A 57671-nucleotide genomic window follows, 5' to 3' on the forward strand; every position below is an offset into this window, starting at 1 on the left:
CTCATGGCCGTGCCCGGGTGGCCGTTACCGACCTTCTGCACGGCATCTGCTGCCAGAACGCGGACGGTATCGACGGCCCGCTGGTCCATTTCGGTCCACACGAGGCCGCGGGGGAGGAGCGGGGGCAAGAAGTCGATGCAGGGCGAGGTGCGTGGTGGCGTCATGGGTGAATGGTCTCCAACACGGCCGCAGCGCCCGGGCGTTGGGGCGCGGTGACCGTGTTCACCGGTGGTCGGGCAGGGTGAGTCGGCGGTGGATGTCGAGTGCCGCAGTGGAGTGGTTGAGGGTGATGTAGTGCAGGCCGGGTGCGCCCTCGTCGAGGAGGTGCTGAGCCAGCTCGGTGGCGTGGTCGACCCCGATGCGGTGGCACTCGGCGGGGTCGTGCTGCGCGGCTCGCAGGCGGTGGGCGAGAGCCTGCGGGAAGGTCGCGTCACTCAGTTCTGCGAAGCGGGTGATCTGGTCGTACCGGGTGGCAGGCATGATCTCCGGGATGACCGGGGTGTCGCAGCCGGCGGCGGCCAGGCGGTCGCGCAACCGGAAGTAGTCCTCCGCGTGGAAGAACATCTGCGTGATGGCGTAGTCCGCGCCCGCCCGGCACTTGGCGACGAAGTGACGGATGTCGCTGTCCCAGTCGGGGGAGCGGGGGTGCCGCTCGGGGAAGGCGGCGACCCCGATGCTGAAGTCACCCAGCTCGCGCACCAGCCGGACCAGGTCCGCCGCGTGGTCGAGACCGTCCGGATGCCGGACCCAGGGCCCGCGGGGATCGCCGGGCGGATCGCCGCGCAGTGCCAGCACGTCGCGGATGCCGGCGTCGGCGTAGCGGCCGATGATCCGGCGGAGCTCCGCTGTCGAGTGGCCGACGGCGGTGAGATGCGCGACCGGGCGCAGGGTGGTGTGCTCCGCGATGCGTTGGGTCAGGTCGGTGGTCCGCTCCCGTGAGGAGCCGCCCGCTCCGTAGGTCACGGAGACGAAGGCCGGATCGACGGCCTCGATGCGGCGCAGGGCCTGCCACAGCACCTGTTCGCCCCGGTCCGTCCTGGGCGGGAAGAACTCGAAGGAGTAGGAGCGGTGTCCGGCCGCGATCAGTTCGGCCGGGTCCGGGCGGGCGGCGGGCAGCGAAAGGACGGTCATCGGCGAGTCGGTTCCTTCCCGGGCAGGGCCGGCGCCGGGTCGGCATCAGCCGCGTAGGCGGCGTCGCACAGCTCCCGTACGCGCTCGGGGGTGGCGGTGTACGTCTGTGTCCCCACGGCAGCCAGGGCGAGCGAGGCCATCACCGACCCGGTCCGGGCACAGTGCACGGCGTCGCGCCCCGCGGCGAGGGAGGACAGGTAGCCGGCGCGGAAGGCGTCGCCGACACCGGTCGGGTCGGCGATGACGTCCGTCGGGACGGCCGGCACGTCCACCGCCGGTTCTGCCCGGCGCTCGATGCGGCTGCCCTTCTCACCGAGTGTGGTGACCCACGTACCGACCCGGTGCAGCACTTCGTCGTGGGTCCATCCGGTCTTCCGCAGCAGCAGTTCGTGCTCGTACTCGTTGGTGAACAACAGGGTGGCGCCGTCGACGAGTTCCCGGATCTCGGCGCCTTCGAGTCGGGCCAGCTGCTGGGCCGGGTCGGCGGCGTAGGGGATGTCCAGGGTGCGGCAGGCCCGGGTGTGGCGGAGCATCGCGGGCGGGGCGTCGGCCCCGATCAGCACCAGGTCGGCACCGCCACGCGGTGCGAGGACGCCGGCGAGATCGATGTCGGGTGCCTCGGCCATCGCGCCGGCGTAGAAGGAGGCGAGCTGGTTGCCGTCGGGGTCCGTGGTGCACAGGAAGCGGGCCGTGTGCCGGGTGGCGGACATGTGGATCCCGGCGGTGTCCACGCCGAGGTCGGCGAGGCGGCGGGCTCCGTCGTGGAAGTCCGCGCCGACCGCCGCGACGAGGAGGGGGCGGTGGCCGAGGCGGGCCAGGCCGTAGGTGATGTTGGCGGCGACGCCGCCGTCCCGGATCTCTAGCGTGTCGACGAGGAAGGACAGCGAGATGCGGTCCAGCTTGTCGGCCAGCAACTGGTCGCTGATGCGGCCGGGGAAGGTCATGAGGTGGTCGGTGGCGACCGACCCGGTGACGGCGATCCGCACGTCAGACCCCCGCGGCGGTGCGCAGCGCGGCGGCGCGGTCGGTGCGCTCCCAGGTGAAGTCCGCGTGCTCGCGGCCGAAGTGGCCGTACGCCGAGGTCCGGGCGTAGATGGGGCGCAGCAGGTCCAGGTCGCGGATGATCGCGGCCGGGCGCAGGTCGAAGACCTCGGCGATGGCCTTCTCGATGCGCTCCTGCGGCACGGTCGCGGTGCCGAAGGTCTCCACGAAGAGGCCCACCGGCGCGGCCCTGCCGATCGCGTACGCGACCTGCACCTCACAGCGGGTGGCCAGTCCGGCCGCGACGACGTTCTTGGCGACCCAGCGCATGGCGTACGCGGCGGAGCGGTCCACCTTGGACGGGTCCTTGCCGGAGAAGGCGCCGCCGCCGTGCCGGGCCATGCCGCCGTACGTATCGATGATGATCTTCCTGCCGGTCAGGCCCGCGTCACCCATCGGACCACCGATCTCGAACCGGCCCGTCGGGTTCACCAGAAGCCGGTAGCCCTCGGTGTCCAGCTTGATGCCCGCGCCGGCCAGCGCACCGAGCTCGTGCTCGACGACGTGCTCGCGGATGCCGGGGGCGAGGAGCGTTTCCAGGTCGACGTCCGGCGCGTGCTGGGAAGAGACGACGACCGTGTCCAGGCGGACCGCGCGGTCGCCGTCGTACTCGATGGTGACCTGGGTCTTCCCGTCCGGACGCAGGTAGGGGAGCGTGCCGTCCTTGCGGACCTCGGTGAGGCGGCGGGACAGCCGGTGCGCGAGGTGGATCGGCAGCGGCATCAGCTCGGGCGTCTCGTCGGTGGCGTAGCCGAACATCAGCCCCTGATCGCCGGCGCCCTGCCGGTCCAGCTCGTCCGTCTCACCCGCCACCCGCTGCTCGTACGCGGTGTCGACGCCCTGCGCGATGTCCGGCGACTGGGCGCCGAGGGACACCGATATGCCGCACGAGGCGCCGTCGAAGCCTTTCGCCGACGAGTCGTAGCCGATCTCCACGATCTTCGCCCGGACGAGGCTCGCGATGTCCGCGTACGCCGTCGTGGTGACCTCGCCGGCCACGTGGACGAGGCCGGTGGTGATCAGCGTCTCCACGGCGACCCGGGCGGCGGGGTCCGCCCGCAGCAGTGCGTCCAGCACGGTGTCGCTGATCTGGTCAGCGATCTTGTCGGGATGGCCCTCGGTAACGGACTCAGAGGTGAACAGACGACGGGACATGGCACTCCTTGGGCCGGTGGAACCAGTGGAACCAGTGGAACCAGTGGAAGCGGTGGGCGGCCACGCGCGAGGTGGCCGCGGCAGCAGGGGGCGACGTACGGGAGGTATCCCGCTGGTACGCGGCTCGCCCCGGGGCGTGGGGGCACGGGCATCGCGGCGGACGCTGCCCGGTGTCCGATCGCGACTGCCCCGACGCTAGTCACGCTCGATCACTGACACCAGAAACGAGCGAGGACTCTGTCATAAGCGTGGTGATGAGTCGGTCGCCGTCCGCGCTGTGTGGGCCACGGAGACGAGCGTCATGTGACGGTTCCAGCCGTCGAAGGTGCGGCCTGTGAAATCCCGCGCTCCGAGCGGGTCGGTGACGCGCGCGAAGGACGCGTCCACCGCGCGCGCCGACGCCGCCAGGCCCGCCAACTCCGCGGGATCGGCGTCCACCAGATCGGTGAGCCAGACCTCGTCCGGCCAAGGCTCTGCGCCCGTACTCCGGTGGAAGAGGAGCAGGTCGCCCGCGCCGGACACCTCGTCAGCGCGGCGGTCGGGCAGGCGCACGCGTACCGGAGCGGCCCGGCCGGCGCCCGGGACGGTGGGCACGTCGCCGGGCTCGACCCGGACGAGGAACGGCAGCCGGGCGGCGCGCAGTTGTCGAATGACCGAGAACGCGTCGATGTCCTCCACGGCCACCACCACCGGCGCGCCGGGCAGCGGGTCCCGCGCACCGGCCAGCAGGTCGAAGCAGGCCGCCGTCGCGCACTCCGTCGGGGACTCCGGGTGGTCCCCCTCGGGGATCGACGTCCGGGCCCGCCGTGTCGGGTCCGCCGTCCAGGTACGGGGCAGCAGCAGTCGCCAGTTGACGGGGTGGCACCGCCTGTCGCACACGGCCCACAGGCCGACGGCGTACTGCACGTTGAGCAGGTGGCCGACGTCGGGGACGTGCCGGCGGTGGACGCCGACGGTGCTGCTGCCCTCCTTCGGCGCGAGCAGGGGGCGCAGCACCCACGCGTCGGGTGGCGTCGCGGCGGTCACTTGGGTGGTGAGGGCACGCCGGACCGGCATCCAGTCCCAGGTGGAGCAGCTGACGAAATGGTGCAGGCGCTGTTCCAAGGTGGGTCCGCCGCCGAGGCAGGCCGCCATGTTCCGGAAGGACCGGCGCCCCTCGGTGACGAGCAGCCCCTCGACGTACTTCACGAACCGCTCTCGCTGGTCGCTGCGGGGCAGCGAGGCGAACAGCGGGGCGCACAAGGCCGACAGCGCGTCGTCCGCCGGCCGGCACGCGTCTGCTCCGTGCCGTGCGGCACCGTTCATGGATTCCCCCTGGTCCATCGGATCGATGAGTTGTCCCGGCTCGTGGCGCGCCCCCTGATGCCCCACGAGCCCGTGGCCGTGGCACTCCTCCGGTCGGAGGGAGCGCCACGGCCACGGGCGGTGGCCTGTGCGGTACCCGGGCCTCGGCTCGGCCGTCGCGTTGCGGGGGATTCTGCGCGGCCGGCCCCCGGGTGCCGGTCAGGCGGCCGCGGGCTCCGCCTTCTTGGCCCGGAAGGCTCCGGATGCCGTGAAGACGAGCGCGGCGATCACGAGGGCCGCCACGGTGAATCCGGAGACTCCGTGGAAACCGTCGAACTCGGTGAGCAGGATGCCGCCCACGAAGCCGCCGATCGTGGTGCCGACGTACAGCGCGGTCGTCGCGAGCGAGGAGACCGTGCCGCGTGCGGCGGTGGTCTGCGACAGCAGCATGGCCATGAAGATCGGGTAGTTCAGGCCGAGCACGGCGGAGCCGAGGGCCAGGCCGACGATCGCCGTGGCCAGGTTCGGGGCGAACGGCACGGCACCGTAGATCACGATGAGGGCCACGAAGGCGTAGGCGAGCGTGCGCTCCTCACCCAGCCGCTTGATGAGGTGGTTGCCGAAGATCGAGGTGATCGCCATGCCGACACCCAGCGCCATCATCGCGGCGCCGATCGCGGTGACGCCGAGCCCGAAGTCCTTGGCCAGCCAGGACCCGATGAACGAGATGGTCTCGAACACACCGGTCTGGTAGGCGAGGTAGCCCACCAGGTACCAGGTGAACGTCCGGGAGCGGAACAGCCCCGCGTACACCGAGAAGAATCCACCGCCGGCCGAGGGCGCCGCAGGCACCGAGGGGAAGACCCGGAACAGTACGAGCCAGACGACGGCGGAGAGCCCGGCGACCGCGAAGAACGGCACGTGCCAGGAGCTGGACGCCAGCCAGCCGCCGATCGGGACGCCGACCACCTGCGAGATGGACATGCCGGCGCCCGCCAGGCCCATGGTCTTCACGATGGCGTCGCCCGGCACCAGGACCGGGATGGACGCCCACAGCTGCGGGGTGACCAGGGCCGCCGACATACCGGCCAGCACCCGGAACACGATCATGCCCCAGAAGCCCGGCGCGACTCCGCAGAGCGCGGTCGCGATCGTGAATCCGGCGAAGCCGAGGAGGAGGACGCTGCGCCGGTTCCTGCCGTCCGAGAGGGGACCGGCCACCAGCGCGAAGAGGGCGAAGCCGAGGGCGTACGCGCTGACCATCCACCCCGACATGCCGGTGGAGATGTCGAAACTGCGGGACAGCGTGGGCAGCATCGGCGCGACGAGGAAGGTGTCCGTTCCGATCACGAACATCGTCGTGAACGCGAGCCAGGCGATCGCCGTGGCCGACACCTTCTTCACCGCGGACGTCGCGGAATCATCCGTACTGTTCTTTGTCTGCGTAGAACTCATTTTTTCAACACCGCCGTGAGGGCTGGGATGGGGGGAATTACTTCGACGTCGGCAACGGCGTCGAAAATCGGGAAGGTGTCTACTGGGCGGGCCCGGCGGGCTTTCTTCCCCAGGCGGAGTAGACGAATGTCGAGAGGTCGGGGGCCGGGCCGCTTTCCACCAGGCGCTGCGCCGCCGCTATCTGTTCGGCGGTCACCAGGCCGGCCTCGACCAACCGCGGACCGCTCTGGATCAGCCGGATGCCCAGGAGCTGGTCCTGGACCTCGTCGACGCCGAGGCCGCCCGGTGTGACCGAGACGTCCACCGCCTCGCAGCCGGCCGCTGCCAGCTCCGCGGGGAGCCGTCGCGCCCAGGACAGGTCGATGCCCTGCTGCGCGAGCGCCGTCAGGTAGGCGCCGTGCACCTCCTGCCACGCCGGGTACGGAGAGTCGGCCGCGGGCAGGAAGTGGACGTCCTCCAGCACCAGCCAGCCGCCGGGCGCGAGCCACTGCATCGCCCGCTCGATCATTTCCGTGCGCTGCGGCAGGTGCATGAACACGGCGCGGGCGTGGATCAGGTCGAAGGAGCCGGCCGGAAAGTCGTCGGTGGTGATGTCCGACCCCCGCACCTCCAGCTGCGGCGCGCGGTCGGCGTCGATGAAGCGGGGGTCGATGTCCACCGCGAGCACCGAGCCGTCGGGCACCCGGTCGGCGAGCCAGTACGCGATGGATCCGGCGCCGGCGCCCACTTCCAGGCACCGCCAGTCCGCCCGCATCGGCAGTCGGCCGAGCGCCTGCACCGTTCCGGGGTCGTAGGTCTTCTCCAGTAGCTGGAGCCGCTCCAGTTCGGTGGGCAGGTCCTTGCTCAGCAGTCCTGTCGTGTAGGCATCGGCAGGCACAGCGTGTGCGCTCATCGCACGGGTTCCTTTCCGGGGGGTGCCAGCCATCGCTGGTGGGTGTCAGGTGGGCTCGCCGAAGTAGCCGGACGAGTGCAGGACGCGCAGCCACGTGCCGTCCGGTTGCCGCCGGGCCACCTGGTAGCGGCCCCGGCTGTTGTCCTGCGGGACGCTCGATGTCAGGGCGAGGTCGCCGAGGCGCAGCGTGGGCAGCGACTCCTCCATGGGGAAGTAGGAGAAGTTCGCCAGCATCCCCTCGAACGCCTTCTGTATCGCGTCGCGGCCGACGTGCTCCCGGCCGATCGGGAATGCCATGATCGCGTCGGGTTCGTACAGGGCCGCCATGCCTTCGGCGTCGGCCTCGTTGGCCCGCTCGACCCACAGCCGCGCCAGATCCTCCGGCTCCTTGGCTCTCTCACGCTCAGCGGTCATCGGAATGCGTCCTTTCTGGTGTGCGCCGGCTCGTGCGGCCGGTACGGGTCAGTCGGAAAGCAGGGCGCGCGGGTCGTAGACCGCTCGAATCCTGTTGATCTTTCCGTCCTCGACGTGGATCCAGTTCGCGACGGGAGTGGGTGGGGCGATGGTGGTATGCAGGGTGAACCACGTCACCACGTCGGCTCCGGAGACGAAGACCTGCTCGACGGCGAGGTCCGTCGTCACCGGCGACATGCGTTCCAGCGATTCCCGGCACGCCTCCGGACTGTCGAGCCGGGCCAACGGCCCCACGTATTCGAATTCTTCGGCCAGTAGCGCCCGGAGAGTGTCGAATTCTTTTCCACGCCAGGCCGCGATATAGGCGGCCGCGATCTTTTGCGGTTCTCCCGCGTCGGTTTCCTCGGTGCTCTCTTGCCTTTCGCTCACTTTGAGAATTGTGCGCGAGGGGCCGAGGCGCGGCGACGGCCGGGACGGCACTATGTCAAGTCGCTGCCGGCCGCCGTCGCAGCGGCGTGCGGCCGTTCGTTGACGTTCGACAGTGCGAAGCGCCGTACCGCTGGCAGCGGTACGGCGCATGGCTGTGGCAGGGCCCGGGGAGGAGCTCAGGGCTGGAGGCGGCGCACCGACCATCCTTCGCCGTCCCGGTCGTACCGCAGGCGCTGGTGCACACGGTTCTCGCCGTTGGCCCAGAACTCCACACCGTCGAAGCGCAGCAGGTAGGCCACGTAGCTCTCCGGGCGCGGCTGCGGCCCGGCGTCGGCGAGTCGGTCGACCGCCGCCTGGAACGCCGCCATGTCGAGCAGCTCCTCGCTCTGCCGCGACGTCACCGATGCCGGGTGCGTGAAGAGCGGCCGCTCCCGCCACTTGGCCTCGGCGACGTCGGGGCCCAGCAGCTCCACCCTGCCGCTGACACTGATCTGCTGGCTGGTCTCCCGCCAGTACAGGACGCCCGACGCCCACGGGTTCTCGGTGAGCTCGCGGCCCTTCTGACTGTTCAGGTGCGTGGCGAAGACGATCCCGTCGTCCGTGATCTCGTTCACCGCGACGATCCGGGTCGACGGGCGTCCCCGCTTGTCCGCGGTGGCGAGCGCCAGTGCCTTGGGCTCCCGCACCTTGAGGCGTGCTGCCGTGGCCCACCAGTCGCGCACCAACTCCGCGGGGCCCGGCGGTGGCGCGTCGTACTCGGGAAAGGAGATGTCGATGGTGCCGGTGAGCGTTTCCGACCTGCCTGAACTCATTGCTGTCTCCGTTGTCGTGGCTGTCGTGGGTTGCGTGCCGCGCCGGTCAGACCAGCGCCGTGCCGCGGGCGAACAGGGCACCGGCGCCGCCGACCTCCACGGAGGTGAAGCGGTCGCCCGAGCCCTCGGCGCGCGCCAGCATCAGCGAGGGTCGGCCGATCTCCACGCCCTGGAGGATGTCCACGGGCTGCCCGTACGGGATGCGGCCGTGCCGGCTGAGGTGCAGGGCGAGCGGTCCGGCGGCCGAGCCGGTGGCCGCGTCCTCGACCACGCCGTACGCGGGCGAGAACATCCGGCTGCGCCACTGGCTGCCCGCCCCCGCGAAGCAGTTGGTCGCCATGTCGGGGAACGCGGCGAGAGCCCGGTGGTCGGGGTGGAGCCGCGACAGCGCATCGATGCTGTCGAGGCCGACGAAGACGTGCCGGGGGCCGTTGCGGTAGATCTCGACCGGCAGGGTCGACTCGCGTACGCCGAGGGCCGCCAGAAGCTCGTCGGCCCGGGCGAACGGCTCCCACGTGGGGATCGGCTGCTGCATCCGCGCGGCCACCACTTCGCCGTCCTTGCGGTCGAGTTCGAAAGGGATGGTGCCCATCCGGGTCTCCAGGAGCAGCTTGTCCCGGTCGGTCCCGGCGCCCAGCGCGATGGCCGTGCCGAGCATCGGGTGCCCGGCGAAGGGCAGCTCGTTCACCGGGGTGAAGATGCGGATCCGAGCGTCTCCGTCCCGCTCCGGCGCGAGCACGAAGGTGGTCTCGGAGAGGTTCATCTCCCGGGCGATGCGCTGCATCCGCTCGGCGGGGATGTCGTCCGCATCGAAGAAGACGGCCACCGGGTTGCCGCGCAGCGGTTCCCCGCCGAAGGCGTCCACGACGACGTACTTGTGCATGTGCTCTCTCCAACTGGGCGGGTACGGAAGTGGGCGGGGCTCACGCGGTGACGTGTTGTTGCGGCAGGTCGGGCGCGTCCGGCAGCGACAGGACGTCCTGGACCGCGCGCGCCACGATCCGCGGCCCTTCCTGGGTGAACACCGACTCGGGGTGGAACTGCAAGGAGGTGAAGTGCGGCCCGCGCAGCGCGTGCACCTCGCCGGTCGCCGGGTCCCGGCTCACCTCCACCACGCCGACCCCGTCCACCTCGGCACGGTCGGCGTGGCTCACCGCCGCGAAGGTGTTGTAGAAGCCGACCCGTTCCGGGCTGCCGAACAGGTCGATCTCCTTCTGCACGCCCTGGTTGGGTACGTCCTTGCGGCGCAGCGGGAAGCCGAGCCGGAGGCTGAGTGCCTGATGGCTGAGGCAGACGGCGAGGAAGGGCCGCCGGTCGCGCAACAGGGTGTCGACCGCGGTCCGCAGGTGCGCCATCTTCGGGTGGTCCGCCGCGTTCGGGTCGCCCGGCCCCGGCCCCATGACCACCAGGTCGTAACCGTCGAAGGAGTACGCCTCGTCGAACCGCCGCACGGTCACCGCGAGGCCCAGCGAACGCAACTGTCCGGCGATCATGGCGGTGAAGGTGTCCTCGGCGTCGACGACGAGGACCTCGCGGCCGGCGAGACCGGGTACCGGTCGCCGACGCTGCCCGACGTCGCTCAGCCAGAAGTCCGCGATCGTCTCGTTCCTGCTGCCCAGCGCGGCACGAACGGTGGGGTGTTCCGCGAAACGGGTGACGGCGGGCACCTCCAGGGCGGCGATCAGACCGGCGGCCTTGGCCCGGGTCTCGGCCGCCTCGGCCGCCGGATCGGAGTGGCGTACCAGCGTGGCGCCGACTCCGATACGCAGCCGGCCCGCGGCCGAGATGTCCGCGGTGCGGATCAAAATGGCCGAGTCCAGCGAGCGCGCGCCGTGCTCGTCGCGGCTGATCAGGGCGGCGACCCCGCTGTAGTAGCCGCGCCCTTGCGGTTCGTAGCGCTCGATGACCCGGCAGGCGCTCTCCAGTGGGCTCCCGGTGACCGTCGGCGCGAAGAGCGTCTCCCGCAGGACGTCGCGCACGTCCCGGTCGGTGTGGCCCTCGATGAAGTACTCGGTGTGCGCGACGCTGCCCATTTCCTTCAGGTAGGGGCCGACGACCCGGCCGCCCTCGGGGCAGATCTGGGCCATCATCTTCAGTTCCTCGTCGACCACCATGTACAGCTCGTCGGTCTCCTTGCGGTCGGCGAGGAAACTCATGATCCCGGGCAGTTCGGGGCCGGACGGCGGATAGCGGTAGGTGCCGCTGATCGGGTTCATCACGGCGAGGCCGTCGTGGAGACTGATGTGCCGTTCGGGTGAGGCGCCGACGAAGGTGCGGTCGCCGGTGTGCACGACGAACGTCCAGTACGCCCCGCTCTCCCGGTCCAGCAGCCGCCGGAAGAGGGCCAGGGCCCGGCGCGGTCCGAAGTCGGCGATGTCGGCCACGAACGAGCGCTTGAGGACGAAGTTGGCGCCCTCGCCCTCGCCGATGGCCTCGGTGAGAACCCTGCGCACGGTGGCCGCGTACTCCTGGTCGTCCACGTCGAAGTGGGCGCCGTGCAGTTCGGTCGGCAGGTCGGGGATGCGCGCGACCGCGTCCTCGACGCGGACGGTCTCCTGCCCCGTGACGGTCAGTGCGATCAGTGGCGCTCCATCGTCGGGGGCGGCGAAACCGCGCTCGGCGACCTGCCGGTAGGGGATGACCGTCAGCACCTCGTGCCGGGGGCCGCCGCTCCCGGGCGCCACCGGGCCGTCCGGCAGCGGGATCCCTGCCAGGGACGAAGGCTGCGACACCTCGCCGACCAGGACGTCCAACAGCCCGGGGCCGGTCGTCTCCGGGCGGTGCAGCACGGCGAACGGGCCCGGTGCCGCGCTCAGGATCCGGTCGAGGAGCCCTTCCACCGGCTCGTCGGGGCTCGGCGACGAGAAGGCTGCCGCGCTCACGCCAGGACCTCCTTGGCGGTGAGGACCATGGCGCAGCGCTCGGCGGCGTATCGGAGCGCCAAGTGGTGGTACTCCGCCGAGAAGTCGGCGACGGCGTCGGCGACGAGGAAGGGCTGGATGTCGTGGGTGAACGCCTCGACGGCCGACATCAGCACACCGACGTGTGCGTAGACGCCGCACACGATCAGCTGGTCGCGGCCGGCGGCCCGCATCCGCTCCAGCAGGTCGGAGCGGAAGAAGGCGCTGTAGCGCCACTTGGTGAGCCGCCAGTCGGCCGGCTCGGGGGCCAGCGCGTCGACGACCTCGCGGTCGGCGGGGTCCGGGCGCATCCCCGGGCCCCAGAAGTCCTTCAGGAGACCGCGCTCCCGGTCGTCCATGCCACCGGGCTGGGCGGTGTAGGCCACGGGGACGCCGTGTGCGGTGCACCGCTCCCGTACCAGCTCCGCGTTGGCCACGAGGGGGTCGCGCACGGTGTCGGGGAACGGCTTGAGGAAGTACCGCTGCATGTCGTGGACGAGCAGGACCGCGCGGTCCGGGTCGATGGACCAGTCGGCGGTGTTGGCGGGCAGCTCGCCCGCGGTGGGCAGTGCGTAGGGCGTGATGGGCGGTATGCCGGGCATAAGCCCTGACCTCCAGCTTCTGATGTCGGGACGGGTTCAGCCGCGCCAGGCCGAGACCACGTCGACGGCCTGCCGCGGGTTCAGCCGCGGGTCGCAGCGGCTGGTGTACGTCTCCCCGACGCGTGCGAGGGCTGCCTGGTCGGCGGCGCACTCGGTGACGTCGTCCGGCGTGGTCTCCAGGTGCAGGCCGCCGGCTACCCCGCCGCCGGCACGTACGGCGAGCTGGAAGTCACACACCTCGCGCACGACCGTCGCCACCATGCGGGTCTTGTGGCCGCAGGGGGCGGAGACGGTGTTGCCGTGCATCGGGTCGGTCAGCCAGATCACCGGGTGGCCGGCGGCGCGGACCGCCTCGACGAGCGGCGGCAGCCGGTCGGCGACCAGGTCGGCGCCCATCCGGGCGATCAGCGTGAGCCGACCGGGGTCCCGGTCGGGGTCGAGCCGCTCGCACAGGGCCAGCAACTCCTCGGGCGTCATGCCGGGGCCGACCTTGCAGGCCACCGGATTGAACACCTGGGCGAGCAGGGCGACGTGAGCGCCCTCCACTTGCCGGGTCCGCTCTCCGATCCACGGCAGGTGCGTGGAGCCGAGGTAGCTGCCGCCGTGCCCGTCCCGGCGCAGCATCGGTACTTCGTAGTCGAGCAGCAGGGCTTCGTGGCTGGTCCACACCGGTGCCTCGACGCCCTGACCCTCGGCCCGGCCCTTCCACCCCAGGTGTTCCACGATGTCGTTGGCGGCCATGTATCCGGCCAGGATGCGCAACGGGTCGGGGCGCCGGCTCTCGGCGTCCGGTTCGGGGCCGTTCACCATGTCGCCGCGGTACGAAGGCAGCTCCACCCCGTCGATCCGCTCCGTGGGCCGGGAACGGGGCTTGGCGAACTGACCCGCGATCCGCCCCACCCTGAGGACCGGCTTGTGTGTGGTCATGCGCAGCGTGCCCGCCAGCAGGTCGAGGAGCGCGGCCTTGCGGGCCACGTAGCCCGGCGTGTGCTCGTTCACGTCCTCGGCGCAGTCCCCGGCCTGCACCATCATCGCCTCGCCGGCAGCGACCCGGGCGAGCAGGGCACGCAGCGTCCGGATGTCGTCGGGTCTGGCGAGCGGCGGCCGGGCCTCCAGGGTCTCCCTGACCCGCTGCACCTGGAGCGGGTCGGCCCACTCCGGCTGCTGCAGCGCAGCGTGGGATTCGATGGGATGCAGAACGTTTTCCATGCTGTGCTCCAAGGGGGGAAGAACCGGGTTCTCCGAAGCGGGAACCGTCAGGTGGGTATTCCTTCACGCTTGATCTCGGGCACCGGAATGCTGAGCGCGCGCAGCTGCTCGAACGGGTTCATGAACTCGCGGTTCTGCTTGATCTTCCCGTTCTCCAGTGAGAACGAGTGCAGGAAGTGATTCTCGTAATAACCCTCGGGGTAACCGGGGAACCGGATCTTCCCGTGCCCGTCGCACTCGACCCAGAAGTGGTTGGGGTCGTCCGTCTCGAAGATGCGGATGTTGTACCACTCCCAGTCGGGGAAGCACTTCAGCGACCAGACGGCGTGCTCGGCGAGGCGGTCCCGTCCCTTGATGACGATGGGGGAGCCGGTGTCGGTGGTCCACAGGCCACCGCTGCCGTCTTCGGTGAAGAGCTCGTGCCGCCGGAGGCGGTCCTCGCCCTTGGTGTGCATGTACTGCTCCACGACGGCCCGGTGCACGCGGCGGAGTTCGGTCGCGTCGGTGAATCCCTGGGAAGCTGTGGTTCCGGACATGGAAAACCCCTCTCGGGTTCTGGCTGATGACTTCCGGATGAATGGCGTGGGCGCTTCGAGGCGTTGGCGGTGCGAACGGTGGGGAAGCGCATCACGGGACGGCCGGACGGTGCTCGTCCACGGCAGCGGTCACGGCGATTTCCTGCCGGACTCGATGCAGCTTAATGACCGGTCGGCGGGTGCGGAAGGAAAATCGACACCGAATGCACAGTCGGCCTCGGGACGAAATACAGACGCGCCGGGGCAGCCCGTCGGAACGGGCGGCCCCGGCGCTGGTCCGGGAATTCAGAAAAGGCGAAGAAGGCGGGGACAGGTCAGGCGGCGCCGGTGCGCGGCGACGCCGCGTCGGCCAGGGCCTGCCATTCCGCGGCCCGCTGGGCGGCGACGGTGGCCACCAGCGGGGCGCAGTGACCGGGCAGGGCGGCCGTGATCCGTCGCCACTCGTGCGGGGAGAGCTCCGTGACGAGCATGGCCCGCAGCAGCCGGCGGCCGGGCTCGCTGCCCTTCAACGACGGGTCCTTGGCCAGCTTGCGCACGGCCGTGGCCACCGGGTTCGGCCACTCCGCCGGGTGTTCCCGGCCGGGCGGCGCGGCGGGCCGGCGGGACGGTTCGCCGGCCGGTGGGACGGCCGCCCGCGCCGCTCCGGTGGCGGTATGGCGGCCCCCGGGCACGGGGTCCTCGCCGCGCCGCAGCCGGTCCCGTACGTCGCGGACCGTGGCCGTGGACAACCCTGTCGCATGGGCCAGTTGCCGTAGCGAGACGGTGGGGTCGGTTGCGATCAGGCCGGCTGCGTGGAGCCGGCCGTCGACGCTGCTGAGCGGCCGTGCGGTGCCGTCCCTGCCGATCCTGGTGTGCGACTGAGGAATTTCCGCACTCGCACTCGTACGCAGCTTGCCCACGGTCTTGCCGCTGAGACCGGTGCGCTCTGCAATGGCGCGGTCCGACCAGTGGGGGTGGCTGCGCAGGATGCGCTCGGCGGCGGCGCGGCGCTCGGCCCGGGACAGCGGCAGGCCGTGCCGGACGTTCAGCTGCACCGAGAGCACGTACGCGTCGGCCTCGCTGCCGTCGAAGAAGCGCACCGCGATGGTGTGGTGGCCGCGCAACCGGGTGGCGTGGAGTCGGTGCATGCCGTCGATGACCCGCATCGTCGGCCGGTGCACCACGATGGCTTCGAACTCCCGGCCGGAGCCGGCGAGCGCCCGGACGTGCCCCTCGTCGCAGGCGCCGCCACGTGGTGAGTCAGACGGCTCCAGCCGGTCGATCGGCACGCTCTCCACGCTCTGGGAACCGGGCCGGACGGCACCGTCCGGGCTGCCGATGGTTGTCACGAATACGCCCCCCTCCGGGCCGTCAGATGTTCCTGCACGAGCCCTGTGCGCGCCATCCTGCGGGACACACAGGGACCCGCCAACGTCGCCGGCGCGACTACGTCAGATGGCCCGGAGTCCGTCAAGTCCACTCCCGGCCAACAGCCCCGGGGTGCTGTCGTCGGCTCCGGCCAGCGCTGCCACCGCGTGAGCGGCGGAGGCCAGGGTCATGTGCCGGTGCCAGCCACGGAAGGAACGGCCCTCGAAGTCCTTGAGCCCCACGTCCTCGCCCGCGGCCGCGAGGTCCTGGCAGGCCCGGCCGCCGAGCCTGGTCAGTTGCAGCAGCGCGCCCGCGGGGACCGCGGCCATGTTGGTGACCCACAGGGCCGTGGGCGGGCCCTGCGGATCCCGCCATTCCCCGACGAGCACGAGGTCACCGGTGCCTTCGTGCGCGGTGCCGCGTCGTTGGCGCGGCAGTTCGCCGACGCATGCCACCCGGACCGCGACGGCCAGCGTCCCGCCCGGCCCGTCGGCCGGGCCGTCCGCGCTCACGGGGCGGCGCAGCCCCCGTACGCCCGCGAGGATGCGCCGGGCCTCCAGCGCGCCTCCGGCGTAGCCGGGCAGGGCCGGGTCCCCCATCATGAGCCGGGCCGTGCCGCGAATCCTCGCGATCACGGGGACACCGGCGGCGGTGAACCGGCCGAGGGTGGACCCGATCCGGTTGAGGTGGGTGTTGAGCACCACCGGGCGGGCCGGCACCTGCCAGGTGTGCATCATCCCCAGGACGGCCGTCGCCGCACACTGCTCCAGGGTCTCCCGGCCCGCCGCCACGGGGATCTCGGCCTGCCGCCGCCGCTCTTCGTCGGCGATCCAGAATTCCGGCAGGAACAGGCGCCAGTTGACCGGTGTGTGGCACGACTCGGTGGCGTACCACACGCCGAAGGCGCGCTGGCCGCGGAAGACGCCGGTGCAGGGGTCGACGCCGTAGTCCACACCCACCGACTGGTCACCGGCCTTGGGGATGGACATGGGGTGCACCACCCAGGCGCGCGGCTCGGCCAGCCGCGCGAGGTGACCGGCCAGCGCTTCGCGCACCGGCCGCCAGTCCCAGGTGGAGCTGCTGATGAAGTGGTGCAGGCTCTGCTCGGTGGCCGAACCGCCCACCTGGGCGGCGATGTTCCGGATGGACTTGCGGCCCGGTGTCTGCAGCAGCCCGCGCAGGTACTGCTCCCCCTTGCGGCGCTGGTCCCGGCGCGCGAACGACGCGAACAGCACGTCGCTCAGTCTGCGGGTCACCGCTTCCCGCGTCTCCTGCTTGCCGCCGACACCGACCGGCGGCGCGGACCAGTACCCCTCGCGTACCGCTGCTTCGTCCCTGACGGACACGTTCACGAGTCTCCCCCTCTGGCACAGTGCTCCCTCGCTCGCCGTCAAGAATCGCCCCGGACGGGCCGTGCGGACGAGGTGTGGAGGCTCCCTCGGTGCCCCTCCGTGTGGTGGTCCCCCCACCACACGGCCGCCGGGGGAACGCCTTTTGTCCTGGCCGTGGGCGGTTGTGAGGGTGGCGGGAGCACCATCTCGGTGTGGTGGCGGACCCGGTCACGGAGGGGCGGGTCAGCCGGGGACGGAGTCGGTCCTGCGGCGGCCCGGAAAATCGGCTCCGGTGAGCATCAGCAGTGGCGCCGCTTTGACCGCGGTCTCCTCGAACTCCTCCGCCGCGTCCGACAGCGCGACGATGGCGCCGCCCACGCCGTAACGGACGCGTCCGGGCGTGACCACGGCGGTGCGGATCGCGACGCTCAGATCGACCGCCCCGGACAGCGAGAAGTAGCCGATGGCGCCCGAGTAGACGCCGCGCGGTCCGCCCTCCAGCCGATCGATGATCTGCATGGTGCGCACCTTCGGCGCCCCCGTCATGGACCCGGCGGGGAACGCGTCCCGCACGCAGTCGACGGCGGTTCCGCCCGGCCGCAGTCTGGCCCTTACGGTGCTGACCAGTTGGTGGACGGTGGCGTAGGACTCGACGTCGAACAGCCCGCTGACCTCGACGGAACCGAGCTCGGCACGCCGGCCGAGGTCGTTGCGGACCAGGTCGACGATCATCAGGTTCTCCGCCCGGTCCTTCTCGTTCGTGCGCAGTTCCTCGACGATGGCGGCGTCCTCGGCCGCCGTCGCCCCGCGCGGCCGGGTGCCCTTGATCGGCTTGGACTCGGCGACGCCCGCCGCGCTCACCCGCAGGAACCGCTCGGGCGACGTACTGAGCACGGACAGCCCGCCGAAGCGCAGCAGGGCGGCGTACGGGGCGGGGCTGAAGCGGCGCAGCGCGCGATAGCCGTCCCATGGGTCGACGGGGCAGTCCGCCTCGGCGAGGTTGGTCAGACAGACCTCGTACGTCTCCCCGGCGGCGATCTCGTCCTGGCAGGCGTCGATGAGCCCGAGGTAGGCGTCGCGCTCGTGGCGCAGCCGGATGCCGGCGGCCGGGGCCGGTCGGGCCGGTTCCCCGGCAGCGACGCCCGCCAGCGAGTCCAGCGTCCGCGCGGTCGAGGCCAGCCAGGCACGCGCGTCCCGTTCGTCGTCCGCCACGAGCGCCATCAGATGGGTGACGCCGGTGAGGTGGTCGAGGACCACCGCGCGATCGGCGAACACCATGGCGGCATCGGCGTCCTCCGCCTGGTGCACCAGGGCGCCACCGCACTCCGACTTCAGTTCGTACCCGAGGTAGCCGACCCAGCCCAGGGCGAAGTCGAAGAGCACGTCGGGCAGTTCCGTGCGTATGCTGCGTAGGTCGCGGTCGAGCCAGTCGAGGAACTCGCCCGTGACGATCTGCAGGCCGTCGGCCGAGCTCACCGTGACGGTGCTGCTCCACACGTCGGCCTTGGCCACCCGCGCGAGCGGCCCCGAGGCGTCGCCCATGACGGAAAAGCGCCCGGCGTTCGCGTCGGGCCTGCTGCTGTCCAGCCAGAAGGCGTTCGCACTCCGGCCGAAGAGCCGCTGGTACACCACCTCGTCGCACCAGCGCGTCGGCACCTGCTCCGTCACCACCCGTAGCCGGCGGGGCTCGGGCCCGTCCGGAGCAGGAGGCGTGCCGGGGGCCGTGAGGTGGGCGGGCTCGACGGCCGCCCGGACCCGCGGCGCCGGGTGCCGACCGGCCCCCTGCGCCGCCTGCCACTCCGCCGTCAGGTCACGGAAATTGGCCAACAGTTCATGGCCGTACCGGGTCAGGATCGACTCGGGGTGGAACTGCACCCCCCACTGCGGCCGGTCCCGGTGGCGGTGCCCCATCAGGATGCCGTCCTCGGTCCACGCCACCGCTTCCATCGCGGCCGGCAGCTCCGTAACGGCCAGCGAGTGGTACCGCACCACCTCGAAGGGCGAGGGCAGACCCCGGAACAGGCCGGTGCCGGTGTGCCGCACCATCGACGTGCGGCCGTGCCGGGGCTCCTGCGCCCGGGTGACCGCTCCGCCGTGCAGCAGCGCCAGCCCTTGATGACCCAGGCAGATACCGAGGACCGGGATGTCGCCGCGCTCGACGATCTCCCGGCAGATGCCGAAATCCTCGCGCCTGCCGGGGTGGCCGGGGCCCGGCGAGAGAACCACGTTGTCGAATGCGGCGAGAAGCGCCGGATCCCACCGCGGGTCGTCGTTCCGTAGCACCACGGGCTCGACTCCGTTGACCCGGGCCAGATAGTGGTGGAGGTTGTAGGTGAACGAGTCGTAATTGTCAATCAGTAGAGTGCGCACGGTCTTTTCTCGACTAGGGAAGCGGACGGCACGGGCTGGGGCACTCAGGCGAGTGCGGCTTTACCGGATTCGGTACGGTCGGCTTTTCCGCGCAGCCCCGTCGCCGTTTCCGTGATCTCCAGGAGAAAGTGTTCGACGCTTTCCGTGCCCTCGCGCACCGTGCGGTTGCGCAGCACCTGGAGCCGCCGGCCGCAGTCCTCGGCCAGCGCCTCCAGCGACGCGAAGTCGCCGCGCTCGCTGAAGTGCAGCAGGACGCGCCCTTCGGCCGTGACGTACGACGGTGCCTCGGCGAGATAGCGCCGATGCGCCCGGTATCCGGGGTCGACGTAGGCGCGCTCGTGCATCGTCGCGTAGCGGTAATCCGGCGGCGCCAGAACGAAATTGGAGTGCCAGTAGACGGTGTCGTGACGGTCGCCCGGGACAAGACCGTCGAACAGGTCGCTGTGCACGGCTCGCACACGGTCGGTGACACGGTGTCGCGCCGCGTTGACCGCGGTGTTCCGTACCGCCTGTTCGCTGATGTCGAGGGCCGTTACCCGATCGCAGCCGGCCAGCGCGGCGGACACGGCGACGATTCCGGTGCCGCAGCCGACTTCCAGGAACGAACCGTGCCACGGCTGCGCGTCGGGACCGGTGAGGTCGAGCAGTTCCATGGCGACGCCGGTCGAGGCCGAGAAAGGCGGCGCGAATACACCGTCCAGCAGATCCCAATCGACACCCGCCATCGCGAACGTGCGGGGCCGATCCTTGTGCAGGAGCGACGCTCTGCTCCGTTCCAGGGAATGCAGGTAGTTCTTGATACCGGTCATGAATGTCCCCCCGTATTGCCAATGACAGCCGCGCACGACGTCGCCCCTCCGGCGGTACGCGGTCCGCGGCACCCGCGGTGATCGTTGCCGATTCGGTCGGCCGGCAAAAGGTGGCCTCACAACACCGCGCCGCTGCCGAATGATGTCGCAGCCACATAGGGCTCGTGCTATAGCAGACCGGCCACTTGACCCGACCTTGACTCGCCCCACACGGCCACATACATTCAAGCGGCTCGACGCGTTCGAGGTCTCGGGGGGAGAAGCAAAGGTGCAGGGCGAGGAGTCCATCGACGTACCGACACTTGCCGTTCTGGAACTGCTCGCACAGGATTCACCGCCTGACCGGTTCCATGAACTGCTGCAGCGAGGCCAGCGGCAACGACTGTCGCCGGACCGGCTCGCCGACCTCCAGCGCGCGACGCACCTGGCCCTCGACGTCCAAGCCTCGGTCAGCCAGCGGCGCCGACGTGAGACGTTCATGACCGGGCTCGTGGACACCGTGCACGACATGGCGGGGCCCTCCAGCCCCGACACCCTGCTGAAGGTCGTCACGAGCCGCGCCCGCAGGCTGCTCGGCTTCGACATGGCGTACGTCAGCCTGCGCGACGCCGACGACAATGCCTACATCCACAGCTCGGACGGCGACACCACGGCCCTCAACGCCGGCCTCGTGGTGCGCAAACAACGCGGCCTGAGCGAGCTGGTCCGCACCTCGGGCGCGCCGTTCTGGACCACCGACTACCTGAACGACGACCGCATCCCGCACTGGGACGACGTCGACGAGGTCGTCCGCGCGGAGTCCCTCTCCGCGATCATGGCGGTACCGATCCTCCGTGGCAGCGACCCGATCGGCGTCCTCTACGGCGCGAACCGGGTGGTGCGCCACTTCACGCCGGACGAGATCAGCGTGATGCGCTCCCTCGCGGACTTCGCCTCGGTCGCGCTGGAGAAGGCCGAACTCCTCGACCGCACTCGGCGGGAGATCGCCGAACTGGAGGCCCTCGGGGCGCAGTCCCGCACCACCGTCACGCGTCTGCAGCGCCTCGCGGACGCCCAGTCGCGGCTGTCCTCCTTGGTCCTCGACGGCAGCGACCTGCAGCAGCTCGCGAGCGCGGCCGCCCAGGCGTTGGACGGCGGATTGGTGGTCAGCGACGCGTACGGGCGGATTCTGACGTCGGCGGGGGAGACGGCCGGTGTCCCCGACCCGGTGACGGACCGGGTCGTCCTGGAGACACATGCCGTGGGCGGGCCCGTCGCCCTCGCCGCCGACCTCTGGGCCACGCCGGTCGGTGCGGGCGGCGAGAACCTCGGCATCGTCCTGCTCCGGACGCCGGTCGAGCTCGACGCCGACACCCAGCGGTTCTTCCGCTTCGTCGGGCAGGCCGTTGCCATGTTGCTGGTGATCCAGCGCAGCACGGCGGTCGCGGCCGGACCGGTCCGTGACGAGTTCTTCGACGAACTCCTCGCCGTGCCGCTGCGGGCGCCGCACCGGCTCGTCGCGCGCGCCCAGCGGCTCCAGGTGCACCTGGAGGAGGCGTACGTCGTCGTGGCGATCCGGCCCGAAGGCAGCGATCACGGCAAGGCCGTCGTGTGGGCCTCCTCGTACAGCCACCGGCATCAGGGGCTCAAGACGGTGCGGGACGGGCGCATCGTGCTGCTGTTGCCCGGCTCCGACGCCTCGGCCGCCGCGCGCGCCGTGCACAACGAGCTGTCACCTTCCCTGGCCCTGTCCGTCACCGTCGGCGCCGCCGGGCCCGCCACCGGACTCGCCTCCGTGGCCCGGGTGCACAACGAGGCGCAGCGCTGCCTGGACACCCTGGCCATCCTGGGGGAGGCCGGCACCGCGGCCTCCATGGCCGATCTCGGCTTCCTCGGGCTGCTGCTCTCCGACGACCGCGACGTCGACGGCTTCGTCGCCTCGGCGATCGGCCCGCTGCTGGACCACGACACCGAGCGCGGAGCCGACCTCGTCGGCACCGTGGAGGCGTACTTCGCCTCGGGCCACAGCCCCACCCGCGCGGCGGAGACCCTGTACATCCACGCCAACACCGTGGCCCGCCGGCTCGACCGGATCACGGAACTGCTCGGGCCCGGCTGGCAGAAGGGCCAGCGCGCGGTGGAGATGCAGCTGGCGTTGCGCCTGGTGCGGGCGCGCGACGTCCTGCGGCAGCAACGGGAGACCACTGCCCTCGGCAACCGCCCCGATACGCAGTCGGAGGGGTGACGGCGGCACCGCAGCGCCGGCTACTTGACGGAGTCCGGTCCGTCCCCTTCTGATCCTCCGCCCCTTTGCGGCAGGGTCGGAGCATGCAGCTCGTCCGAAGGAGCCCTGACCGAACGGTGACCGCGCAGCCTCACCTCACCGCCCCGCCCGTCGTGCGGTCCTCGCGACACCACCGCGCCGCGTCCCTCGGCCGACCCTGATGACCGCGTCACGACTGCAGCGGTTGAATGACGCGGGAGTCTCCTTCTGGCTCGACGGCGTCAGCCGCTTCCTCCTGCGCAGCGGCGCACTGGCCGCCCTGGTCCGGGACTGGCGAGTCTCCGGCGTCACGACGAACCCGGCACTGTTCCGCCAGGCGGTGGCCGCCGGGCACTCCTACACGGCCCAGCTGCGCACGCTGGCGGCGCGTGGTGCCACCGTGGGAGAAGCCGTGTGGAAGCTTGCCGGGCACGATCTCCGGTGGGTGTGCGACGTGCTGCTGCCGCTCCACCTCGCGCACTACGGCAGCACCGGGCTGGTATCGGTCGACATCGACCCGCGGCTCGCCGACGACGCCGCGACGACGGTGGAGCGGGCCCGCAGGTTGTGGCGGGAGATCGACCGGCCCAATCTGCTGATCAAAATCCCGGCCACCGACCCGGGACTGCAGGCGATCAGCGACTGCCTGGCCGAAGGCATCGGAGTGAACGCGACCTCGGTCTTCTCCGCGGAGCGGTACCAACAGGTCGCCGACGCACACCTGGCGGGCCTGGAGCTGGCCGCGCGCGCCGGCCGCCCGCTCGCGGACCTGCACTGCATCGCCTCGTTCCAGGTGAACCCGATCGACCGGGCGGTGGACCCGCTGCTCGACGAGATCGGTACGGAAGCGGCGCGGGACCTGCGCGGCAAAGCCGCGCTGACCGTCGCCCGGCTCGTCCTCGCGCGACACCGGAGGACGTACGAGGGTGCCGCCTGGCAGCGGTTCGCGCGGCTCGGGGCCAGGCGCCAGCAGTTGTTGTGGGCCGCGACGACGGTGCACGACCCGGTGTACCGCGACACCCACTACGCCGACGGACTGTTCGTACCGGGTACCGCCAGCGCCATGCCGGAGCAGTTGTTGTGGGCGGTCGCCGATCACGGCGGCATCCAGCGCGTCCGGGAGGAGGAGACCGAATCGGAGGCCATGCGGACGCTCGGCTCCCTCACCGGGCTGGGCATCGGGCTGGATGACATCACGCGCCGACTCGAAGGGGACGCCCGCAAGGCGTCGACCGCCACCTGGCATCAACTCCTCGACGCCGTCGCCACCTCGCTCGACGAAGCGCGGGTGTGAACTCGTCGTAGCGCAGTCGCATCGACAGCAATTGCCCGGCGTGGGGTGCCGGTGTGTTCAGTCCAGGCAGAACTCGTTGCCCTCCGGGTCGGTCATCACGATGAACCCGGCGCTGAGCGGGGGCGCGGGCTCTTCGCGGCGCACTCGTTCGGCCCCGAGTGCGACCAGCCGGTCGCACTCGGCCTCCAGCGCCGCCATCCGTTCCTCCCCCTGCAGACCGGGAGCCGCACGGACGTCGAGGTGCACCCGGTTCTTGGCGACCTTTCCCTCCGGCACCTGCTGAAAGAACACCCGCGGCCCGTGCCCCTCCGGATCCTCGATGGCCGACTTGGTGTTGCGCTGCTCCTCCGGTACGCCGATGCACGCAAGGAAGTCGTCCCACGCGGCCAAGGGGTCGGCGCCCTCGGGCAGGTCGACGCCGGGCGGGCCGGGGAGGCGGTAGCCCAGGACCTCGCTCCAGAAGGTCGACAGGCCACGCGGGTCGTGGGCGTCGAAGGTGATCTGCAGGTGGCGACTCATCGAGCGGCTCCGTTCGTCGCGGGGAGGCTGTGCAGGTGGACAGGCGGACGTTGCGCGACGCCTGCTTGTCAGGCAGCCGCGCCGCCGTCGACGACCAGGTCGCTGCCGACCACGGAGGCGGCGTCCGGCGAAGCCAGGTACAGCACCGCTGCCGCGATCTCGGCGGTGGCGGAGACCCGCCCCAGCGGGGACACGCTCTTCATCCGAGTGGCGCGATCGGCATCGGTCTCGCCGGGGCGCAGCGACATGGGTGTGGCGGACGGGCCGGGGCTCACTGCGTTGATGCGGACCCCGTCGGCGATGTGGTCCAGAGCGGCGGCCCGGGTCAACGCGGAGACTGCCGCCTTGCTGGCGACGTAGCCGGCCAGGCCCGGCGCGCGGCGGTGTGCACCGAGGTTGGAGGCGATGTTGACGATCGCGCCGCCCGTGGGCTGGTCGCGCATCTGGGCGACCTCGGCCTGGAGGCTGAACAGAACGCCGGTGACGTTGACGTCGAGCAGGGCGCGCCAGTCCTCCTCCGGAAGATCGGCCACAGGACCGCCACCCCGGAAAACGCCCGCATTGTTGACGGCGACATCGAGGGTGCCGAAGTGCTCGACGGTGCGGCGAACCAGCGCCCTGGCGTCCTCGGATCGGGAGACATCCGCGGTGACCGCGGCCGCCGTGCCACCCTCCTTCTCGATCAGGGCGACCGTCTCGTCGAGCGATGTCGCGGTACGTCCGGCCGCGACCACCGAGGCCCCCTCGGCGGCGAAGGCGAGAGCGATGGCCCGGCCGATGCCGGTTCCTGCGCCGGTGACGAGGACGGTCTTACCGGTGAAGCGTGTGGTCATGATGGTGGTCCCCCCGTGTCAGGTGCTGTGCTGAGTGGTGAGTGCCGCTCAGGTCAGCAGGCTGAGTGCCTGCTCGGCCGCGTCCTGCGCTCGGCCCGGATCGTTCGATGCCTTGCCGACGACCCGCAGGCCCTGCAGCAACACCAGCAACATCCGTGCGAGCGACCGCGGGTCGCGATCCGCGGGTAGTTCGCCCTGTGCGCGGGCCCGCGCCAGTGCCGAGTGCAGCAGGGTCTCGATGTGGTCCCAGCTCGCCTCGACCCGGCGGGCCGCTGCCGCGTCGTGCGCGCCCAGCTCGGCGGCCGTGTTGGTGACGAAGCACCCCTTGGCGCGCTGGTCGTCGGAGCTCGCCTCGGCGGCGAAGCGCCGTACCACCGTCCGAACGGCCGGCAGCGCGGGGCCCGTTGAGGAGAGTTCGCGCAGCAGGAGTGGGTCGCGGTCCTCGCTGTACCGGTCCAGCGCTTTGAGGTACAGCGCGTGCTTGTTGCCGTAGGTGGCGTAGATGCTGGCGCGTCCGATGCCGAGGTGTGCGACGAGGTCTGCCATCGAGGTCGCCTCGTAGCCGCGCCGCCAGAACAGCTCCAGGGCTGACTGCAGTACGGCGTCCGGGTCGAATTCCTTGGTCCTGGCCACGCCCGCACCCTAGACAGTACTAGAACGATCGGTCAAGTATGTTGGGTCCGCGGCAGCAGCCGGCCCATTCCGGTGGACAGCGCCGGAATGGGCCGGTGTGGGGAAGTGTTGAACTGTTCTCTTGGCTCAACGCGCGCGACGTATGACGTGGCGCGGCCGTAGAGGATCAGGGCTCGGGTCAGGAGGCCGAGGGCGGCGGTGCACAGGAGGGTGCGGGCGATGTTGGCCGTTTCCCAGGTGCCCTTGAAGTCGGAGATGGCGGAGAGGACGTGGGCCTTGTCCGCGTTGTCCACCCGGGCCAGCTGGTCGTTGAGGGGGATGTTGACCCCCACGGTCAGGATGAGGACCACGACGTAGCAGGCGGTGGCGGCGATCACCCAGCCCGCTACCGACCGGCGGCCCTGCCGGTACTCGTAGAAGGCCGCGACGCCGGCGGTCAGCAGGGCGCCGACGAAGATCAGCCCGAACAGTCCGCTGCCGTCGATGACCGCGTTGAAGTTCTGCATGGCCTGTACGTAGGTGGCGGCGTCGGAGCGTGCGAGGCCCGGCATCACGGATACGTCGAACGCGAAGAAGAGGCCCGCCATGAGGCCCATGGTGAGGGCGGAGGCCGCCAGGAGCGGGCCCGCCAGGCGTCCGCGGCGTGCGGGACCGGTCGGTGCCGGCGGGCCCCACATTCCCCTGGTGTTGTCGTTCATACCGTCTCCTTGATTGCCGGCGCTCGTCCCGCTGCCGGGCTGTGCGCGTCTCTTGGGGTGGGCCCGTTGTCCCGGTTCCGTGTCACCTGCACGCGGGCCGCAGCGGCAGGGCCATACCATCGGAGATCCAGGCCTTGCTCCATGGCTGGGACGCTCAGATGCATGCGCCAGGACGCCGGGAACCTCGTACGACCTGACCCCCGCACACCCGCCGGCAGCAGTTCCTCGATCGCTGTGGACCCAGCACCAGCAACGGGAGTTGTTCTCCGAGGAACGTGCGTTGATGGCCGGGCGCAGGCCGCGCCGCGTATGCCAGTTCACCACTGCCCGCACCCGTGCGCGCCGCTGTCTGGCCCAGCTGGGGTTCCCCGCGGTGCCCCTGCTGCCCGGTACCGGCGGTGCGCCCCGGTGGCCGGACGGTCCGCCCGGCAGGTCGGCGCGGCCGGTCAGCGTTCCAGCACCACGGTCTGCGTGGACAGGCCGGTCCGGCGTACCGGCTGTGCTGCCGCGCTCCTGCGGAACTCCTGCGGACTGACGCCCCGTACCCGCTTGAAGGCCGCGCTCAGGGCGAAGGCCCCGCTGTATCCGACCCGCCGGGCCACGCTCGCCACGGTGGCGTCCGGATCGCGCAGCAGGTCGGCGGCGAGCGTGAGCCGCCAGCCCGTCAGGTACGACATCGGGGGCTCGCCGACCAACTGGCTGAAGTGCCGGGCGAGTCCGGCGCGCGAGACGCCCACCGAGTCGGCGAGCGAGGCCACCGTCCAGGGCCGGTCCGGCTGTTCGTGCAGCAGGCGCAGGGCGGGGCCCACGACCGGGTCGCTCTGGGCCCGGAACCAGGCCGGTGCGCCGGACTCCGGGTCGGCGAGCCACGTACGCAGAACGTTGATGAGCAGCAGGTCGAGCAGCCGGTCCAGTACGATCTCCTGGCCGACCTCGTCCTTGTCGATCTCGTCGGCGAGCACGCCGATCAGCGGGTTTCGCCCTGCGGAGGCCGGCCGGACCAGCAGCACCGGCAGGGTGGCGAGGACGCGTGCGCCGATTTCGCCGGGGGCCTGGTAGGTGCCGCTGAGCATCACGGAGGAGCCGTCGCGGTCGGTCTGCCCCCACGTGCGCACTCCCAGGGACATGCGCTCGGTGACGTCCTTGCCGTCGGTGGTGTTGCAGCGCTGTTCGGGCCCGACGACGATGCGCGGTTCGGTGTCCGGGTGATCGGCCAACGTGTACGCGTCGGGGCCGCGCAGGACGGCCACGTCACCGGGGTGGAGCAGCAGGGGGCGGCTGTGGTCGGGCAGGACCCAGGCGTCACCGCGCAGCATCGTGACCACCGACAGGGGCGCCCGGTCCTCGATCCGCAGTCCCCAGGGAGGCTGGAAGACGGACTTCAGGAGGAACGCGCCACGGGCCTTGGGGCTCTCCAGCAGACCGGTCAAGGTGTCCATGTCCTTACAGTAGGCGGGGTGCGGACGACGTTGGCGGCACGCCAGGGGCGTTCGAACTCCCGGCGCGTGGCGGTGAGGTCGATGCCGGGGCGAGGTGTTCCGTGGCGGGCCAGCCGCCGGTTCAGCGGCAGGTTCACGCAGAGGGTGACCAGCACGGAGACGCCGTACAGGAAGGCGGCGCGCGGGCCCGACGGGCGGCTTCGAGCGCGCCGTGGACACCCGGCCGGCCGGAGTCGCCGTGCGCTGACCGGCGGCGGAGGGCCGGAAGAGCCCTACACGTTCCACACGCCGGTGGCCGCGGCGGCCCGCGCGTACGCGGAGAAGTCCCGCGGTTCGCGGTCCAGTACGGTCTGGACGCCGTCCACCAGGCTCGCGTTGCGGCCGTCCAGGATGAGCGTGAAGAGGTCGGCGAACTCCTGCGGTTCACCGGCTTCGGCGAGGGCCGCACGGTAGTCGTCGGTGGACACGGGGAGGTAGGTGATGGTGCGGCCGGTTGCTTCGGAGAGCTCGTCCGCCACGTTGTGGAAGCTGAGCAGCCGCGGCCCGGACAGTTCGTACGTGGCGTGGACGTGCCGGTCGTCCGTCAGCGCGGCGACCGCGACGTCCGCGATGTCGTCGGCGTCCACGAAGGGCTCCACGCAGTCGCCGGTGGGCAGTGCGAGCTCACCGCCGAGCACCGGCTCGAGGAAGAAACTCTCGCTGAAGTTCTGGTTGAACCAGTTGCAGCGCACCACGGTCCAGTCGGCACCGGACTTCTTCAGCGCGTCTTCGGAGGCGACGGCGCCCTCCTCGCCCCGACCGGAGAGCAGGACCAGGCGGCGTGTGCCGTGCGCGACGGCGACCTGCGAGAACTCGGCGATGGTCTCGCTCGCGCCGGGGAAGGCGAGGTCGGGGTAGTAGGTGACGTACGCGGCATCGGCACCTTCCAGGGCGGGGCCCCAGGTGCTGGCGTCCTCCCAGACGAAGGGCCGCTCGGCCGTGCGGGAGCCGACGCGGACCGCACGGCCCTGCGAGGTGAGCCGGCCCGCCACCCGGCGGCCGATCTTGCCGGTGCCGCCGATGACGAGGGTCAGGTTCTCGTTCTTCGTGCTGTGGGTCATGCCTTCAGTCAAGCCCGATCACCCTGGACGGAACATAGCTCCCAGGCTCAATTCCATACGCGATCGTCTCAAGTGAGGAGGGCCAGCCCGATCCCGCTCACGAGTTCCCCCCTCGACTGCCGTTCTGGATGGAGAACTATGCCGCCACCACCGCGAGCAGGGCGAAGGCCACCACGGCGAGCAGGGTGCGTACGCGGTGGAGGGTGTTCCAGCGGGACTCGAAGGCGGTACGTGACGCGCGTACGTCGTCGGATTCCGCGGCTTCGAGGGCGTTGTTGAGCGGTACGTTGCCGGCGGCGGTCACCAGATGTCCTACGGCCGAGCACGCCAACGCGGCCACCACCAGCGCCTGTTCCGCACCGGTCCGCCCGTCCTCGGCCACCGCGAGGGACGCGGCGGGCAGGCCGACGGCGCCGAGGAACAACAGCAGGAAGACCGGGCCCGGCACCTTTTTATTGATCGAGCGCATGACCTGCGTGAACTGGGCGTCTCCTACGTCACGTAAGGCAGGCATCACGCCCGAGTGGAAAGCCAGCAGGTAACCGGCATAAAGGCCGGTGCAGAGCACAGCAAGCACAAGCAGCACAGAAGGCATACCGCCCATCATGGTGGATCACGGACCCCACCGGTACCGATAACGGGTAGGCAGGGACACTCGAAACACACCTGCGCTCCGGCATGCCCTGAGGCAGCCGGAGCGCAGGATGGTGTGTGGTAGGGGGGTGATCCGTCGTGCGGTTATTAGCCGGAGACGGGGGCGCCCTCTTCCGCGGGGAGCGTGTCCATGAACGAGCTGACCGAGAAGACCGCCCGGCCGGCACCCGCCGGACCGTAACCGGGGGGCGAGGACAGCCCGTGGCGCTGCATCGCCGAGCGGTAGGCGTCCAGCAGCCGGATGTGGTACTCCAGCGGCGCGCCCTGCGGGTTGCTCCTGCCCAGCGGCGTCGTCGGCTCCGGGCACCAGGTGGTGAACCGCGGGGTGATGCCGTTGGACATGAAGAAGTCCAGGCCCTCGGTGGTGGAGGCGATGGCCTCGTCCACGGAGTCGAAGCCGTACGGTGCGGCCATCTCGACGCCGGCGACGAAGTTCGGGATCACGTTGCGCGGCCCGAACACGTCCGCCGAGTCCAGGATCCGGCGGTGCCACTCCTCGCGGCCGACGTACCGCTCCTTGCCGGGGCAGTACAGCTCGAAGAGGCGCTTGTCCCACACCTCGAAGTTGGGGTGGTAGATGCGGATGCCGTAGTCGTGGAAGCGCTTGACGTCGTCCTTGGGCAGCGCCTGCGCGACGACCTTGCCGGTCCAGCGGCCGGGGAACCGCTCCTCGATGGCCTTGGCGTACATCCCGTAGAAGTCCGCCTCGTCCATGCCCTGCACCTTGGAGGTGATCGAGCCACCGGTGAGGGTGTACGCGCTGGAGGCGCCGAGGGTGTCGTGGTCGGCGATGATCTGCAGCGCCTCCAGTACCTCCTCGACGGGCTTCACGCCGGTGTACGGGCGCCCGGCGGCCTTGTGCTGGCGCCAGTTGTGGTTGATGTCGCAGTACTGGCACTCCTCCTTGGCGCCGAAGTACTGGCAGACCCGGAAGACCGTCAGGTAGATCAGGTAGCCCCACTGGATGGTGGGCGCCACCTCCATCACCGACTTGCCGTTGGCCAGCGTGTGCCGGTAGTAGTCCGGCATCGGCGGCAGGCCGACGTCCGCGATCCGCTTGCCGTCCAGGTACAGCCCGAGGGAGCCGTCCTCGCCGGCCTGTACTCGGTAGGGCGAGTCGGGGTTCACGCGTACCGAGACGACGGTGCGGCGCAGGTCGTACGGGCCGCCGGTGAGGACGACCTCCTCCGGTGGCCGCCGCAGCGCGGCCTCGCCCAGCTCGGGCAGGGTGCGGTGGTCGAAGGAGAAGATGAAGTAGGACTTCGGCTTGACCTCGCCGGTCGCCTCGTCGGTGGTGTCGCTGAGCGCCGAGTCGTCGAAGGCCATCCCGCCCCGGAGCAGGTCCTCCTTGATCACCGCTTCCTGCGGGATGTGCGGGAAGCGCTGCATCAGGTCCTCGACCAGCGCGGTGCGGTTCGGGTGTCCCTGCAGGTCCTGCTGGGGGGACGGGCTCCGACGCGACGGCACGGGGGACGGCATCGGCAACGGGGTCGGGGTTGGCGGCATGGTGTGAACAGACTCCTCACTTCGCGGCCCGGGGGGCGCCTCCGACGGTACTCCTGCGCCCGAATCGCCCGCACACCTGCCTTCCCGTCCGGCCCCGCGACCCCCGTGCGTGCGGCCCGTCGGCCGATCTCCATCGAGGCGGACGGCGCACACCGGAGAGTTCGTGTGACCGACATCACGATGTACCGGTGAAGTGTCCTCAGGTCATCATATGACCCGATCGCGCCGCCCCTCGGGGCGGAACGGCGCCCGGACGGTAGCGAACACGAGGGTGGACATGGACGATCAGGACCGGCCGGAGCGGCCGCGCGTGGGTGTGGTGGGGCTCGGGGCCATGGGGCTCGGCATGGCCCGGAGCCTGCGCGCCGCGGGATACCACGTGGGGGTCCACGACCTGCGGCCGGAGGTGGCCGCGGACTTCGCCCGAGAGGGCGGGACGGCGTTCGCCTCCGTCGGTGAGCTGGCGGCCGGCGTGGATGTGCTGGTCGGCGTGGTGGTCAACGCGGCGCAGGTCGAGACGGTGCTGTTCGGTCCGGACGGGGCGGCCGATCGGTTGCGTCCGGGCGCGGTCTTCGTGATGTGTTCGACGGTCGATCCGGGGTGGTCCGCCGCGCTTGAGGAGCGTCTTGCCGAGAAGGGCGTGCTCTACCTGGACGCCCCCATGTCCGGTGGGGCCGCGCGTGCGGCGGCCGGTGAGCTGACCATGATGACCTCGGGGGCCGCCGCTGCGTACGCGGTGGCCGACCCGGTGCTGGAGGCCATGAGCAGCACGGTCTACCGGCTGGGGGACCGCGCCGGGCCGGGCTCGAAGGTCAAGATCGTGAACCAGCTGCTCGCGGGCGTGCACATCGCCGCAGCGGCCGAGGCGATGGCCCTGGGCATCAAGGCCGGCGTGCCCGCCGACGCGCTCTACGAGGTCATCACGCACAGCGCGGGCAACTCGTGGATGTTCGAGAACCGCATGGCACACGTGCTCGCCGGCGACTACACCCCGCTCTCCGCGGTCGACATCTTCGTCAAGGACCTGGGGCTCGTACTCGACTCCGCCCGGCCGGAGAAGTTCCCGCTGCCGCTGGCCGCCACCGCGCATCAGATGTTCCTGCAGGCCTCGGGGGCCGGCCTGGGAGCCGAGGACGACAGCGCGGTCATCAAGATCTTTCCGGGGGTTGAACTCCCCGAGCCGAAGCCGACGGAGGGCTGACATGGGAATCCGACTCGGCTGTATCGCCGATGACTTCACCGGCGCCACCGACCTCGCCAACAACCTGGTGCGCGCCGGCATGCGCGTGGTCCAACTGATCGACGTGCCACCGGCCGGCGACGGGCGGGCGGTGGACGCGGACGCCGTGGTCATCGCGCTGAAGTCGCGGACGGTGCCGGCCGCCGACGCCGTCGAGGCGTCGCTGCGGGCACTGGCCTGGCTGCGGTCGGCCGGTGCCGAGCAGATCTACTTCAAGTACTGCTCCACCTTCGACTCCACGCCGGCCGGGAACATCGGGCCGGTCACCGAGGCCCTGATGGACGCCTTGGACACCGACTTCACGGTGGCGACGCCGGCGTTCCCCGACAACGGACGCACGGTCTTCAAGGGGCATCTCTTCGTCGGCGACGTGCTGCTGAGCGAGAGCGGCATGCGGCACCACCCGCTCACTCCGATGACCGACTCGAACCTGGTCGCCGTCCTCGGCGCGCAGACCGGGCGACCGGTCGGACTCATCGACCACACGGCCGTCGCGGACAGCCCCGAGGCGGTACGCGACCGCATCGGCGCCCTGCGCGCGGCGGGCTGTGGCGTCGCCGTCGTCGATGCGGTCTCCAACGACGACCTGCTGCGCCTGGGCGCGGCGGTCGAGGGGCTGCCCCTGGTGACCGCCGGCTCCGGGCTGGCGATCGGCCTGCCGGCGAACTGGGGGTTCGAGCCGTCCCGCGCCGCCGCGCAGCTGCCACCGGCCGGCGGCCATGCGGCCGTCGTCTCCGGATCGGTGTCCGCCGCCACGAACCGCCAGGTCGATGCGTTCCTGCGGACCGGACGGCCCGCGTTCGGCGTGGACCCCTTGCGCATCGCGGCCGGCGAGGACGTGGCCGGCCAGGCGTTGGGATTCGCCGCCGCGCACCTGGCCGGCGGGCCCGTGCTCGTCCACTCCACCGAGGCGCCCGAGGCGGTCCGGTCCGTACAGCGCCGACTCGGCGCGGCCGAGGCCGGTGAGCTGGTGGAACGTACCCTTGCCCGCGTCGCGCAGGGCCTGGTGGAGCACGGTGTGCGCCGGCTCGTCGTCGCGGGTGGCGAGAGTTCCGGAGCCGTCGTCCAGGCGCTCGGCATCACCGGACTGCGGATCGGGCCGCAGATCGACCCCGGCGTGCCGTGGTGCGCGGCCACCCTCCCCGACGGGGAGACGCTCCATCTCGCCCTGAAGTCGGGCAACTTCGGCGGCCCGGACTTCTTCACCGACGCGTTCGCCCACCTGGACCGGGAGGCCGTGTGACCCGGCACCCGCACCAGCACTCCGACGCCGCCGTCGACGCGGCGCGCGACGAGATCGTCCGGGTGGGTACGAGCCTGTTCGCGCGGGGGTACGTCCACGCCAGCGCCGGCAACATCAGCGCGCGGGTGGGCGACCGCTACCTGATCACCCCTACCGACGCCGCCCTCGGTTTCCTCGCACCCGCACGCCTCGCACTGGTCGATGCGAGCGGCGAGCAGACCGCCGGCGACCGCGCCAGCAAGACCCTGACGCTGCACCGGCGCATCTACGCCGCCGATCCCACCGCCCGGTTCGTCCTGCACACCCACTCCACGCACCTGGTCGCGTTGACGCTGGCCGGCGTGTGGCGCCCGGACGACGTGCTCCCGCCCCTCACCCCGTACTACGTGATGAAGGTCGGGCACGTCCCGCTCATTCCGTACCACCGGCCCGGCGACCCGCGCGTGGCCGACCTGGTGACCGCGCGCATCGCCGACCGCGCAGCGCACGGCACCCCGATCAGAGCCGTCCTGCTCGACCGGCTCGGTCCCGTGGTGTGGGGCCCCGACCCGGCCGCGGCCCTCGCCGTCCTCGAAGAACTCGAAGAGACGGCGCGCCTCTGGCTGACCACCGGACGTCGGCCCGCCCCGCTCCCCGCCGACGCCATCGACGAACTGAGGTCCGCGTTCGGCGCCGCGTGGTGACGCTCACCGTGCCGTTCGCGGTGTCGTTCGCCGTGCCGTTCGCGGTGCTGTTCCCCGTGTTGTTCCCCTCCCCGTGACGTTCCGTCCCCCGTCCGAGAATCCCTGAGCCGCACGAAGGGTTTCCGCATGCCCACTCCCGCCGCCACGGCGCCCGAGGCCACCGGCCACGCCCGTGAGAACGCCGTCTTCCGCAAGGTCGTAAGACGCCTCGTCCCCTTCCTCATGCTGTGTTACGTCGTCTCCTACCTGGACCGGGTCAACGTCGGCTTCGCGAAGCTGCAGATGTCCGACGACCTCGGGTTCAGCGAAGCGGCGTACGGCCTCGGTGCCGGCCTGTTCTTCATCGGCTACTTCCTCTTCGAGGTTCCCTCGAACCTCATGCTGCAGCGCGTCGGCGCCCGCACCTGGATCGCCCGCATCATGATCACCTGGGGCCTGGTCTCCGCGGCGTTCATGTTCATCACCAACGAGGCGACGTTCTACGCGCTCAGGTTCCTGCTCGGCGCCGCGGAGGCGGGGTTCTATCCCGGCGTGATCCTCTACTGCACCTACTGGTTCCCCGCGCACCGCCGGGCCCGCGTGATCGCGATGTTCATGTCGGCCATCCCGGTGGCGGGCATCTTCGGCAACCCCCTCTCCGGCTGGATCATGGAGCGGTTCCACGGTGCGAACGGCTGGCAGGGCTGGCAGTGGCTGTTCCTGCTGGAGGGACTTCCCGCGGTCGCCGTCGGCGTGGCGACGCTGTGCTACCTCGACGACACGGTGCGCGGCGCCAAGTGGCTCACCGACGAGGAGAAGACCGTCATCGAGCGGGCGTTGGCGGACGACGCCGCGCACCAGAGCGTGCACGGCCGGGTCCTGGACGCGTTCCGCGAGCCCAAGGTGTGGCTCATGTGCCTCATCTACTTCTGCTTCGTGATGGGCCAGTACGCCCTGACCTTCTGGATGCCCACGTTCGTCCGGTCAACCGGCATCGAGGACAACCTCACGATCGGTGTGCTCAGCGCCGTGCCGTACCTGGCCGCGCTCGTCGCGATGAACGTGTTCGGCGCGTCGTCGGACAAGCGCCGCGAGCGCCGCTGGCACCTCGTCGTCCCGTCCCTCATGGGCGCCGTGGGGTTCTCGCTGGCCGCGGGCTGGGCGGGGTCGACCGTGCTCTCCCTGATCGCGCTGTCCTTCGCCGCGGCCGGCGTGCTGACCTGCGCGCCACTGTTCTGGTCACTGCCCACCGCGTTCCTGGGCGGCACCGCGGCGGCGGCCGGCCTCGCTGTGATCAACTCGGTGGGCAACCTGGCCGGCTTCGTGAGCCCGTACATGATCGGCGCGCTCAAGGACGCCACCGGTTCGGCAACGATCCCGATGTACGTCCTGGCGCTCAGCCTCCTGGTCGGTGCCGCCGCGGTGCTCACCACCAAGAAGCAGGTCGTCAACCGCTGACGGGACCGACGGTCCCGGCCCGAACGCAGGAGCCACCATGCCGAGGTTCGCCGCGAACCTGTCCATGATGTACACCGAACACGACTTCCTCGACCGCTTCGCCGCGGCAGCGGCGGACGGCTTCGAGGCCGTCGAGTACCTCTTCCCGTACGAGTACGACAGCACCGAGCTGCGCCGCCGGCTCGACGACCACGGCCTGCGCCAGGTGCTCTTCAACGCGCCTCCCGGAGCGTGGGAGGCGGGTGAGCGCGGGACGGCCGCCCTGCCCGGCCGCGAGGCGGAAACGCGCTCCGGGGTCGAGCGGGCCCTGGAGTACGCCGCAGCGCTGGGCTGCCCGCGCGTCCACGTGATGGCCGGGCTGGTGCGGCCGGACGCGACGCCCGCGGAGCGGGCCGCCCACCACGCGACCTACCTGACCAACCTGGCCTCGGCAGCGGAGCAGGCCGCAGCGGCCGGTGTCGACCTCCTGATCGAGCCGATCAACGGCCGCGACATGCCGGGCTACTTCCTGCGCACCCAGGCGCAGGCCCATGCTGTGGTGCGGGAGGTGGGTGCCGCCGACCTCAAGGTGCAACTCGACCTCTACCACTGCCAGATCGTCGAGGGCGACCTCACCACGACCCTGCGCCGCGACGTCCCCACAGGCCGGGTCGGTCACCTGCAGATCGCGGGCGTGCCCGACCGCCACGAACCCGACCGGGGCGAGGTCGACTTCCGCCACCTGTTCGACGTCGTCGACGAGGTGGGTTTCGACGGGTGGATCGGCTGCGAGTACCGCCCCCGCGCCGGCACGAGCGAGGGCCTCGGCTGGCTGAACGACTATCGAGGAGAGCACGCATGAGGATCGTCATCACGGGTGGGTTCGGCTTCCTGGGACGCCAGGTCGCCGCCGCACTGCTGAGGACGGGGACCTTCGGCGGTGCGCCGATCGACCGGCTGGTGCTCGCCGACCGGTGCGTACCGTCCGGCGCACCGGCGGCGGCCGACCTGTCCCCGGCCTCTTCGGGCAGCGGATCCCCCGTCGTGGACGTCGTCCAGGGCGACCTGACCGACCGCCTGCAGCAGCTGTTCGCGGAGCCGGTGGACGTACTGATCCACCTCGCCGCCGCGGTCTCCGCCGAGTGCGAGGCGGACTTCGACCTCGGCATGAGCGCGAACGTCGACACCACCCGCGCACTGCTCGAAGCCGCCCGGGCGCAGTCGGCCGCCGGCGGCCCCACGCCGCGCCTGGTGTTCGCCAGCAGCGTCGCGATCTACGGCGCCGACCCCGCGCTGCCGCTGCCCCCGGTGGTCAGCGAGGCGACCCTGCCGATGCCCCGGTCGAGCTACGGAGTGCAGAAGTTCGTCTGCGAGCAGCTGGTCGCCGAGTACACCCGGCGCGGCTTCCTCGACGGACGCGTCGCCCGCCTCATGACCGTCGCGGTGCGGCCGGGCAAGCCGAACGCGGCCGCCTCCGGCTTCCTCTCCGGCATCGTCCGCGAGCCGCTCGCCGGCTCCCCGGCGACCTGCCCGGTCGACCCCGGCCTGGCGGTGGCCCTCGCGTCACCGCGGCGTACGGTCGAAGGCATCCTGCGCGTCGCGGAGGCCGAGCGGGGCACCGGGCCCGGCCGGCTCGAGGGCCGGCTGCCCGTCAACCTGCCGGCGCTCACGGTCACGGTCGCCGAGATGCTGGACACGCTGCGGCGGGTGGCCGGCGACGCCGTCGCCGACCTGGTGACGGTCGCGCCGGACCGGGACGTCGAGGCGATCGTCGGCTCCTGGCCCGCCCGCTTCGACAACACCCGCGCCGCCGCGCTCGGACTGACACCGGACCCGAGCTTCGAAGCGGTCGTACGGGACTACCTGCGCGGCCACGCCGACGCCGTGGCCGTCGACGCCCCGCGCAGGGCGACGAGCGCGTCCGTAGACTGAACATCATGCTGTCCAAGTTGAGTGGTCCCGTGCGGCTGGCCGACCGGGTCGCCGCGGTGCTCTCCGAGGAGATCGAGTCCGGGCGGCTGGCCGAGGGCGACAAGCTGCCGACCGAGGTGGAGCTGGTCAAGCAGCTCGGCGTCAGCCGCACGGTCGTACGCGAAGCCGTCTCCAGGCTCCGCAACGCGGGCCTGGTCGAACCGCGCCAGGGCCTCGGCGTGTTCGTCATGCCCCGGCGCACCCGGCCGCTCGACCTGGAAGCCGAGGCCGACGACACCAAGGGGAAGGTGCGGCAGATCGTCGAGCTGCGCCGCGCCATCGAGGGGGAGGCCGCCTCCCTGGCGGCCACCCGTGCCACGCCCGACGACCTGGCCCGGATGCGGCAGGCCCTGGACGCGATCGATGCCGCGGTCGCGGCCGGGGGCGACGGTGCGGACGAGGACCTCGCCTTCCACCGGTCCATCGCCGAGTCGACCGGGAACGCGGTGATGGTCTCGACGCTGCGGTACCTCGGCGAGGTGCTGCGCAGCGGCATCCGCGTCACGCGCGCGAACGAGGCGCGGCGGGAGGACTACTTCGAGGCGGTCCGGCAGGAGCACCACGCCATCCTGACCGCCATCGAGGCCGGCGACGCCGAGGCGGCCTGCGCCGCCGCGCGCCGCCACCTGAAGCACGCCGCCGCGCGGCTCCCGGAAGCGGACGACGGCTTCTGGGCCGAGACCGAAGACCTCGACGTGGACCTCGGCGCCACCAGCTGACAAGCCCCCGGGTGGCACGCGACCGGCGGTCGCCGGGGGCTCAGGCACCCGCAGCCGTGGCGACTCACTCCTCCGGCGGCGGCAGACCGGGCAACACCTTCTCCAGCGTCAGCGGGAAGTCGCGTACGCGTACCCCGGTGGCGTTGAACACCGCGTTGGCGACCGCCGCGCCGGCCCCGCAGATGCCCAGCTCGCCGATGCCCTTCGCGCCCAGCGCGTTGGCCTTGTCGTCGTACCCGTCGAGGACGACCGCGTCGACGGCGGGGATGTCGGCGTGCACGGGCACCAGGTAGTGCGCGAGGTCCCGGGTGGCGAAGGCCCCGGTACGGACGTCGACGACGCCCTCCTCCTGCAGGGCCGCGCCGACGCCCCAGATCATGCCGCCGATCAGCTGTGAGCGTGCCGTCTTCGCGTTGAGTACGCGCCCCACCGAGAACACGCCCAGCATCCGCCGCAGCCGGATCTCGGCGGTGTCGGCGTCGACGCCCACCTCGGCGAAGTGCGCGCCGTAGGTGTGGATCGAGTAGGCCGAGTAGTGGGGATCGTCGGTCATGGCGAGGGTCTCGCCCGTCGTCTGCACACCGTCGGGGAAGTGGCGGGCGACGAGGTCGCTCAGCGCCTCCGACGCCTCGCCGATGCGCACCCGGCCGTCGGCGAACACCGCCTTCTCCCAGGGCAACCCGCACAGCGCGGAGCGGGTGTCCTCCCGCACCGCGGCCAGCAGCCTCTTCCGCAGGGCGTGGCAGGCCCGGTGCACCGCGGTGCTGGAGTTGGCGGCGCCCCACGAGCCGCCGGACCCCATGCTGGTCGGGAACTCCGAGCGCCCGAGCTCGACGCGCACCCGGTCGGTCGGCAACCCGAGCCCGTCGGCCGCGACCTGCGTCAGGATCGTGTAGGTGCCCGTCCCGATGTCGGTCATGTCCGACTGGACGGTGGCGGTGCCGTCCGCCGCCAGCCGGACCCGCACCGTCGTCGGCATCTGGAAGTGCCCGCGGATGGCGGCGGCCGTGCCGTAACCCACCAGCCACTGCCCGTCGCGCACGCTCGCCGGCCTGGTGGGGCGGCGCTCCCAGCCGAACCGGCGGGCACCCTCGCGCAGGCACTCGACCAGGTGCCGGTCGCTGTACGGGACGCCGCGCTCGGGGTCGACGGTGGGTTCGTTGCGGATCCGCAGCTCGACCGGGTCCATGTCGAGTGCGTCGGCCAGCTCGTCCATCGCCGATTCCACCGCCAGCAGGCCCGGTGCGTCGCCCGGCGAGCGGACGTCCTCGCCGCGCGGCAGGTCCAGCGGCGTCAGCCGGTGACTCGTCAGCCGGTGGGGCGCGGCGTAGAGGCTGCGGGTGGTGGCGGCGGTCTGCTCGGCGTACTCCATGTCGGGGTTGGTGTGCATGGTGACGTCGTGCGCGAGCGCCACCAGCCGCCCGTCCCGGTCCGCGCCCAGCCGGACCCGCTGGCTCGACGTGGGGCGCAGCCCGACGAGCTGGAAGATCTGCTGCCGGGTGAGCGCGACCTTGACCGGCCGGCGCACCATGCGGGCGGCGAGCGCCGCCAAAATCGTCTCGGCGTGGATGCCCAGCTTGGAACCGAAGCCACCGCCCACGTAGGGGGCGACCACGTGGATCCGCGCCGGGTCGAGCCGGAGCGTGGCGGCGACCGATGCCAGCGCCGCATCGACGATCTGGGCGCTGACGTGGACGGTCAGGTCCGCACCCTGCGGTACCGCCGTGCACGCGTGCGGCTCCATCGGCATGGAGAACTCGTACGGCGTGGTGTAGAGCCGGTCGACGGTGACCGCGGCGGACCGGAATCCGGCGTCGAAATCACCCACCGCGGTGTCGGTGGGAAGCCCGGCGTTGACCACCTTCGGTACGTACGTGTCGTCCCTGAGCGCGGCGAAGTCATAACGCCCGGGCCGCTCCTCGTACGCCACCTCGACGAGCCCCGCCGCCGCCCGCGCCTGCTCGAAGGCCGCGGCGACGACCAGCGCGACCGGCTCGCCGTAATGGTGGATCTCGGGACCGGTCAGCATCGGCTGGGCGCGCCAGTATTCGATGGGGACGGAGGTGTCGCGCGGTCCTTGCTCCGGGGCGTTGTGGTGGGTCATGACCAGGCGGACGCCCGGTGCGCGCTCGGCGTTCGCGGTGTCGATCCGGGTGAGGCGCCCCCTGCCGATGGTCGCGCCGACGATGTACCCGTAGAGCGGGCGGTCCTCGGCACCGTGCTCGTAGGCGTACGTGGCCCGGCCGGTGACCTTCAGCGGGCCGTCGACGCGGTGCACGGCGCGCCCGATCACCCCTTGCCCGGCATGCCCTTGTCCGGTCATCCCTTGCCCGGTCATCGCGCCTCCTCAACTCGCGGCGGCCAGGTGCGCCAGGGTGCGGCACAGCGTGCGCTCGGCCAGCTCGATCTTGAAGTCGTTGTGTCCCCGCCCGATCGCGTTGCGCAGCGCGGCCCGGGCGGCGTCGCGGTACGTGGCCATCGTGGCCGGGCGGCCGATCAGCGCGGCCTCCGCCTCGACCGACCGCCACGGCTTGGCCGCCACACCGCCGAACGCCACTCGCGCCGCACGGACGGTGTCCTGCTTCACCGAGAGCACGGACGCCACCGATACGAGGGCGAACTCGTAGGACGCCCGGTCGCGCACCTTGCGGTAGAGCTGCCGGCCCGGCGGGGGCGGCGGCAGGACGACGTCGGTGATCATCTCGCCCGGCCGCAGCACGGTTTCGCGGTGCGGTGTGTCGCCGGGCAGCCGGTAGAAGTCCGCGATGTCGACGTGGCGTACCGACTGATCGGTGTCGAGCAGTGTGATCCGCGCGCCCAGCGCGGTCATCGCGACGGCCATGTCGGAGGGGTGGGTGGCGATGCAGGAGTCGCCGGCACCGAGGATCGCGTGGATCCGGTTGAAGCCGCCGATCGCCGCGCAACCGGCCCCCGGGCGGCGCTTGTTGCAGGCAGCGGCGGTGTCGTAGAAGTAGGGACAGCGCGTGCGCTGCATCAGGTTGCCGCCGGTGGACGCCTTGTTGCGCAACTGGCCCGAGGCACCGGACAGCAATGCCTGGGACAGCACCGGATAGCGGGTGCGTACGCGGGCGTCGGCGGCGACATCGGAGTTGGCCGCCTGGGCACCGATGCGCAGTCCGCCGTCCCGCAGATCCTCGATGTTCCGCAGCGGCAGCCGGCTGATGTCCACCAGGTGGCTGGGCTGCTCGATGTCCAACTTCATCAGGTCGAGCAGATTGGTGCCGCCACTGATGAACTTCGCACCGGGCTCGGACACCGCGGCCACGGCGGCCCGTGCGTCCGTCGCGCGTTCGTAGGTGAAGGCCCTCATCCCGCGTCTCCCTCCGCCACGCTGCGGACGGCCGCGACGATGTGGGGGTACGCCGCGCACCGGCAGATGTTGCCGCTCAACCGCTCGCGGATCTCCTCGTCGGTCAGCGCGATCCGCTGCGCCACCGCGTCGGCCGCCGCGGTGGCATGGCTGGGCCAGCCCGCCGCCACTTCGGAGAGCATGCCGACGGCCGAGCAGATCTGGCCGGGGGTGCAGTAGCCGCACTGGAAACCGTCCCGCTCGACGAAGGCACGCTGCATCGGATGCAGGTCGTCAGGGGCGCCCAGGCCCTCGATGGTCACCACCTCGTCGCCCTCGTGCATGACGGCGAGCGTCAGGCAGGAGTTGATGCGCCGGCCGTCGACCAGCACGGTGCAGGCACCGCACTGCCCGTGATCACACCCCTTCTTGGTCCCGGTCAGGCCCAGACGTTCACGCAACGCGTCGAGCAACGTGGTCCGCGGATCCACCGCGAGCCGCCGCACCCGGCCGTTGACGCTCAACTCGATCTCCGAGAGCCGGCCCGCCCGCTCGTCGGGGGACCGTCCCGCGGTACGCATGACGGAATCGCTCATCACAGCACGCCTTCCTCGCCGGGTGCGGTGGCACCGTAAGAAATGGCTGTCACCCTGACCATGCGATCGCGATGGCCGGGTGCGTTCCCCCGCGGCCCGGCGGCACTGCCGGTACGCCCGCACCCCGTGCCGAGCGTCTCGCAGAAACCGGCGCACCGCGACGCTCCTTCGGGCCGGTTCCCGACGCCTGTCAGGGCCGGTACCGGTCGGACACCCGCCGCACCTGCCGTACGTGCCGTACCGGCTCCACGAGCGCCACCGCGGTGCGTGCTTATGGCGGGTTCGAGGCGCGGAAGGCGGGCCGTACCTGGTGTTGAATTCGCCATTGGGCCCAGCAGGCGGCCGGCTCCCCGGGGGCCGGCCGCCCGGCCTTCGCTCGGGACACCGCTCCCGGTGCCCGCGCCTCCCGTGTGAGGAGGAAACCTCATGCACGTCACACACTTCGCCCGCCCAGGGAAACTGCGGCGGAGCGCCGCCACCGCTGCCGTGACCACGCTCCTGCTGTGGGCGGGCGCCGGCCAGGCGGACGCCGCTCCGCGAGCACCCTCGGGCGGTGACGTCCCGTCCGCCGCCGCCGACGCGGTGAACGCCTACCTCTATGGCTACCCCCTGGTCCTCACGCAGGCCACGCGGCAGCTGAGCACCAACGTCACGCGCCCGGACGCCGCCACCAACCAGGCGCCGCCGAACCGGTTCGTGACGTCGAAGAACGTCCCCGGCCCCGCGTTCAGGACGGTCGTCTCACCCAACGTGGACACGCTGTACTCCTCGGCCTGGCTGGACCTGAAGGCCGGGCCGGTGGTCCTGCACGTGCCCGACACCCACGGCCGCTACTACCTGATGCCGATCCTCAGCGCGTGGACGGACGTCATCGCCTCGCCGGGCAAGCGGACCACGGGGACCCGGGCGGGTGACTTCGCGATCACCGGCCCCGGCTGGCACGGCACCCTGCCGGCCGGCGTCACACGCATCTCGTCGCCCACCGACTCGGCCTGGATCATCGGGCGTACCCAGCTCAACGGCCCCGCCGACCTCCCCGCGGTGCACGCGCTGACGGCCCGGTACACCCTCACGCCGCTCAGCGCGTACGGCCGTCACCACACCCCGGCCCCGGGGCGGGTCGACCCGCGCGTGCCCACCGTCCCGCCGCCGGACCGCGTCGCCCGCATGGACGCGGCGACGTTCTACTCCCGGCTCGCCGCGGCCATGGCGGACAATCCGCCCGGCCCCGCGGACGCCCCCATGGTCGACACCTTGAAACGGCTCGGCATCAGCCCCGGTGAGCCGTTCGACATCGACGCCAAGGGAAGCGCCACCGCCCACGCGCTGCGCCAGTCCGTCGCCCGGGGCCAGCGAATGATCAAGGAAGCCGTGCCTGCCCTCGGCAAGGACGTCAACGGCTGGCGAGTAGCGCTCAACCTGGGCCGCTACGGGACCGACTACCTGCGCCGGGCCGCCACGGCCTGGCAGGGCCTGGGCGCCAACCTGCCCCAGGACGCCGTCTACCCCCTCGTCCTCACCGACAGCCACGGCCGGCAGTTGACCGGCGCACACCGGTACACGATCCACTTCCCGCCCGGCCACACCCCGCCGGCCCGCGCCTTCTGGTCCCTCACCATGTACGACCAGCAGGGCTTCCTGGTGCCCAACCCCATCGACCGCTACGAGATCGGCCACACGGTCACGCCGCGGCGCAACAGCGACGGTTCGATGGACATCCACCTTCAGCACGACCGGCCGACGGCCGCTGAGGAACGGGCCAACTGGCTGCCCGCACCCGCCGGCACCTTCAACGTGATGCTCCGCATGTACTGGCCCCGCCAGGCCGTTCTCCACGGCACCTGGGCCCCGCCCCCGGTCGTCGCGGCGCACGAGGCCGCCACCCCGGACCAACTGGCCCGTACCGGCGAGGACGACCTCGCGCTCCTCGGCACGACCGCCGCCCTGTGCGCAACTGCCGGAGCCGTATTGCTCCTCCTCACCCGCCGTCGCTGGACGACTTCCGTGCGGTGACGCCACACCTCGGCTCCCGGCAGGCAACTGTCGGGAGCCGAGCCGTGGCCGAATCCCTCGGCAGGGCATTTCCGGGAAGGTCACGGCTCCTCGATATGGCGAGATCTGCATTGGTCTCCTGAGGTGCGAGTGGCGCCTGTAGAGGCGCCGTTTCGGCTGTGCGGTGCAGGAGTTGAGGGTGTGGCGGAGAGTGGCTGCGGCGCACGTCAAACGTGCCCCCGCACAGATAGTCCGAATGCCGTCGGTCGCCCGGATAAACCCGGTGCGGAGTGAGATCACTGCATCGTGGTAACTCCACCAGTCGCCTGGGCGAGCGGGGCGTACCGGCCGTTACTGTTTCCAGGGATCTCGGCGGATTCTCAGATATTCGTTCCCGATTACCAGATATGTGTCCTCCCCTTTCTCATTCGCCGGTTCACCCCACGTACGCCGCTCGCCACCCCACGAAGGAGAGCTCGCCCGATGACCGCTGCTGCTCGACGCGTCGGGGCTCCGAGCCGTTCCCGTCCGGTGGTCGCGACGGTGGTCGCAACGGTGGCCGCGGAGGCGGCTGCGGCGGAAGAACCGTTACGCCGAAGGGCATCGGTGAGCGGGCGTCCCATCCATCACCACACCCAGGAGTCACCCATGCCCGATCACGGGAACTTCCCGCTGCGGACCACTCCTTTGCGGTCGAGCCTGTTCGATGTCGCGGCCCGCTTCGGTACCGCCGCCCGTACGCCCGACGTCGAAGCCGGAGCCGCTGCCGAAGCGGGCGTGACGGACGCGGCGAGTCCCGTGGCGGTGCCCGAACCCACCGACGGCCCCGCGAGCGAGCCGGATTCCGCGCTGGAGCGGATCCTGCGCGGCCCGAGCGGGCTGGGGACGGCGGGGCTGCGTCTGGCCCCGCGCGCGGAGCCCCCGGCCGACCACGAGCCTGCTGCCGCACCCGAGCCCGCGGCCGACCCGGAGTCCGCCCCGGAGCCCGACCCGGAGTCCGGGGCGCCGGCGGAGGGCACGCCCATTCCGGGCCTCTACCACCACCCGATCCCGGAGCCCGATCCGGCGCGGGTGGCGGAGGTCAGCCGCCGCATCAAGGAGTGGGCGGTGGAAGAGGCCGAGGTGTATCCCCCGGAGTGGGAGGACCAGTTCGACGGTTTCTCCGTCGGCCGCTACATGGTCGCCTGCCACCCGGACGCGCCCACCGTCGAACACGTCATGGTCGCCACGCGGCTGATGGTCGCCGAGAACGCCGTCGACGACTGCTACTGCGAGGACCACGGTGGCTCGCCCGTCGGCCTCGGCAGCCGCCTCCTGCTGGCGCACACCGCCCTCGATCCGCTGCACACCACGGAGGAGTACGAGCCCGCGTGGCTGGAGTCGCTCGGATCGGACGCCCCGCGGCGTGCCTACCGCTCCGCCATGGAGTACTTCCTCCGGACCGCCACCCCCTCCCAGGCCGACCGGTACCGGCACGACATGGCCCGGCTGCACCTGGGATACCTCGCCGAGGCCGCCTGGGCCCAGACGGAGGAGGTGCCCGAGGTCTGGGCATACCTGGCGATGCGTCAGTTCAACAACTTCCGCCCCTGCCCGACCATCACCGACACGGTCGGCGGCTACGAACTGCCCGCCGACCTGCACGCCCAGCCGGCCGTGCAGCGGGTCATCGCACTCGCCTCCAATGCCACCACCATCGTCAACGACCTGTACTCCTACACCAAGGAACTCAAGGCGCCCGGAGTGCACTTGAACCTGCCCGTAGTGATCGCCGAACGCGAGGGCGTCTCGCACCGCGAGGCCTACCTGAAAGCGGTCGAGGTCCACAACGACCTCATGCACCGCTTCGAAGCCGAGGCCGCCGCCCTGGCCGAGGCCTGCCCCGTGCCGACCGTGCAGCGCTTCCTGAGGGGAGTGGCCGCCTGGGTCGACGGCAACCACTACTGGCACCAGACCAACACCTATCGGTACAGCCTGCCCGATTTCTGGTAAGGACGGATTCACCTGTGACCAGCACCGAGTTCTCCACCCTCAACGGTTCCGCCGCCTTCGTGCCCGCCCCGGCCTCGCCCTACCAGGGGGACATCGCCCGCTACTGGGACCAGGAGGCCAGGCCCGTGAACCTGCGTCTCGGCGACGTCGACGGGCTTTACCACCACCACTACGGCATCGGCGACGTCGACCACGCCGCCCTCGGGAACCCCGGCGACGGTGACTACGAGAAGCGGCTGATCGCCGAGCTGCACCGCCTGGAGTCGGCACAGGCCGAGGTGCTCCTGGACCACCTCGGCCCCGTCGGGCGCGACACCACACTCGTGGACGCCGGCTGCGGCCGGGGCGGTTCGATGGTCATGGCGCACCAGCGCTTCGGATGCAAGGTCGAGGGGGTCACCCTGTCGGCCAAGCAGGCCGACTTCGCCAACCGGCGCGCGCGCGAACTGGGCATCGAGGACCATGTCCACGCCCGGGTGTGCAACATGCTCGACATGCCCTTCGAGTCGGGGATGGCCGCGGCCTCGTGGAACAACGAGTCGACCATGTACGTCGACCTGCACGACCTCTTCGCCGAGCACTCCCGCGTGCTCGCGGTCGGCGGCCGTTATGTCACCATCACCGGCTGCTGGAACCCGCGTTACGGGCAGCCCTCGAAGTGGGTGTCCCAGATCAACGCGCACTTCGAGTGCAACATCCACTCCCGCAGGGAGTACCTGCGGGCCATGGCCGACAACCGCCTCGTGCCGCAGGCCGTCGTCGACCTGACCCCCGAGACGCTGCCCTACTGGGAGCTGCGGGCCACGTCTTCCCTGGTCACCGGCATTGAAGAGGCGTTCATCAACTCGTACCGGGACGGCTCCTTCCAGTACGTGCTGATCGCGGCCGACCGGGTGTGACGCCCGCCGCCCGCGGCTGACGTCCACGGCCGGAAGGGCCGGCCCCGTCGAACGACGGGGCCGGCCCTCACCGGTACCGGACCTCCTCGAACGGCCAGTCCGACGACAGCCGGCGGCTCACGGTGTCGTACACACGCACCCGATCACCTGCCCGTCGAGGTCGAGAACGGTGTAGGTGAAGCCTGACCGCTGTGCGAAGTCCTCGGGCACGAAAGCACGTACGGACATGGTGGGAGGGTACCGATCCGCACACCGGGAACGCCCGGGCCGGCCGTTGTGGCCGGCCCGGGCGTTGCCGTCGGGCTGGGGGAGCGGGCCCCGGATCAGATCAGGTCGAACCGGTCCAGGTCCATGACCTTGGCCCACGCCGCGGCGAAGTCCTTCGCGAACTTCTCCTTGGCGTCGTCGGAGGCGTAGACCTCGGCGACGGCGCGCAGCTCGGAGTTGGAGCCGAAGACCAGGTCGGCACGGGTGCCGGTCCACTTGACCGCACCGGTGGCCCGGTCGCGGCCCTCGAACGCGGTCTGGTCCTCGGAGGTCGAGCTCCAGGCGGTGCCCATGTCGAGCAGGTTGACGAAGAAGTCGTTCGTCAGCGTGCCCGGGGTCTCGGTGAGGACGCCGGTCTTGGAACCGTCGTAGTTCGCACCGAGGACGCGGAGGCCACCGACCAGGACGGTCATCTCCGGGGCGCTCAGCGTGAGCAGGTTCGCGCGGTCCACGAGCAGGAACTCGGCCGGCAGCCGGCTGTCCTTGCCCAGGTAGTTGCGGAAGCCGTCGGCCACCGGCTCCAGCGCCGCGAAGGACTCCGCGTCGGTGTGCTCGTCGGTCGCGTCGACCCGGCCCGGGGTGAAGGGCACCTCGATGTCGAGACCGGCGTCCTTGGCGGCCTTCTCCACGGCCGCGCTGCCGCCGAGCACGATCAGGTCGGCCAGCGAGACCTTGCGGTCCGAGCCGCTGTTGAACTCCTGCTGGACGCTTTCGAGGGTGCGCAGGACCAGGGCGAGCTGGTCGGGGTTGTTGACCTCCCAGCCCTTCTGCGGCTGCAGGCGGATACGGGCGCCGTTGGCGCCGCCGCGCTTGTCGCTGCCGCGGTACGTCGAGGCCGACGCCCACGCGGTGGAGACCAGCTGCGAGACGGTCAGGCCCGAGTCGAGGAGCTTGGCCTTGAGGGCCGCGATGTCGGCGGCGTTGATGACCTCGTCCACCTGCTCCGGCAGCGGGTCCTGCCACAGCAGCGTCTCCTCCGGGACCTCCGGGCCGAGGTAGAGCGACTTCGGGCCCATGTCGCGGTGGGTCAGCTTGTACCAGGCCTTGGCGAAGGCGTCCGCGAACTCCTCCGGGTTCTGCCAGTAGCGGCGGGAGATCTGCTCGTAGACCGGGTCGAAGCGGAGCGCCAGGTCGGCGGTGAGCATCGCCGGGGCGATCTTCTTGTTGGGGTCGTGGGCGTGCGGGATGGTGCCCTCGCCCGCGCCGTCCTTCGGCTTCCACTGCTTGGCGCCGGCCGGGCTCTCGGTCAGCTCCCACTCGTAGCCGAAGAGGTTCTCGAAGAAGCCCATGCTCCACCGGGTGGGCGTGCTGGTCCAGGTGACCTCCAGGCCGGAGGTGATGGCGTCCGCACCCTTGCCGGTGCCGTAGGAGTTCTTCCAGCCCAGGCCCTGCTCCTCGAAGCCGGCGGCCTCGGGGTCGTCGCCGACGCTCTCGGCCGGGCCGGCACCGTGGGTCTTGCCGAAGGTGTGACCACCGGCGATCAGGGCGACGGTCTCCTCGTCGTTCATCGCCATGCGGCGGAACGTCTCGCGGATGTCGCGGGCGGAGGCCAGCGGGTCCGGGTTGCCGTTCGGGCCCTCGGGGTTGACGTAGATCAGACCCATCTGGACGGCGCCGAGGGGCTCCTCCAGCTCACGGTCGCCCGTGTAGCGCTCGTCGCCGAGCCAGGTGGTCTCCGGGCCCCAGTAGACGTCGTCCTCGGGCTCGTAGGCGTCCACGCGGCCGCCGGCGAAGCCGAAGGTCTTGGCGCCCATCGACTCCAGGGCCACGTTGCCGGTGAGGATCAGCAGGTCGGCCCAGGAGATGCTCTTGCCGTACTTCTTCTTGACGGGCCACAGCAGGCGGCGGGCCTTGTCCAGGTTGCCGTTGTCCGGCCAGCTGTTGAGCGGCGCGAAGCGCTGCTGGCCCGTGCCGGCACCGCCGCGGCCGTCGCTGATCCGGTACGTGCCGGCGCTGTGCCAGGCCATCCGGATCATGAGCGGGCCGTAGTGGCCGAAGTCGGCCGGCCACCAGTCCTGCGAGGTGGTCAGCACCTCCTGGATGTCCCGCTTCACGGCCGCCAGGTCGAGGGACCGGAACGCCTCCGCGTAGTCGAAGTCATCGTCCATGGGGTTGGCCACGGGCTGGTTCTTGGCGAGGATCTTCAGGTTCAGCCGCTCGGGCCACCACTGGCGGTTCCCGCCGCCCTGGGTCGGGTGCGGGGCACGCGCCGTGTGCGCGACCGGGCAACCGCCGGCCTCTCCCTCGGTTTTGGAGTCGGTGACGATTGCGTCGTGGTTCTCGGACATGCGGATCCTGATCCTTCCGGGCCAACGGGTCACGGTGTGAAGCTGTTGGGGTGGTGCGGGAGAGGGGTGAAGCATTCAGGGCGCCGCCCCGTGGGTCACCTCGGACAACGACATCGGTCGCGGCATCCACCACGCGGGGTGAGGCGCGCCCCGCGTGACCGTCGGTCTGCTGCCGTTTCGATGTCTCCTGTCCCTTGGCGGGTTCCGGAACCGATCCTACGATGGACAGAGTCCAAGTCAATAAGTTGGCCAAACTCATACGCGGTAGAGGTACGTCGGCGTGCGTGGGGTGTGGTCCACAAAGCTGGGCGGTTGCGTCCACGGACACCGTGCACCATCGATACCGAATGGGTGGACCACATGAGCGACCTGCTGGAGCGACTGCTGGGGCGTGGGTGGCGGATGACGTCCCAGCGGCGCGTTGTCGCCGAGGTCCTCAGCGGTGACCACATCCATCTCACGGCTGACGAGGTGCACGCCCGCGCCGTACGGCGACTGCCCGAGATTTCCCGCTCGACCGTCTACAACACCCTCGGGGAGCTGGTCTCCCTGGGCGAGGTCGCGGAGGTCTCGACCGACGGCCGCGCCAAGCGGTACGACCCGAACGCGCGCCGGTCCCACCAGCACCTGGTGTGCTCCGGCTGCGGGATCATCCGCGACGTCCACCCCGTCGGCGACCCGTTGGCCGGCCTCCCGGCCGAGCAGCGCTTCGGCTTCACGGTCTCCGGCGCCGAGATCACCTACCGGGGCCTGTGCCCGTCCTGCGCCTGACCGGCTCAGGAGTAGCGGGCCAGGGACGGTACGAGAGCAGGGCGACCAGGGAAACCGCCTGGCCGGAGAAGCGGCCCCCGCCGCCTCTGAGCGCCCCAGGTATTCTCGACCTTTTGCTTGTTACTCATGGTGTTCTGGTGCGGGAGGGTACGCGTGCGAGTGTGGCGACGTTGTCTGGACGCGGGCGAGGTGTGGGGGAGCGAAGCCCGCTCCGACTACTCGAAGGTCGCGCAGTTCATGCAGCGCAGGGAGCCGGCCGGGTACGCGGCGGTGCGGATGCTGACGCCCGCGCACTTCCAGCCCCACGTGCTGGCCGGCTACGCCTTCGCGTCGTTCACCGACGACCTCTGCGACCGGGGCACCGTGGCGGAGCGGACCCGGCGCTTCGACGCCTGGGCGGGACGGATCAGGGCGGCGCTGGACTCCGGCACCGCCAGGCACCCGCTGCTGCGTGCGTTCCTCCACACGTCCGCCCTGCGTGAGCTGCCCCGCCACTGGATCGAGTCGTACCTGGACGGCGCGCGGATCGACCTGGACTTCCCCGGCTTCGCGACGGAGGCCGACTACCAGGCGTACGTGGACCGGCTGACCTGGCCCTTCCTCATGATCACCACCGGGCTGGCGCAGGCCGGCGGCGGTACCCCGGAGTTCGCGCAGAGCTGCCGGCTGGTCGCCGACGCGGGGCAGCGCACCGACATCCTGACGGACCTGGCCGAGGACCTGCGGGACGGGCGACTCTACCTGCCTCTCGACGCGCTGGAGCGCCACGGCGTCACCCGCGCCGACCTCGACGCGGGGCGGGACGTACCCGGTGTGCGGACGCTCCTCTCCGAGGCCGCCGGCAAGGCGCACCACACGCTGCGCGAAGCGACCCGGCTGCTGGACGAACTCCCCGAGGAGTACGGCCCGTTGATGCGATTCGTCCTGGACCTGCACCACCAGCGGCTGGAAACCGTGGTCGCCATGGGCGCCGCCGTCACCCGTCGCCCGGCCCGCGACAACCCGGTGACCTGCCTGCGCCTCCTGGCCGGGGCGCGTCGCCCGCGCGCCGGCCGCCGCCCCGCCCCGGAGGCCCGGGAGGAACACGAGCGGAGCGGGATATAGGGAGCTCCTCAATTGGTCCAGACCCATTGACCTCAGGTCTGGACCAATCTACGGTGTGGCCACTCACCCGGTCATCCCGGCCGTGTCGCCTCTCCATGCGGCACGGCGAGAGAGGACACGACATGATCGGTAAGGCCCTCCGTCTGCTGGGTGCCGGGCTGGCGCTGGTGTGTGCCGCGCAACTGCCGGCCGCCGCCGCACCCGCCGCGCCCCGGGCCGACACCTGCGCGGTGAAGTCCCGGCCCGCCGGCAAGGTGCTCCAGGGGTACTGGGAGAACTGGGACGGTGCGGCGAACGGCGTCCACCCCGGGCTCGGCTGGATCCCGATCACCGACTCCCGTATCGGCGCGCACGGTTACAACGTGATCAATGCGGCCTTCCCCGTCATCCGCTCGGACGGCACCGTCCTGTGGGAGGACGGGATGGACGCCACGGTGAAGGTCGCCACGCCCGCCGAGATGTGCCAGGCGAAGGCGAACGGTGCCACGCTCCTGATGTCCATCGGCGGCGCCGCGGCCGGCATCGACCTCAACTCCACGGCCGTCGCGGACCGGTTCGTCGAGACCATCGTGCCGATCCTGAAGAAGTACAACTTCGACGGCATCGACATCGACATCGAGACCGGCCTCACCGGCAGTGGCAACATCAACCAGCTCTCGGCCTCGCAGGCCAACCTCATCCGCATCATCGACGGCGTGCTCGCGAAGATGCCGTCGAACTTCGGCCTGACGATGGCCCCCGAGACCGCGTACGTCACCGGCGGCAGCGTCACGTACGGCTCGATCTGGGGCGCGTACCTGCCGATCATCAAGAAGTACGCGGACAACGGCCGCCTGTGGTGGCTGAACATGCAGTACTACAACGGCAGCATGTACGGCTGCTCCGGCGACTCCTACTCCGCCGGCACCGTCGAGGGCTTCACCGCGCAGACGGACTGCCTCGACAAGGGGTTGGTCGTCCAGGGCACCACCGTCAAGGTGCCCTACGACAAGCAGGTGCCGGGCCTGCCCGCCCAGCCGGGCGCCGGCGGTGGGTACCTCTCCACCGCCCAGGTGTCCCAGGCCTGGAAGCACTACGGCAACGGTCTGAAGGGCCTGATGACCTGGTCCCTCAACTGGGACGGCGCCAAGGGCTGGACCTTCGGCGACAACGTCCGGGCCCTCCAGGGCCGCTGACGCGCACACGGTGGCGCGCTCCGCACGGCGCGGACGCCGAGGCCCGGTGCTCTCAGCGCGGGCCGGGGTCGGCGAGTGCCGGCTCGCGGGCCTCGTCCCGGGACGCCACCGCGGGGGCGGAGCCGGGGAGCGGGCGGCCGGCGGACTCCTTGGTGAACCAGCAGGCGGCGGCGCCGATCGCGCCGGCGGCCATGAGGTAGTAGCCGGGCACGTTGATGTCTCCGGTGCCCTGCACCAGCAGGGCGTTGATGACGGCGGTGGTGCCGCCGAAGAGGGAGACGGAGATGTTGAAGGCGATCGACAGGCCGCCGTAACGGATCTCGGTGGGGAAGAGCGCGGGCAGCGTGGCGGGGAGGGTGCTGTTGAAGCAGAGCAGCATCAGCGACATCAGCGCCAGGCCGAGGAAGACCGTCGTCAGGGTGTTCTGCTGGATCAGCAGCACCGAGGGCACCCCGAGCACGACCAGCATGGCGCAGCCGAAGTACAGCACCGGCTTGCGGCCGATGCGGTCGGAGAGCCGGCCGACGAAGGTGATGAGCACCATGCCCAGCGCCAGGACGGCGATCTCCAGGATCTGCGCCCACGTGGCGCTGACCGCGGGGGCGAACTTGCCGATGTACTCCAGCATGTACGTGGTGAGCATGTAGTTGGTGACGTTGAAGACCAGCACCAGACCCATGCAGATCAGCATCGGCCGCCAGTACCGGACGAAGATCTTGCGGATCTCCTTCAGGGTCTGGTTGCCCTCGCGGCCCTTGGTCTCCGCGACGACGGCCTGGAAGGCGGGGGTGTCCTCCAGCTTCAGGCGGAGGTAGAGGCCGATGATGCCGATCGGGCCGGAGATCAGGAACGGGATGCGCCAGCCCCAGGAGAGCAGCGCCTCGTGGGACAGCACGCCGGGCAGCTGGATGACCAGGCCGGCGACGCCGCCGAGCAGGTAGCCGGTCAGCGTGCCGAACTCCAGCCAGCTGCCGAGGAAGCCGCGCTTCTTGTCGGGCGCGTACTCGGCGATGAAGGTCATCGCGCCGCCGTACTCGCCGCCGGTGGAGAAGCCCTGGACGAGGCGCGCGAGCAGCATCAGCAGGGGGGCCGCCGGGCCCCAGGACGCGTAGCCGGGGATGAAGGCGATGACGAAGGTGCCGATGGCCATCATGATGACGGTGAGGGACAGCACCTTGGTGCGTCCGATGCGGTCCCCGAGCGGGCCGAAGAACATGCCGCCGAGCGGGCGGACCAGGAAGGCGACGGCGAACAGGCCGAGGGTGCCGATCGTGCCGACGGTCTCGCTCGCGCCGGTGAAGAACACCGCGGTGAGCACCGGCGTCAGGTTGGCGAAGACACCGAAGTCGAACCACTCGGTGATGTTTCCGACCGCCGCCGCGCTGATCGCCCGTCTGGTCACCTTGGGGTCGGTGACCGTGATCTCGTCGGCCGTCAGCGGCTTCCGGGTTGCGGTGTCGGTATCGGCATGTGCAGCCGGCACAGAGAACTCCCTCAAACATCGCTCCCGGCGGATGCCGCCGGGAGCGCGATTCAGCGCGGCACGAGTGACCCGAAGGCCTCGGCGGGCGCTGCGTGCGATTTCCAGCCTTCGCGGCTGACGTGGTGCCGGAGCCGGCGTCCCGGCGGCTTACGCCGGTGGCACGACGGCTCAGGCGGACAGATCGTGCTGAGCGGGCCTCACTTCGATGTAGACGATTTCTCCCTGCCGGCCGGTGGCCCGGCTGCGGGTCCGGCGCGGCGGAGTGCGGTGGGCCGGAGCGCGGTGGGCCGGAGCGCGGTCGACCTCGGCGACCGCGACGCTCGTCACCAGGACGAGCAGGGCGGCGATCGAGGTCACCAGGGTCACCGCCGTCGTCAGGGAGAACGGGCGGGCCAGCAGCCCCACGGCCACGGCCGACAGGCCGGAGCCCAGGGAGAAGGAGAGGTGCAGGGCGCCGGTGACGGCGGCGCGTGCCCGGTCGGGAGTCTTGGCGTCGACCGCGGCGGCCGACCCGGCGTGGGCCGGTCCGTGCCCGGCGCCCGCCACCACGGCCGCGACCAGGGTGAGCGAGGTCGATCGGCCCACGGTGAGCGACAGGGCGGCGAGGCTCACCAGGAGGGCCGCGAGGCCGGCGAGCTGCGCGCGCCGCGTGCCGAGCCGCCCGACCAGGGGCTGGGTGAGTGCGGAACAGACCAGCACGGAGGCCAGGACGCAGCCGGTGAGCGCCATGTCGTGCCGGCCGGACCGGGCCGGCAGCGCGGGGACGGTCGCGAGGAACAGGCCGACCGTGGTCCAGGCGAGGAAGCTGACGGCCGAGGCGGTGGCGAACACCGCCCGCATCCCTTGGGGGATACGGGGGACGGCAGGCTGCCCGGGCCGCTCCGGCGCGCCGGCAGCGGCCGACGAGGCCTCGGCGACCGGTGCGGCGGCAGGCAACGGGGCGAGGGCCGAGACCCGGTACCAGCCGAGCGCCAGCAGCGCCAGGTGCAGCACGAAGGACAGTACGTACGGAGCGGGCGCGTACCGGCCGAGGAAGCCGCCCGCGGCGGCGCCGGCCGCGGTGCCCGCCACGAAGGCGATGCCGGCGAGTACCGCACCGCGCCGCGGACCGCGCCCCGCCGTCCCCGTACCGGCGAGCGCGGCGGCAGCGCCGGTGGCCGCCCCGAGGGCCAGCCCCTGCGCGGCGCGCCCGACGACCGGCCACGCCGGTCCGGAACCGAACGCGAGACAGGCCGAACCGAGGGCCGCCAGCGCGATGCCCGCACGCAGCACGGGCCGCGGCCCGAAAGCGTCCGAGACCGGGCTGAGCAGCAGCAGTGCGGGGGCGCCGGCCAGCGCGAAGACGGCGGAGAGCAGCGTCGGGGTCAGATCGGCGGGCAGGCCGGCCAGGTGACCGGGGGAGAAGGCGCCGGGCAGGTAGGCCCCGAGCGTGAGCACGACCAGCACGTAGAGTCCCGTCGCCCGGTCGTGGCGGGTACGCGATGGGGACGCGGCCGAGCGGAGGTTCCGCCGCGGGCGTCCGGAAGAACTCGTGGACAACACGCACGCAGAGTGACATCTCCGACTGGCGTGCACAATCGAATGGCTTTGCAGGCGACCGTGCAGAATATTTGCATGATTGATCCGAAGCTCAAGGTCCTGCAGATGGTCGACAGCTACGGAGGGGTGACGGCGGCCGCAGAAGCCATGCGGCTGACCCCCTCCGCGGTGTCGTACCAGCTGCGCCAGCTGGCCGAGCAGCTCGGGGTGAAACTGATCGAGCCCGCGGGGCGCGGCATCAAGCTGACGGCGGCGGCGCGCACGGTGCTGCGGCACACCGTCGTCATGCAGGCGCAGTGGGAGCAGGCGCGCGGCGAGCTGGCGGCCACGGCCGAGGAGCCGACGGGCAGCTTCACCCTCTGCGGCTTCTCGACGGCCGCGACGCACCTGCTGCCGCCCGCGGCGGCGACGCTGCGTCACCACCATCCGCGACTGAGCGTCCGCCTGGTGGAGGCGGAACCGGTGCGCTGCTTCGAGCTGCTCCTGTCCGGCGAGGCCGACCTCGGCCTGGTGGTGGTCACCTCCGACTCACCGCCGCTGAGCGATGAGCGGTTCGACCAGCAGCCCCTGTTGGACGACCCGCTGGACCTGGTGGTGCCGGTCGACCACCCGCTGACGAGACAGCGGCGGGTCTCCCTGGCGGACGCGGCCCGCGAACCGTGGATCCTCGGCACGCCGGGCGGCACCTACCACCAGCTGGTGGTCACCGCGTGCATGTCGGCCGGCTTCACCCCGTACTTCGCCCACCAGGCCGACGAGTGGGACACCGGGCAGGCGATGGTCGCGCAGGGGCTCGGCGTGGTCCTCGTGCCGCGCCTCGCGCGCATCAACACCGAATGGGCCGTGGCACGCGTGCCCCTGTCGGGGGAGCCGGCGCCCGCGCGACGGATCCTGGCGGCCACCCGTAACGGTGCCGCCCGTCACCCCGTCGTCGCGCAGGCGCTCGACCTCATCAAGACCTCTTCGTCCGGCCTGTTCCCGCCCGGCAGGAGATGACCGTACGGCCCGCCGGTCCGCTCCGTCCGGCGGTCAGGCGTGGTCGACCAGCTGGGCATGCCCTTTCTGCCGTGCGCAGTGGGCGCAGCAGTAGAACTGGCCGTCCGACTGCAGGCCGTGGCCCAGGATCCGGCAGTTGCAGTTGTCGCAGACCGGCGCCATGCGCTGGGCCGCGCACTCCAGGCTGTCGAAGACGTGGACCGCGCCGGCGGCCCGCACTTCGAACGCCAACTCATAGTCGTTACCGCAGACTTCGCACTCCGCCATGGGAATCCTCCATCGTCTCGGGCGACGGGCGGGGCAAGGGTCGCATCGCCACCAACCTCTCACCGGAACCGGAGCCGCGCCAGCACACAACGAGCCGGTGACCCGCTACCGGCCGGTGGCGATCTCCGCGTGCCCCGGTATCGGACAGGGCGCGCTCACGCGTCGTCGCGCGGGAGGCCCGTCGAGGCGCGTACCACGAGCTTCGGGTCGAGTACCGCCTCGCGCGGCGCCACCCCCTCGCCTTCGAGTCGCTCGACGGCGAACCGCACCGCGTGCTCGGCCAGCCGGGCCGGGTCCTGGCGGACGGTGGTCAGGCCCACGGGCATGAGGTGCGAGAGGTGACTGTCGTCGTAGCCCACCACGGAGACGTCGCCCGGTACGTCGAGGCCGGCCCGCGCGAACGCCATCATCAGCCCCAGCGCGCTCCGGTCGTTGCTCGCCAGGACGGCCGTGGGCAGCCGGCGCTCCGCGAGCATCGAGCGGGCGGCCGCGGCGCCGGCCTCCTCGGTCTGCCGGCCCGGCACGACCCGGATCTCGTCGCCGAGGCCGTGGCGGCGCATCGCGGCGCGGTAGGCGCGCCGCCGCTCCGCCGAGCCGGGGTCGCGTCCGCCGTCGACGTGCACGATCCTGCGGTGCCCGAGGCCGAGCAGGTGGTCCATGGCCTGGCGGACGCCCTTGGCTTCCGCGGTGTGCACGTTGTCCACGTGGGCGCCGGTGATGCGGCGGCCCACGGAGACCGTGACCGTGCGCCGGCCCAGTTCGTCCAGGTACGTGCTGCCGGACCCGGGACCGAGCAGGATCAGGGCCTCGCAGCGGTGGCTGAGCAGCGCTTCCACGGCCTTGCGTTCGGACCGGCCCGGCGCGTTGGTGGCGAGCAGGATGTCGTAGCCGCGCTTCTCGGCCTCGGGGTGGACGGCCTCGGCGAGGTCGGCATCGAAGGGCTGGTGCAGGGTGAGCAGCACGCCGAGGGTGCGGCTGTGGTCGCGGGCTAGGAGCCGGGCCGCGCTGTCGGGGCGGTAGCCCAGCTCGTCGGCGACGCGCAGGATGCGCTCCCGTGTCGCGCTGCTCGCCCCGGCCTCGCCGCG

Annotated in this window: 53 protein-coding genes (1 of these 53 running past the window's edge); 17 read left to right on the forward strand and 36 right to left on the reverse strand. The window is 71.4% G+C overall.

Annotated elements, in window-relative coordinates; genetic code table 11:
• From IF20_RS40720 to IF20_RS19360, 19 genes are all read right to left on the reverse strand, one after another.
• Positions 1-164 (reverse strand): hypothetical protein (locus IF20_RS40720; RefSeq protein ID WP_324605583.1); only part of this gene is annotated, 164 nt, incomplete at its 3' end.
• A 58-nt stretch (positions 165-222) separates the two neighbouring features.
• Entirely contained in the window at positions 223-1131 is a 909-nt protein-coding gene (gene metF / locus IF20_RS19275; RefSeq protein WP_052866494.1) for a methylenetetrahydrofolate reductase [NAD(P)H], read from the reverse strand.
• Positions 1128-2117 (reverse strand): carbohydrate kinase family protein, encoded by a 990-nt coding sequence (locus IF20_RS19280; protein ID WP_052866495.1) that lies wholly within the window; start codon positions 2115-2117, stop codon positions 1128-1130. Before IF20_RS19280 ends, metF begins: the two co-directional genes overlap by 4 nt.
• 1 nt (position 2118) lies before the next feature.
• Positions 2119-3327 carry a methionine adenosyltransferase gene (metK, locus tag IF20_RS19285; RefSeq protein WP_052866496.1) on the reverse strand — a complete coding sequence of 403 codons (1209 nt, stop codon included), beginning with the start codon at positions 3325-3327 and terminating at the stop codon, positions 2119-2121.
• A 240-nt stretch (positions 3328-3567) separates the two neighbouring features.
• Positions 3568-4632, reverse strand: a complete 1065-nt coding sequence (locus IF20_RS19290; RefSeq protein ID WP_110944356.1) for an IS701 family transposase — start codon at positions 4630-4632, stop codon at positions 3568-3570.
• A gap of 198 nt (positions 4633-4830) precedes the next feature.
• A complete protein-coding gene (locus IF20_RS19295; protein ID WP_052866498.1) occupies positions 4831-6066 on the reverse strand; it encodes an MFS transporter in 1236 nt (411 codons plus the stop codon).
• Between the two features lie 79 nt (positions 6067-6145).
• Complete coding sequence (locus IF20_RS19300) at positions 6146-6958, reverse strand: class I SAM-dependent methyltransferase (protein ID WP_052866499.1); 813 nt, start codon at positions 6956-6958, stop codon at positions 6146-6148.
• 45 nt (positions 6959-7003) lie between these two features.
• A complete protein-coding gene (locus IF20_RS19305; RefSeq protein WP_052866500.1) occupies positions 7004-7372 on the reverse strand; it encodes a YybH family protein in 369 nt (122 codons plus the stop codon).
• A 48-nt stretch (positions 7373-7420) separates the two neighbouring features.
• A complete protein-coding gene (locus IF20_RS37955; RefSeq protein WP_199896659.1) occupies positions 7421-7801 on the reverse strand; it encodes a nuclear transport factor 2 family protein in 381 nt (126 codons plus the stop codon).
• A 176-nt stretch (positions 7802-7977) separates the two neighbouring features.
• Positions 7978-8613: a phenazine biosynthesis FMN-dependent oxidase PhzG gene (gene phzG / locus IF20_RS19315; protein ID WP_052866502.1), complete on the reverse strand. Its 636-nt coding sequence runs from the start codon at positions 8611-8613 to the stop codon at positions 7978-7980.
• 46 nt (positions 8614-8659) lie between these two features.
• Positions 8660-9496: a PhzF family phenazine biosynthesis isomerase gene (locus tag IF20_RS19320; RefSeq protein WP_052866503.1), complete on the reverse strand. Its 837-nt coding sequence runs from the start codon at positions 9494-9496 to the stop codon at positions 8660-8662.
• Between the two features lie 40 nt (positions 9497-9536).
• Positions 9537-11495, reverse strand: coding sequence for an anthranilate synthase family protein (locus IF20_RS19325; RefSeq protein WP_324605580.1), 1959 nt, complete (start codon positions 11493-11495; stop codon positions 9537-9539).
• Positions 11492-12115 (reverse strand): isochorismatase family protein, encoded by a 624-nt coding sequence (locus tag IF20_RS19330; RefSeq protein ID WP_052866504.1) that lies wholly within the window; start codon positions 12113-12115, stop codon positions 11492-11494. Before IF20_RS19330 ends, IF20_RS19325 begins: the two co-directional genes overlap by 4 nt.
• Positions 12116-12151: 36 nt before the next feature.
• A complete protein-coding gene (locus tag IF20_RS19335; RefSeq protein ID WP_052866505.1) occupies positions 12152-13324 on the reverse strand; it encodes a 3-deoxy-7-phosphoheptulonate synthase in 1173 nt (390 codons plus the stop codon).
• Positions 13325-13371: 47 nt separating this feature from the next.
• Positions 13372-13860, reverse strand: coding sequence for a PhzA/PhzB family protein (locus tag IF20_RS19340; protein WP_052866506.1), 489 nt, complete (start codon positions 13858-13860; stop codon positions 13372-13374).
• Positions 13861-14174: 314 nt separating this feature from the next.
• Positions 14175-15188: a ParB/RepB/Spo0J family partition protein gene (locus IF20_RS19345; RefSeq protein WP_199896660.1), complete on the reverse strand. Its 1014-nt coding sequence runs from the start codon at positions 15186-15188 to the stop codon at positions 14175-14177.
• 102 nt (positions 15189-15290) lie between these two features.
• Positions 15291-16463 (reverse strand): IS701 family transposase, encoded by a 1173-nt coding sequence (locus IF20_RS19350; protein WP_456113437.1) that lies wholly within the window; start codon positions 16461-16463, stop codon positions 15291-15293.
• Between the two features lie 318 nt (positions 16464-16781).
• Complete coding sequence (gene pabB / locus IF20_RS19355; protein WP_052866508.1) at positions 16782-18908, reverse strand: aminodeoxychorismate synthase component I; 2127 nt, start codon at positions 18906-18908, stop codon at positions 16782-16784.
• 44 nt (positions 18909-18952) lie between these two features.
• On the reverse strand, positions 18953-19717 hold the full coding sequence (locus IF20_RS19360) for a 50S ribosomal protein L11 methyltransferase (protein WP_110944336.1): 765 nt from the start codon (positions 19715-19717) through the stop codon (positions 18953-18955).
• A 268-nt stretch (positions 19718-19985) separates the two neighbouring features.
• Here IF20_RS19360 and IF20_RS19365 point away from each other — a divergent pair, with 268 nt between their 5' ends.
• Positions 19986-21941, forward strand: a complete 1956-nt coding sequence (locus IF20_RS19365) for a helix-turn-helix domain-containing protein (protein ID WP_234426732.1) — start codon at positions 19986-19988, stop codon at positions 21939-21941.
• Between the two features lie 199 nt (positions 21942-22140).
• The gene (tal, locus tag IF20_RS19370; protein ID WP_110944337.1) at positions 22141-23253 is read left to right on the forward strand and encodes a transaldolase; all 1113 of its coding nucleotides are present in this window, start codon (positions 22141-22143) and stop codon (positions 23251-23253) included.
• A gap of 57 nt (positions 23254-23310) precedes the next feature.
• On the opposite strand, the gene IF20_RS19375 is transcribed toward tal, so the two are convergent.
• The 4 genes from IF20_RS19375 to IF20_RS19390 all read right to left on the reverse strand — a co-directional run bounded on the left by IF20_RS19375 (position 23311) and on the right by IF20_RS19390 (position 25936).
• Positions 23311-23772, reverse strand: a complete 462-nt coding sequence (locus IF20_RS19375) for a VOC family protein (RefSeq protein ID WP_052866510.1) — start codon at positions 23770-23772, stop codon at positions 23311-23313.
• Between the two features lie 68 nt (positions 23773-23840).
• On the reverse strand, positions 23841-24605 hold the full coding sequence (locus IF20_RS19380) for an SDR family NAD(P)-dependent oxidoreductase (protein WP_052866511.1): 765 nt from the start codon (positions 24603-24605) through the stop codon (positions 23841-23843).
• A gap of 48 nt (positions 24606-24653) precedes the next feature.
• Complete coding sequence (locus IF20_RS19385) at positions 24654-25238, reverse strand: TetR/AcrR family transcriptional regulator (protein ID WP_052866512.1); 585 nt, start codon at positions 25236-25238, stop codon at positions 24654-24656.
• 32 nt (positions 25239-25270) lie between these two features.
• Complete coding sequence (locus IF20_RS19390; RefSeq protein WP_110944338.1) at positions 25271-25936, reverse strand: anthrone oxygenase family protein; 666 nt, start codon at positions 25934-25936, stop codon at positions 25271-25273.
• A 79-nt stretch (positions 25937-26015) separates the two neighbouring features.
• Here IF20_RS19390 and IF20_RS40550 point away from each other — a divergent pair, with 79 nt between their 5' ends.
• Positions 26016-26471 (forward strand): hypothetical protein, encoded by a 456-nt coding sequence (locus IF20_RS40550; RefSeq protein ID WP_267881140.1) that lies wholly within the window; start codon positions 26016-26018, stop codon positions 26469-26471.
• Here IF20_RS40550 and IF20_RS19395 read toward each other — a convergent pair.
• The 5 genes from IF20_RS19395 to IF20_RS19410 all read right to left on the reverse strand — a co-directional run bounded on the left by IF20_RS19395 (position 26383) and on the right by IF20_RS19410 (position 30518).
• Positions 26383-27375 carry an AraC family transcriptional regulator gene (locus IF20_RS19395; protein ID WP_052866513.1) on the reverse strand — a complete coding sequence of 331 codons (993 nt, stop codon included), beginning with the start codon at positions 27373-27375 and terminating at the stop codon, positions 26383-26385. The two genes, IF20_RS40550 and IF20_RS19395, sit on opposite strands and share 89 nt — an antisense overlap.
• Positions 27363-27545: an anthrone oxygenase family protein gene (locus IF20_RS40910; RefSeq protein ID WP_407702529.1), complete on the reverse strand. Its 183-nt coding sequence runs from the start codon at positions 27543-27545 to the stop codon at positions 27363-27365. Before IF20_RS40910 ends, IF20_RS19395 begins: the two co-directional genes overlap by 13 nt.
• Before the next feature lie 102 nt (positions 27546-27647).
• Entirely contained in the window at positions 27648-28475 is an 828-nt protein-coding gene (locus tag IF20_RS19400) for an NAD(P)H-binding protein (protein WP_052866514.1), read from the reverse strand.
• Between the two features lie 136 nt (positions 28476-28611).
• A complete protein-coding gene (locus tag IF20_RS19405) occupies positions 28612-28989 on the reverse strand; it encodes a DUF1772 domain-containing protein (protein ID WP_324605581.1) in 378 nt (125 codons plus the stop codon).
• A gap of 227 nt (positions 28990-29216) precedes the next feature.
• Positions 29217-30518, reverse strand: a complete 1302-nt coding sequence (locus tag IF20_RS19410) for a radical SAM protein (RefSeq protein WP_052866640.1) — start codon at positions 30516-30518, stop codon at positions 29217-29219.
• 394 nt (positions 30519-30912) lie between these two features.
• Between IF20_RS19410 and ltnD the strand changes: the two genes are divergently transcribed.
• From ltnD to IF20_RS19445, 7 genes are all read left to right on the forward strand, one after another.
• Positions 30913-31836, forward strand: coding sequence for an L-threonate dehydrogenase (gene ltnD / locus IF20_RS19415; protein ID WP_052866516.1), 924 nt, complete (start codon positions 30913-30915; stop codon positions 31834-31836).
• Between the two features lies 1 nt (position 31837).
• Complete coding sequence (gene otnK, locus IF20_RS19420) at positions 31838-33118, forward strand: 3-oxo-tetronate kinase (protein ID WP_052866517.1); 1281 nt, start codon at positions 31838-31840, stop codon at positions 33116-33118.
• Complete coding sequence (locus tag IF20_RS19425; protein ID WP_052866518.1) at positions 33115-33801, forward strand: class II aldolase/adducin family protein; 687 nt, start codon at positions 33115-33117, stop codon at positions 33799-33801. Before otnK ends, IF20_RS19425 begins: the two co-directional genes overlap by 4 nt.
• 126 nt (positions 33802-33927) lie before the next feature.
• On the forward strand, positions 33928-35238 hold the full coding sequence (locus IF20_RS19430) for an MFS transporter (protein WP_052866519.1): 1311 nt from the start codon (positions 33928-33930) through the stop codon (positions 35236-35238).
• 37 nt (positions 35239-35275) lie between these two features.
• Positions 35276-36079 carry a 2-oxo-tetronate isomerase gene (gene otnI, locus IF20_RS19435; protein ID WP_052866520.1) on the forward strand — a complete coding sequence of 268 codons (804 nt, stop codon included), beginning with the start codon at positions 35276-35278 and terminating at the stop codon, positions 36077-36079.
• Complete coding sequence (gene denD, locus IF20_RS19440; protein WP_052866521.1) at positions 36076-37149, forward strand: D-erythronate dehydrogenase; 1074 nt, start codon at positions 36076-36078, stop codon at positions 37147-37149. Before otnI ends, denD begins: the two co-directional genes overlap by 4 nt.
• Positions 37150-37154: 5 nt before the next feature.
• Positions 37155-37907 carry a FadR/GntR family transcriptional regulator gene (locus IF20_RS19445; protein ID WP_052866522.1) on the forward strand — a complete coding sequence of 251 codons (753 nt, stop codon included), beginning with the start codon at positions 37155-37157 and terminating at the stop codon, positions 37905-37907.
• A 64-nt stretch (positions 37908-37971) separates the two neighbouring features.
• Here the strand turns inward: IF20_RS19445 and IF20_RS19450 are convergent, their stop codons facing one another.
• The 3 genes from IF20_RS19450 to IF20_RS19460 are packed head-to-tail and all read right to left on the reverse strand — an operon-like array spanning position 37972 to position 41813.
• Positions 37972-40245, reverse strand: coding sequence for a xanthine dehydrogenase family protein molybdopterin-binding subunit (locus IF20_RS19450; protein WP_234426733.1), 2274 nt, complete (start codon positions 40243-40245; stop codon positions 37972-37974).
• A gap of 9 nt (positions 40246-40254) precedes the next feature.
• The gene (locus IF20_RS19455) at positions 40255-41238 is read right to left on the reverse strand and encodes an FAD binding domain-containing protein (RefSeq protein ID WP_052866524.1); all 984 of its coding nucleotides are present in this window, start codon (positions 41236-41238) and stop codon (positions 40255-40257) included.
• Entirely contained in the window at positions 41235-41813 is a 579-nt protein-coding gene (locus IF20_RS19460) for a 2Fe-2S iron-sulfur cluster-binding protein (RefSeq protein ID WP_110944340.1), read from the reverse strand. The genes IF20_RS19455 and IF20_RS19460 overlap by 4 nt, the downstream gene beginning before the upstream one ends.
• Before the next feature lie 426 nt (positions 41814-42239).
• On the opposite strand from IF20_RS19460, the gene IF20_RS19465 reads away from it, so the two are divergent.
• From IF20_RS19465 to IF20_RS19475, 3 genes are all read left to right on the forward strand, one after another.
• Positions 42240-43826: a DUF1254 domain-containing protein gene (locus IF20_RS19465; RefSeq protein WP_110944341.1), complete on the forward strand. Its 1587-nt coding sequence runs from the start codon at positions 42240-42242 to the stop codon at positions 43824-43826.
• Between the two features lie 666 nt (positions 43827-44492).
• Positions 44493-45797, forward strand: coding sequence for a family 2 encapsulin nanocompartment cargo protein terpene cyclase (locus IF20_RS19470; protein ID WP_407702530.1), 1305 nt, complete (start codon positions 44493-44495; stop codon positions 45795-45797).
• Between the two features lie 14 nt (positions 45798-45811).
• On the forward strand, positions 45812-46696 hold the full coding sequence (locus IF20_RS19475; RefSeq protein ID WP_052866526.1) for a geranyl diphosphate 2-C-methyltransferase: 885 nt from the start codon (positions 45812-45814) through the stop codon (positions 46694-46696).
• Positions 46697-47019: 323 nt separating this feature from the next.
• On the opposite strand, the gene katG is transcribed toward IF20_RS19475, so the two are convergent.
• Positions 47020-49251, reverse strand: coding sequence for a catalase/peroxidase HPI (gene katG, locus IF20_RS19480; protein WP_052866527.1), 2232 nt, complete (start codon positions 49249-49251; stop codon positions 47020-47022).
• A 360-nt stretch (positions 49252-49611) separates the two neighbouring features.
• On the opposite strand from katG, the gene IF20_RS19485 reads away from it, so the two are divergent.
• The 3 genes from IF20_RS19485 to IF20_RS19495 all read left to right on the forward strand — a co-directional run bounded on the left by IF20_RS19485 (position 49612) and on the right by IF20_RS19495 (position 52301).
• Positions 49612-50022, forward strand: coding sequence for a Fur family transcriptional regulator (locus tag IF20_RS19485; protein WP_052866528.1), 411 nt, complete (start codon positions 49612-49614; stop codon positions 50020-50022).
• A gap of 153 nt (positions 50023-50175) precedes the next feature.
• Positions 50176-51126, forward strand: a complete 951-nt coding sequence (locus tag IF20_RS19490; protein WP_199896662.1) for a squalene/phytoene synthase family protein — start codon at positions 50176-50178, stop codon at positions 51124-51126.
• 122 nt (positions 51127-51248) lie between these two features.
• Positions 51249-52301: a chitinase gene (locus IF20_RS19495; protein ID WP_052866530.1), complete on the forward strand. Its 1053-nt coding sequence runs from the start codon at positions 51249-51251 to the stop codon at positions 52299-52301.
• Between the two features lie 52 nt (positions 52302-52353).
• Here the strand turns inward: IF20_RS19495 and IF20_RS19500 are convergent, their stop codons facing one another.
• Both IF20_RS19500 and IF20_RS19505 read right to left on the reverse strand, forming a co-directional pair.
• Positions 52354-53784 carry an MFS transporter gene (locus tag IF20_RS19500; protein ID WP_199896663.1) on the reverse strand — a complete coding sequence of 477 codons (1431 nt, stop codon included), beginning with the start codon at positions 53782-53784 and terminating at the stop codon, positions 52354-52356.
• A 168-nt stretch (positions 53785-53952) separates the two neighbouring features.
• The gene (locus IF20_RS19505) at positions 53953-55221 is read right to left on the reverse strand and encodes an MFS transporter (protein ID WP_234426734.1); all 1269 of its coding nucleotides are present in this window, start codon (positions 55219-55221) and stop codon (positions 53953-53955) included.
• A 177-nt stretch (positions 55222-55398) separates the two neighbouring features.
• Here IF20_RS19505 and IF20_RS19510 point away from each other — a divergent pair, with 177 nt between their 5' ends.
• Complete coding sequence (locus tag IF20_RS19510; RefSeq protein ID WP_052866531.1) at positions 55399-56319, forward strand: LysR family transcriptional regulator; 921 nt, start codon at positions 55399-55401, stop codon at positions 56317-56319.
• A 33-nt stretch (positions 56320-56352) separates the two neighbouring features.
• Here IF20_RS19510 and IF20_RS19515 read toward each other — a convergent pair whose 3' ends face one another.
• Positions 56353-56586, reverse strand: a complete 234-nt coding sequence (locus IF20_RS19515) for a hypothetical protein (protein WP_052866532.1) — start codon at positions 56584-56586, stop codon at positions 56353-56355.
• 155 nt (positions 56587-56741) lie between these two features.
• Positions 56742-57671: the 3' portion of a LacI family DNA-binding transcriptional regulator gene (locus IF20_RS19520; RefSeq protein ID WP_052866643.1), read on the reverse strand. It continues 57 nt past the right edge of the window; only the last 930 of its 987 coding nucleotides appear in the window; its start codon lies off the right edge, out of view; the stop codon is at positions 56742-56744.

The organism is Streptomyces niger (assembly GCF_000718305.1).
Taxonomy (GTDB): Bacteria; Actinomycetota; Actinomycetes; order Streptomycetales; family Streptomycetaceae; genus Streptomyces; species Streptomyces niger.

Coding starts and splice junctions, on each gene's coding strand:
- metF (WP_052866494.1), bottom strand. CDS start 1,131: ATGACCGTCCTTTCGCTGCCCGCCGCCCGCCCGGACCCGGCCGAACTG.
- metK (WP_052866496.1), bottom strand. CDS start 3,327: ATGTCCCGTCGTCTGTTCACCTCTGAGTCCGTTACCGAGGGCCATCCC.
- IF20_RS19290 (WP_110944356.1), bottom strand. CDS start 4,632: ATGAACGGTGCCGCACGGCACGGAGCAGACGCGTGCCGGCCGGCGGAC.
- IF20_RS19295 (WP_052866498.1), bottom strand. CDS start 6,066: ATGAGTTCTACGCAGACAAAGAACAGTACGGATGATTCCGCGACGTCC.
- IF20_RS19300 (WP_052866499.1), bottom strand. CDS start 6,958: ATGAGCGCACACGCTGTGCCTGCCGATGCCTACACGACAGGACTGCTG.
- IF20_RS19305 (WP_052866500.1), bottom strand. CDS start 7,372: ATGACCGCTGAGCGTGAGAGAGCCAAGGAGCCGGAGGATCTGGCGCGG.
- phzG (WP_052866502.1), bottom strand. CDS start 8,613: ATGAGTTCAGGCAGGTCGGAAACGCTCACCGGCACCATCGACATCTCC.
- IF20_RS19320 (WP_052866503.1), bottom strand. CDS start 9,496: ATGCACAAGTACGTCGTCGTGGACGCCTTCGGCGGGGAACCGCTGCGC.
- IF20_RS19330 (WP_052866504.1), bottom strand. CDS start 12,115: ATGCCCGGCATACCGCCCATCACGCCCTACGCACTGCCCACCGCGGGC.
- IF20_RS19335 (WP_052866505.1), bottom strand. CDS start 13,324: ATGGAAAACGTTCTGCATCCCATCGAATCCCACGCTGCGCTGCAGCAG.
- IF20_RS19340 (WP_052866506.1), bottom strand. CDS start 13,860: ATGTCCGGAACCACAGCTTCCCAGGGATTCACCGACGCGACCGAACTC.
- IF20_RS19360 (WP_110944336.1), bottom strand. CDS start 19,717: ATGACCGGTATCAAGAACTACCTGCATTCCCTGGAACGGAGCAGAGCG.
- tal (WP_110944337.1), top strand. CDS start 22,141: ATGACCGCGTCACGACTGCAGCGGTTGAATGACGCGGGAGTCTCCTTC.
- IF20_RS19375 (WP_052866510.1), bottom strand. CDS start 23,772: ATGAGTCGCCACCTGCAGATCACCTTCGACGCCCACGACCCGCGTGGC.
- IF20_RS19380 (WP_052866511.1), bottom strand. CDS start 24,605: ATGACCACACGCTTCACCGGTAAGACCGTCCTCGTCACCGGCGCAGGA.
- IF20_RS19390 (WP_110944338.1), bottom strand. CDS start 25,936: ATGAACGACAACACCAGGGGAATGTGGGGCCCGCCGGCACCGACCGGT.
- IF20_RS19395 (WP_052866513.1), bottom strand. CDS start 27,375: ATGGACACCTTGACCGGTCTGCTGGAGAGCCCCAAGGCCCGTGGCGCG.
- IF20_RS19400 (WP_052866514.1), bottom strand. CDS start 28,475: ATGACCCACAGCACGAAGAACGAGAACCTGACCCTCGTCATCGGCGGC.
- IF20_RS19405 (WP_324605581.1), bottom strand. CDS start 28,989: ATGCCTGCCTTACGTGACGTAGGAGACGCCCAGTTCACGCAGGTCATG.
- IF20_RS19410 (WP_052866640.1), bottom strand. CDS start 30,518: ATGCAGCGCTTCCCGCACATCCCGCAGGAAGCGGTGATCAAGGAGGAC.
- ltnD (WP_052866516.1), top strand. CDS start 30,913: ATGGACGATCAGGACCGGCCGGAGCGGCCGCGCGTGGGTGTGGTGGGG.
- otnK (WP_052866517.1), top strand. CDS start 31,838: ATGGGAATCCGACTCGGCTGTATCGCCGATGACTTCACCGGCGCCACC.
- IF20_RS19430 (WP_052866519.1), top strand. CDS start 33,928: ATGCCCACTCCCGCCGCCACGGCGCCCGAGGCCACCGGCCACGCCCGT.
- otnI (WP_052866520.1), top strand. CDS start 35,276: ATGCCGAGGTTCGCCGCGAACCTGTCCATGATGTACACCGAACACGAC.
- denD (WP_052866521.1), top strand. CDS start 36,076: ATGAGGATCGTCATCACGGGTGGGTTCGGCTTCCTGGGACGCCAGGTC.
- IF20_RS19445 (WP_052866522.1), top strand. CDS start 37,155: ATGCTGTCCAAGTTGAGTGGTCCCGTGCGGCTGGCCGACCGGGTCGCC.
- IF20_RS19450 (WP_234426733.1), bottom strand. CDS start 40,245: ATGACCGGGCAAGGGATGACCGGACAAGGGCATGCCGGGCAAGGGGTG.
- IF20_RS19455 (WP_052866524.1), bottom strand. CDS start 41,238: ATGAGGGCCTTCACCTACGAACGCGCGACGGACGCACGGGCCGCCGTG.
- IF20_RS19460 (WP_110944340.1), bottom strand. CDS start 41,813: ATGAGCGATTCCGTCATGCGTACCGCGGGACGGTCCCCCGACGAGCGG.
- IF20_RS19465 (WP_110944341.1), top strand. CDS start 42,240: ATGCACGTCACACACTTCGCCCGCCCAGGGAAACTGCGGCGGAGCGCC.
- katG (WP_052866527.1), bottom strand. CDS start 49,251: ATGTCCGAGAACCACGACGCAATCGTCACCGACTCCAAAACCGAGGGA.
- IF20_RS19485 (WP_052866528.1), top strand. CDS start 49,612: ATGAGCGACCTGCTGGAGCGACTGCTGGGGCGTGGGTGGCGGATGACG.
- IF20_RS19495 (WP_052866530.1), top strand. CDS start 51,249: ATGATCGGTAAGGCCCTCCGTCTGCTGGGTGCCGGGCTGGCGCTGGTG.
- IF20_RS19510 (WP_052866531.1), top strand. CDS start 55,399: ATGATTGATCCGAAGCTCAAGGTCCTGCAGATGGTCGACAGCTACGGA.
- IF20_RS19515 (WP_052866532.1), bottom strand. CDS start 56,586: ATGGCGGAGTGCGAAGTCTGCGGTAACGACTATGAGTTGGCGTTCGAA.